The organism is Streptomyces sp. NPDC058663, from assembly GCF_042716745.1.
Classification (GTDB): domain Bacteria; phylum Actinomycetota; class Actinomycetes; order Streptomycetales; family Streptomycetaceae; genus Streptomyces.
This window is the reverse complement of record NZ_JBHXRV010000020.1, coordinates 55646-112756: the sequence shown is the minus strand read 5'-3', so window position 1 is coordinate 112756 and position 57111 is coordinate 55646. Positions and strand designations below refer to the sequence as shown.

50 protein-coding genes (2 of these 50 only partly in view) are annotated in these 57111 nt (G+C 72.3%); 36 read left to right on the top strand and 14 right to left on the bottom strand.

Annotated features, from left to right (window positions below):
- Together ACFWVV_RS16960 and ACFWVV_RS16955 are read left to right on the top strand one after the other, a co-directional pair.
- Nucleotides 1–400, top strand: the 3' portion of a protein-coding gene (locus tag ACFWVV_RS16960) for a hypothetical protein (RefSeq protein WP_384350456.1). The gene continues 194 nt to the left of window position 1, outside the view; only the last 400 of its 594 coding nucleotides appear in the window; its start codon lies off the left edge, out of view; it ends in the stop codon at nt 398–400.
- 186 nt (nt 401–586) lie between these two features.
- Nucleotides 587–1384 (top strand): hypothetical protein, encoded by a 798-nt coding sequence (locus ACFWVV_RS16955; protein WP_384350453.1) that lies wholly within the window; start codon nt 587–589, stop codon nt 1382–1384.
- A gap of 91 nt (nt 1385–1475) precedes the next feature.
- Here the strand turns inward: ACFWVV_RS16955 and ACFWVV_RS16950 are convergent, their stop codons facing one another.
- Nucleotides 1476–2426 carry an alpha/beta fold hydrolase gene (locus ACFWVV_RS16950; protein WP_384350450.1) on the bottom strand — a complete coding sequence of 317 codons (951 nt, stop codon included), beginning with the start codon at nt 2424–2426 and terminating at the stop codon, nt 1476–1478.
- A gap of 111 nt (nt 2427–2537) precedes the next feature.
- Here ACFWVV_RS16950 and ACFWVV_RS16945 point away from each other — a divergent pair, with 111 nt between their 5' ends.
- Complete coding sequence (locus ACFWVV_RS16945; protein WP_384350448.1) at nt 2538–3170, top strand: TetR/AcrR family transcriptional regulator; 633 nt, start codon at nt 2538–2540, stop codon at nt 3168–3170.
- Between the two features lie 68 nt (nt 3171–3238).
- Nucleotides 3239–4198 (top strand): hypothetical protein, encoded by a 960-nt coding sequence (locus tag ACFWVV_RS16940; RefSeq protein WP_384350445.1) that lies wholly within the window; start codon nt 3239–3241, stop codon nt 4196–4198.
- Between the two features lie 86 nt (nt 4199–4284).
- Here ACFWVV_RS16940 and ACFWVV_RS16935 read toward each other — a convergent pair whose 3' ends face one another.
- Entirely contained in the window at nt 4285–4860 is a 576-nt protein-coding gene (locus tag ACFWVV_RS16935; RefSeq protein WP_384350443.1) for a GNAT family N-acetyltransferase, read from the bottom strand.
- Between the two features lie 165 nt (nt 4861–5025).
- Between ACFWVV_RS16935 and ACFWVV_RS16930 the strand changes: the two genes are divergently transcribed.
- Nucleotides 5026–5598, top strand: coding sequence for a hypothetical protein (locus ACFWVV_RS16930; protein WP_384350440.1), 573 nt, complete (start codon nt 5026–5028; stop codon nt 5596–5598).
- Here ACFWVV_RS16930 and ACFWVV_RS16925 read toward each other — a convergent pair.
- Nucleotides 5541–6122, bottom strand: a complete 582-nt coding sequence (locus tag ACFWVV_RS16925) for a sigma-70 family RNA polymerase sigma factor (protein WP_384350437.1) — start codon at nt 6120–6122, stop codon at nt 5541–5543. The genes ACFWVV_RS16930 and ACFWVV_RS16925 overlap by 58 nt on opposite strands.
- Before the next feature lie 238 nt (nt 6123–6360).
- Between ACFWVV_RS16925 and ACFWVV_RS16920 the strand changes: the two genes are divergently transcribed.
- A complete protein-coding gene (locus ACFWVV_RS16920) occupies nt 6361–6690 on the top strand; it encodes a beta/gamma crystallin domain-containing protein (protein WP_384350434.1) in 330 nt (109 codons plus the stop codon).
- 122 nt (nt 6691–6812) lie between these two features.
- Here the strand turns inward: ACFWVV_RS16920 and ACFWVV_RS16915 are convergent, their stop codons facing one another.
- A complete protein-coding gene (locus tag ACFWVV_RS16915) occupies nt 6813–10034 on the bottom strand; it encodes a BTAD domain-containing putative transcriptional regulator (protein ID WP_384350432.1) in 3222 nt (1073 codons plus the stop codon).
- Between the two features lie 453 nt (nt 10035–10487).
- Here ACFWVV_RS16915 and ACFWVV_RS16910 point away from each other — a divergent pair, with 453 nt between their 5' ends.
- The 4 genes from ACFWVV_RS16910 to ACFWVV_RS16895 all read left to right on the top strand — a co-directional run bounded on the left by ACFWVV_RS16910 (nt 10488) and on the right by ACFWVV_RS16895 (nt 16636).
- Nucleotides 10488–11675: a serine hydrolase domain-containing protein gene (locus ACFWVV_RS16910; protein ID WP_384350429.1), complete on the top strand. Its 1188-nt coding sequence runs from the start codon at nt 10488–10490 to the stop codon at nt 11673–11675.
- 171 nt (nt 11676–11846) lie between these two features.
- Nucleotides 11847–12686 carry an alpha/beta fold hydrolase gene (locus tag ACFWVV_RS16905; protein WP_384350534.1) on the top strand — a complete coding sequence of 280 codons (840 nt, stop codon included), beginning with the start codon at nt 11847–11849 and terminating at the stop codon, nt 12684–12686.
- A gap of 176 nt (nt 12687–12862) precedes the next feature.
- Nucleotides 12863–13696, top strand: coding sequence for an alpha/beta fold hydrolase (locus tag ACFWVV_RS16900; RefSeq protein ID WP_384350426.1), 834 nt, complete (start codon nt 12863–12865; stop codon nt 13694–13696).
- Nucleotides 13697–14149: 453 nt separating this feature from the next.
- Nucleotides 14150–16636 carry a discoidin domain-containing protein gene (locus ACFWVV_RS16895; RefSeq protein ID WP_384350424.1) on the top strand — a complete coding sequence of 829 codons (2487 nt, stop codon included), beginning with the start codon at nt 14150–14152 and terminating at the stop codon, nt 16634–16636.
- Between the two features lie 107 nt (nt 16637–16743).
- On the opposite strand, the gene ACFWVV_RS16890 is transcribed toward ACFWVV_RS16895, so the two are convergent.
- Nucleotides 16744–17118 carry a pyridoxamine 5'-phosphate oxidase family protein gene (locus ACFWVV_RS16890; protein WP_384350421.1) on the bottom strand — a complete coding sequence of 125 codons (375 nt, stop codon included), beginning with the start codon at nt 17116–17118 and terminating at the stop codon, nt 16744–16746.
- Nucleotides 17119–17422: 304 nt separating this feature from the next.
- Here ACFWVV_RS16890 and ACFWVV_RS16885 point away from each other — a divergent pair, with 304 nt between their 5' ends.
- On the top strand, nt 17423–18253 hold the full coding sequence (locus ACFWVV_RS16885) for a helix-turn-helix domain-containing protein (protein ID WP_384350418.1): 831 nt from the start codon (nt 17423–17425) through the stop codon (nt 18251–18253).
- Between the two features lie 157 nt (nt 18254–18410).
- Entirely contained in the window at nt 18411–18956 is a 546-nt protein-coding gene (locus ACFWVV_RS16880) for a hypothetical protein (RefSeq protein ID WP_384350415.1), read from the top strand.
- Nucleotides 18957–19075: 119 nt separating this feature from the next.
- On the opposite strand, the gene ACFWVV_RS16875 is transcribed toward ACFWVV_RS16880, so the two are convergent.
- The gene (locus ACFWVV_RS16875) at nt 19076–19369 is read right to left on the bottom strand and encodes a hypothetical protein (protein ID WP_384350412.1); all 294 of its coding nucleotides are present in this window, start codon (nt 19367–19369) and stop codon (nt 19076–19078) included.
- 69 nt (nt 19370–19438) lie between these two features.
- Between ACFWVV_RS16875 and ACFWVV_RS16870 the strand changes: the two genes are divergently transcribed.
- The gene (locus ACFWVV_RS16870; protein ID WP_384350409.1) at nt 19439–20086 is read left to right on the top strand and encodes a hypothetical protein; all 648 of its coding nucleotides are present in this window, start codon (nt 19439–19441) and stop codon (nt 20084–20086) included.
- 194 nt (nt 20087–20280) lie between these two features.
- Here ACFWVV_RS16870 and ACFWVV_RS16865 read toward each other — a convergent pair whose 3' ends face one another.
- The gene (locus ACFWVV_RS16865) at nt 20281–20877 is read right to left on the bottom strand and encodes a CGNR zinc finger domain-containing protein (protein ID WP_384350406.1); all 597 of its coding nucleotides are present in this window, start codon (nt 20875–20877) and stop codon (nt 20281–20283) included.
- A gap of 96 nt (nt 20878–20973) precedes the next feature.
- Between ACFWVV_RS16865 and ACFWVV_RS16860 the strand changes: the two genes are divergently transcribed.
- The 4 genes from ACFWVV_RS16860 to ACFWVV_RS16845 all read left to right on the top strand — a co-directional run bounded on the left by ACFWVV_RS16860 (nt 20974) and on the right by ACFWVV_RS16845 (nt 26335).
- Nucleotides 20974–21708: a hypothetical protein gene (locus ACFWVV_RS16860; RefSeq protein WP_384422717.1), complete on the top strand. Its 735-nt coding sequence runs from the start codon at nt 20974–20976 to the stop codon at nt 21706–21708.
- Nucleotides 21709–21952: 244 nt separating this feature from the next.
- Nucleotides 21953–23074 carry a ParB/RepB/Spo0J family partition protein gene (locus ACFWVV_RS16855; protein ID WP_384350400.1) on the top strand — a complete coding sequence of 374 codons (1122 nt, stop codon included), beginning with the start codon at nt 21953–21955 and terminating at the stop codon, nt 23072–23074.
- A 260-nt stretch (nt 23075–23334) separates the two neighbouring features.
- The gene (locus ACFWVV_RS16850) at nt 23335–24927 is read left to right on the top strand and encodes an MFS transporter (RefSeq protein ID WP_384350398.1); all 1593 of its coding nucleotides are present in this window, start codon (nt 23335–23337) and stop codon (nt 24925–24927) included.
- 37 nt (nt 24928–24964) lie between these two features.
- On the top strand, nt 24965–26335 hold the full coding sequence (locus tag ACFWVV_RS16845) for an FAD-binding oxidoreductase (protein WP_384350395.1): 1371 nt from the start codon (nt 24965–24967) through the stop codon (nt 26333–26335).
- An 85-nt stretch (nt 26336–26420) separates the two neighbouring features.
- Here the strand turns inward: ACFWVV_RS16845 and ACFWVV_RS16840 are convergent, their stop codons facing one another.
- Nucleotides 26421–26768, bottom strand: coding sequence for a VOC family protein (locus ACFWVV_RS16840; RefSeq protein WP_384350531.1), 348 nt, complete (start codon nt 26766–26768; stop codon nt 26421–26423).
- Between the two features lie 23 nt (nt 26769–26791).
- Nucleotides 26792–27490: a class I SAM-dependent methyltransferase gene (locus ACFWVV_RS16835; RefSeq protein ID WP_384350392.1), complete on the bottom strand. Its 699-nt coding sequence runs from the start codon at nt 27488–27490 to the stop codon at nt 26792–26794.
- A gap of 404 nt (nt 27491–27894) precedes the next feature.
- Between ACFWVV_RS16835 and ACFWVV_RS16830 the strand changes: the two genes are divergently transcribed.
- The 18 genes from ACFWVV_RS16830 to ACFWVV_RS16745 all read left to right on the top strand — a co-directional run bounded on the left by ACFWVV_RS16830 (nt 27895) and on the right by ACFWVV_RS16745 (nt 49605).
- Nucleotides 27895–28707 (top strand): SDR family NAD(P)-dependent oxidoreductase, encoded by an 813-nt coding sequence (locus ACFWVV_RS16830; protein WP_384350389.1) that lies wholly within the window; start codon nt 27895–27897, stop codon nt 28705–28707.
- Nucleotides 28708–28893: 186 nt separating this feature from the next.
- On the top strand, nt 28894–30153 hold the full coding sequence (locus ACFWVV_RS16825; RefSeq protein ID WP_384350386.1) for an acyl-CoA dehydrogenase family protein: 1260 nt from the start codon (nt 28894–28896) through the stop codon (nt 30151–30153).
- A 64-nt stretch (nt 30154–30217) separates the two neighbouring features.
- On the top strand, nt 30218–30727 hold the full coding sequence (locus tag ACFWVV_RS16820) for a PhzA/PhzB family protein (RefSeq protein WP_384350383.1): 510 nt from the start codon (nt 30218–30220) through the stop codon (nt 30725–30727).
- A 205-nt stretch (nt 30728–30932) separates the two neighbouring features.
- Nucleotides 30933–31559, top strand: coding sequence for an isochorismatase family protein (locus ACFWVV_RS16815; protein WP_384350380.1), 627 nt, complete (start codon nt 30933–30935; stop codon nt 31557–31559).
- Entirely contained in the window at nt 31556–33568 is a 2013-nt protein-coding gene (locus tag ACFWVV_RS16810; RefSeq protein ID WP_384350377.1) for an anthranilate synthase family protein, read from the top strand. Before ACFWVV_RS16815 ends, ACFWVV_RS16810 begins: the two co-directional genes overlap by 4 nt.
- Nucleotides 33565–33990 carry a hypothetical protein gene (locus ACFWVV_RS16805; protein WP_384350374.1) on the top strand — a complete coding sequence of 142 codons (426 nt, stop codon included), beginning with the start codon at nt 33565–33567 and terminating at the stop codon, nt 33988–33990. Before ACFWVV_RS16810 ends, ACFWVV_RS16805 begins: the two co-directional genes overlap by 4 nt.
- Nucleotides 33983–34870, top strand: a complete 888-nt coding sequence (locus tag ACFWVV_RS16800; protein WP_384350372.1) for a PhzF family phenazine biosynthesis protein — start codon at nt 33983–33985, stop codon at nt 34868–34870. Before ACFWVV_RS16805 ends, ACFWVV_RS16800 begins: the two co-directional genes overlap by 8 nt.
- On the top strand, nt 34863–35561 hold the full coding sequence (phzG, locus tag ACFWVV_RS16795; protein WP_384350369.1) for a phenazine biosynthesis FMN-dependent oxidase PhzG: 699 nt from the start codon (nt 34863–34865) through the stop codon (nt 35559–35561). The genes ACFWVV_RS16800 and phzG overlap by 8 nt, the downstream gene beginning before the upstream one ends.
- A 49-nt stretch (nt 35562–35610) precedes the next feature.
- Nucleotides 35611–36249: a flavin reductase family protein gene (locus ACFWVV_RS16790; protein WP_384350366.1), complete on the top strand. Its 639-nt coding sequence runs from the start codon at nt 35611–35613 to the stop codon at nt 36247–36249.
- Entirely contained in the window at nt 36246–36944 is a 699-nt protein-coding gene (gene wrbA / locus ACFWVV_RS16785; protein ID WP_384350363.1) for an NAD(P)H:quinone oxidoreductase, read from the top strand. Before ACFWVV_RS16790 ends, wrbA begins: the two co-directional genes overlap by 4 nt.
- A complete protein-coding gene (locus ACFWVV_RS16780; RefSeq protein ID WP_384350360.1) occupies nt 36941–38728 on the top strand; it encodes an amino acid adenylation domain-containing protein in 1788 nt (595 codons plus the stop codon). The genes wrbA and ACFWVV_RS16780 overlap by 4 nt, the downstream gene beginning before the upstream one ends.
- Nucleotides 38725–39012, top strand: a complete 288-nt coding sequence (locus tag ACFWVV_RS16775; RefSeq protein WP_384350357.1) for a phosphopantetheine-binding protein — start codon at nt 38725–38727, stop codon at nt 39010–39012. The genes ACFWVV_RS16780 and ACFWVV_RS16775 overlap by 4 nt, the downstream gene beginning before the upstream one ends.
- Entirely contained in the window at nt 39009–40073 is a 1065-nt protein-coding gene (locus tag ACFWVV_RS16770; protein ID WP_384350355.1) for a 3-oxoacyl-ACP synthase III family protein, read from the top strand. Before ACFWVV_RS16775 ends, ACFWVV_RS16770 begins: the two co-directional genes overlap by 4 nt.
- A 142-nt stretch (nt 40074–40215) precedes the next feature.
- The gene (locus tag ACFWVV_RS16765) at nt 40216–41316 is read left to right on the top strand and encodes an AMP-binding protein (protein ID WP_384350352.1); all 1101 of its coding nucleotides are present in this window, start codon (nt 40216–40218) and stop codon (nt 41314–41316) included.
- A 38-nt stretch (nt 41317–41354) separates the two neighbouring features.
- Nucleotides 41355–43001, top strand: coding sequence for a methyltransferase (locus ACFWVV_RS16760; protein WP_384350350.1), 1647 nt, complete (start codon nt 41355–41357; stop codon nt 42999–43001).
- Nucleotides 42998–44362 carry an aldehyde dehydrogenase family protein gene (locus ACFWVV_RS16755; protein WP_384350348.1) on the top strand — a complete coding sequence of 455 codons (1365 nt, stop codon included), beginning with the start codon at nt 42998–43000 and terminating at the stop codon, nt 44360–44362. The genes ACFWVV_RS16760 and ACFWVV_RS16755 overlap by 4 nt, the downstream gene beginning before the upstream one ends.
- 196 nt (nt 44363–44558) lie before the next feature.
- Complete coding sequence (locus ACFWVV_RS16750) at nt 44559–45746, top strand: 3-deoxy-7-phosphoheptulonate synthase (RefSeq protein WP_384350345.1); 1188 nt, start codon at nt 44559–44561, stop codon at nt 45744–45746.
- A 199-nt stretch (nt 45747–45945) separates the two neighbouring features.
- The gene (locus ACFWVV_RS16745; RefSeq protein WP_384350343.1) at nt 45946–49605 is read left to right on the top strand and encodes a BTAD domain-containing putative transcriptional regulator; all 3660 of its coding nucleotides are present in this window, start codon (nt 45946–45948) and stop codon (nt 49603–49605) included.
- Nucleotides 49606–49707: 102 nt separating this feature from the next.
- Here ACFWVV_RS16745 and ACFWVV_RS16740 read toward each other — a convergent pair whose 3' ends face one another.
- The 3 genes from ACFWVV_RS16740 to hemC form a co-directional block, all read right to left on the bottom strand.
- On the bottom strand, nt 49708–51120 hold the full coding sequence (locus ACFWVV_RS16740; protein ID WP_384350340.1) for a protein kinase: 1413 nt from the start codon (nt 51118–51120) through the stop codon (nt 49708–49710).
- Nucleotides 51121–51683: 563 nt separating this feature from the next.
- A complete protein-coding gene (locus ACFWVV_RS16735; RefSeq protein WP_384350337.1) occupies nt 51684–52289 on the bottom strand; it encodes a hypothetical protein in 606 nt (201 codons plus the stop codon).
- A 325-nt stretch (nt 52290–52614) separates the two neighbouring features.
- Entirely contained in the window at nt 52615–53550 is a 936-nt protein-coding gene (gene hemC / locus ACFWVV_RS16730) for a hydroxymethylbilane synthase (RefSeq protein ID WP_384350335.1), read from the bottom strand.
- 474 nt (nt 53551–54024) lie between these two features.
- On the opposite strand from hemC, the gene ACFWVV_RS16725 reads away from it, so the two are divergent.
- Nucleotides 54025–54687, top strand: a complete 663-nt coding sequence (locus tag ACFWVV_RS16725; RefSeq protein WP_384350332.1) for a deoxynucleoside kinase — start codon at nt 54025–54027, stop codon at nt 54685–54687.
- Nucleotides 54688–54805: 118 nt separating this feature from the next.
- Here the strand turns inward: ACFWVV_RS16725 and ACFWVV_RS16720 are convergent, their stop codons facing one another.
- Complete coding sequence (locus ACFWVV_RS16720; RefSeq protein WP_384350329.1) at nt 54806–55036, bottom strand: hypothetical protein; 231 nt, start codon at nt 55034–55036, stop codon at nt 54806–54808.
- Nucleotides 55033–57111: the 3' portion of an RHS repeat-associated core domain-containing protein gene (locus ACFWVV_RS16715; protein WP_384350528.1), read on the bottom strand. It continues 1038 nt past the right edge of the window; the window shows 2079 of its 3117 coding nt (coding positions 1039–3117); its start codon lies off the right edge, out of view — the gene reads right to left on this strand; its stop codon occupies nt 55033–55035. Before ACFWVV_RS16715 ends, ACFWVV_RS16720 begins: the two co-directional genes overlap by 4 nt.

The window sequence follows — 57111 nt, the reverse complement described above, 5'->3', positions numbered from 1 at the left end:
GAGCGTCGCCGTCGTCCTGCTCAGCTCACTGGCGAACATTGTGCAGCTCTCCATTGACCTCGTCGGCGGCTTCACCGCGGCCGACAGCGCCGAACTCAAGGACGTCTTCGCCGATGTGAAGAGGATTCCCGGCGCCGAGACGGTCATCTACGGCTACGGAGCGCAGGCGGTCTTCCTCGGCCTTGTCGTCCTCGCCATCCTGACCGCCGTCATCCGGCGCCGCGCGTCCGGGCCGGCCGCTCTGGTAACCGCCGGAACCGTGATGATGGCCGTCGGCATGGGCTTCGGGCGCGACCACTGGACCGTGCCGCTGGGCATGGTCTGCCTGCTCACGGGCCTGACACTGCTCGAACGTGAACTCGCCGGACCGCGGGTACCTTCTCACCCCGTACGCACGTGAGGGCGCCGGGCACAGAACCTTCCGTCTCGGGGCGGCGAGCCGATGCACTCTGAGACCCACGTGACCAGATGGTCGGCGTAGGCCGAACCCGACGGGTACGGACTTGACCATCTCCCCGCGCGCAGAACGCAGCTGGCGTGCCGACCGCCCCGTAACTTGTCAGACGGTCGTGCAACACTCCGCCACATGTCTCTCGACGATCTCAGCTTCCACCAGTGGCGGTCATTCGACCTGCCTGCCGCGCGCCGCGTCGCCCAGGAGGCCGCCGAGCGAGCCGGGGGCCGCGTGACCGCAGTCGAGACCGTTGAGCATGCCGACTCCCCGCTGCATCGCGTCAGGATCGAGCGGAACGACCAGGAGTTCGCTCTGATACCGGGCGGCACAGTGACGCTCGGGTTCGACCTCGACGCATGGCAGCCGACGCCCGAGCAGAGCGCCGATTACGCCAGGAGCGCGGATCAGGGCTTCGGCTACGGCTCCGACCTCCGGGCCCACCTCGCCCAGGTACTCAGCCCGCGCCGAAGCGTCACCCTCGCCACCGTGCTCATGGCCGTGGAGGCGGAGAACCTGACCGAACTGCCCGCCGACATGCCGGCCGTACTCGCGGCGCGCGGCTTGCGGATGCCGAGCTCGGACGAGTGGGAGCACGCCTGCGGGGCCGGCGCCGGCACCCTCTTCCGGTGGGGCGACGACTGCCCCCTCGACCGCATTCCCGGCGAAGGTCCGGACGGGCCGCAGATGCCTCCGAACGCCTTCGGCCTGCGCATCGCCCAGGACACCTACAGCGCGGAACTGACCAGCGACGTCACTGCGGTGCACGGTGGAGACGGCGGCGAGTCGGTGTGCGGCGGCTACGGCCACCTGCTGGCATGGCTGCCCCTCGCCACCGCGAACCGCAACCCTTTCATGGCCGAGTTCGTGTACGGCCCCGACGGAGAAGACCTCTGCGAGGACTTCTCCACCCGACCCGTGCTGACGCTCTGAGCGCACAGCGGTGGACGGGTGTTCCCGCTGGCGTGGTGATCGTTGGCGGTCGGCGTCAGAGGCATCCGGCGCAGCATCCCCCCGCAGACCGCTATGTTTCCGTCGTGCCGCGGGCCGACGCCGGCTCGCGGGAGTCGATGTCCTCCATGAAGCTCAGCATCCGGGCATTGACGAGCTCGGGGTGGTCGATCTGCGGGCCGTGGCCGGTCGCGGCGACGATCTCCGCGCGGGCGCCGTGCATCAGGCGCGGGACGCGCTCCAGCTGCCGTTTGGGATGTACGAGGAGGCTGCGCTTGCCCATGACCAGGTAGAACGGGGTCCGGATGGATCGCAGTTCGTCGTCGGTCAGCGGCAGCGGCGCGGGCCGGCGTATCCGGAAGGCGCGGACGCCCTTCTGGATGAAGGTGCGCAGTTCGTCGTCGGCGACGACCGGCTGGTCCAGCCAGGCGGCCAGGCGCGGGCGCAGCCCCTTGGGGGCGAAGGTCGCGAAGAGGCTGACGAAGACCCAGGCGAAGAACCGCAGGCCCACCTTTTCCAGGCCGCCGGGGTCGAGTGCGGTGACGGAGGCCAGGCGTTCGGGCCTGCGGTGCGCCTGGTTGATGACCAGCCAGCCTCCGTACGAGGCGCCCACGAGGTGGACCCGGGCGAGGCCCAGGGCCTCGAAGGTCTCGTCCATCCACTGGGCGGCGCGCTCCGGCTGCCACATGGGTTCGCGGTGGATGCTGCGGCCGGGGTCACCCGGGGTGTCGAAGGTGTAGACGGGGCGGTCGGCGCTGAGTGCGGGGGTGTTGGGGTACCACATGGCGGAGTTGCTGCCGGACCCGTGGATCAGGACGACCGGTGTGCGGGACTCCGCGGCCGGATCGGCGGGGCCGTAGCGGTAGACGTGCGTGGTGCCGAAGCTGGTCTCCACGTCCACCTCGGAGCGGATGGGGGCGCCCTTCGCGAGAAGGACGTCACCCGCGGCGAAGTACCGGTCCCGCAGGGTGTCGTTGACGTAGCGGCCGATGTCGCGGCGTATGCGGCTCTTGCGGTCGGACACGGTGCACCTCCGGGAGAATTCCTTCTTCGTGATACGAACGTACCATGATCTTGGTACGGCGGTACCATGAAAAGGCAAGGACCCCTCAGCGACGGGCGGAGACATCAGCGCATGCCGAAACGCGTGGACCACCAGGAACGGCGGACCGAGATCGCCGAGGCTCTCATCCGGATAGCCGGACGGCGTGGCCTGCACGCCGTCGGGATGCGCGACGTGGCGGCCGAGGCAGGAGTGTCACTGAGGCTCGTGCAGTACTACTTCCAGACCAAGGAGAAGCTGCTCTTCTACGGGCTCCAGCACCTGACCGACCACTTCACCGCGCGAGTGGGCGCACGCCTCGCCGCGGTCGGCCCTCACCCGGGTCCACGCACGACCATCGAGGCGCTGCTCCTGGCCTCCCTCCCCACGGACGAGGAGAGCCGTACCTTTCACCTCCTCTACAGCTCCTACGCGATCCTCTCCGTCACCGACGAAGCCCTCGCCGCCCAGCCCTTCATCGACAACCCCGACGCCGCCGAGAACGCACTCACGGAACTACTCGCGCAGGCGCAGGAGGCGGGCCTGGCCGACGCCCGGATCGAAGCACACACGGAAGCAATCAGCCTCCTCGCCATGACCGCGACGATGGGCACAAGCATTCTCGTCGGCCAGCGGACGCCGGAGTCGGCCCTCGCCGTACTCCACCACCACCTCGACCGGATCTTCGTCCACCCTCCGACCCCGCCGTCCGCGCAACCCGGCTGAAGGCCGTGAAGTGACATCTACGCCTCCCCATGCGCGGGGGCCACGGAGGGTTGGGCATGCTGGGCGGCATGGAGTCGACAGTGTGGGACGCCCTGTGGGGCCGTGGCGAAGTGCCGGTCGTTGCGGACTGCTTGGGAGGTGAGTACGTGCAACACCGGGACCGGGTAAGGATCGGAGCGCCGGAGGACCGCGTCGCTGTCACGCTGACCCGGGCCGGAGACCATCACGTGGTGGCGGAGGTGTGTGCCTCCGACGGCGCTCCGCTGACCGACGGGCACAAGCGGATTCCCGACGGTACTCCGCTGACCGCCGGGCAGGAGCGGGATCTCGCGGAACTCGGCTGGGAGCGCCGGGACACCGGCATCTCGCCGGTGCGGCCGACCTGGTGCCTGGAGTGGCACTGGTACCGGGACGCTTCCGTCCGCACGGAGCACGTCCGGGCGATCGTGTGCGCGTTGCGCGACGTGCTGGCGGTTCCCGCCGAGCAGGTGACGGTGCGGGGCTGGGGGCTGGGCGGACCGTTCAGGGTCTACGGCTTGGAGCGTTTCGACGATCGTCCCAGCGCGCGCGGCGCCGTCGGCCCGTGCATGGAGTGGGGCGACCTCCAGGCGCGGCTGGACTGGGTGTTGGGCACGTTGCCGGCTGACGCCGCCGTGGTCATGGGCGGGCCGCAGGACAGCGTCGTCCAGTTCATGACGACGTTCCGCGGCACGATCGCCACCGGCGCGTCCGGCCCGGGACTCGACGCCGGGAACCTGCCGACACCGGACGATCCGGGCAGCGAGCAGGCCCGGAGCATGTTCGCGGACGGCTGGCATCCCGAGGTCATGAGTCCGGGCCTCGCCGAGTGGACGCTCGGCGAGCCCGTCGTCCACTACGGTGCCGGTCCGCTGGCCCGGAAGGCCGTCGCGGCCCTGCGGACCCTGGGCGCCGACCGGCCGGACGAGGTGACCGTACGCATCTTCCGCAACGGCTCCCGTCCGAAACCGGCGTACGCCTACGCCGAGTTGGGCCTTGCCGCGATGTAGGAGTGCCTGTCACGCGGTTCGACGTCACGAAGGCCCGGCGGAGGCCGCCGACAGCCCGGCGGCCGGGACTTCGTACGTGTCAGTGGTCAGCCCTGCCGGCGGAAGTCCAGCATGTAGAAGACCTTGTCGTATCGCTGTTCGCCGACGGCGACGAAGTCGGGAAGACGGCCGTACTCGGTGAAGCCCAGCGTCCGGTAGAGGCGCAGGGCATGCGTGTTGTCGCCGCGGGCGTCCAAGGTGAGGACCTCGATTCCCGCCTCCCTGGCGTCAGCGATCAGGGCAGCGGTCAGCGCCCTTCCGACACCACGGCCATGGGCGGCAGCATCCACCGCGATCTTCTCCAGGTCGGCGTGCGGCCGATGGGTCGGTCGGGCGTAACGGCACCAGTACCCCAACCCGACCAGCCGACGGTCCAGATACGCGACGCGCAGGGCCGCGTCACCGTCCTGCACCGCCATGACGACGCGGCCGAGAAGGTCCGCCACCTCGTCGCGGGAGGGCGGTTCGACCCAGCCCAGCGCGGCACCTCCTTCGACCAGGTCCGCCAGGATCTGGTGGGCCGACTCCGTGAACCGGGCCTCCAGCTCCGGATCGGAAGTCAGCTCCATGGCGTCGAGGAGGGCGGGTGCAGCGGTCACCTTGCTGGTCATGGCCGGATTCATGTCCGGCAGCCTAACCAGCCCAGGGACCGGCCGAGCCACCCGCGCTCCAGCCTCGGTGGCAGCCGGGCCGCTACTGATCCGCGCTCCGGGCGGGTGACGGCAAGCATTGCCTGCTGCCTGCTGCCTGCTGCCTGCTGCCTGCGGCCGCCGGCGTACCGTGGGCCGATGAACGTGTTCGGAGGAAGCGGGCAGTGTCTGGAACTGTCCAATGGCGGCACCGAGGTGTTCATCGATGTGCTGATGCTGGCGGTGTCCGAACTTGCCGACGGGGAGTGGGACTACCGATTCGCTGCTCTGCTGGCACTTCAGGACCAGAACGTGATGGGGCGCGGCGCCGTGGGCTTCGATCTGGAGGACATCGCCTGGGGTGCGTCCGCCGCCGAGCGTGCCCGCGCGAAGGATTTCGTGCTGCGCACCGTCGCACTGGCGCTGAACCGTCACCGGTGGGACGAGTTGGGTGAGGACCTGCCGTTCGCCCGTGACCACCTGCTTCGGTTCCACTCCATGGTCGAGTCCTTCCTGCCGACCGGCAGTGCTCCGCTCGGTGACGGCTTCCCCTCTCCGGAGGAGCGAGCGGTGGCCTCCTGCGCACGGCACCGAGTCCTCAGCGCATGGCCGCACTGGGAGGGCTGCTTCCTCTGTCACCGCCAGGGGACCGGTCAGGGATCGACGGCCGGCTCCTACTTCCCGCGAACACCTTGCTTCTCCAGCGCCCTGCGCAGTGCCCGCACGGCGTAGAAGGCGCGGCTCTTGACGGTGCCGGGCGGGATGCCGAGGTGCTCGGCGGCCTGGGCCACGCTGCATTCCAGGTAGTACATGAGGCGGATGACGGACAGCTGCTGCTCGTTCAGCTCCCGCAGGGCCTCCAGCACCACATGGGAGGTGATCGTGGCTTCGGTGCTGTCCCAGGAGGCGTCCAGGTCCTCGACCGGCATGAGCTCCAGCGGCCGGATCTGCCGGCTCCGGTGGTGGTCGATGACGAGGTTCTTCGCCACGGTGAACAGCCACGGCCGGACCTGCTCGCCACGGGTGCCCAGCATCCGGGCGTGCTTCCAGGCGCGGGCCGCGGTCTCCTGGAGTATGTCCTCCGCCTTGTGCCAGTCGCCGTCCAGCAGCCGCGTGGCGTAGCGGACGATCAGCGGGCCGTACTGATCGTAGATGTCCCGGACGAAGGCATCGCAGTCGGTGTCCGGTGCGACGTGGTGGGCATGTGCCCGGCCTGGAGCGAGGCGGGTGGTCCCCGCTTCCATGATCCCGTTCATGTGTGGCGCCCGTTCCTGTTCAAGTGTTCTGTGGCGTGCTCTCCCGCATGTGCGGGTGAGCGGCTCAACACTCGTGGGGAGCCCTTGGCTGCACCTTGTCGTCTTCTTGTCGTTACGCCCGGGCGGGAGCTTCGAAAGCTGGTGCCTTCCGGTGAACCGGGGAGCCCAGCGCTTCGTTCAGCAGACCGAACCGTGTTGCTCGACAACACCGCAGCATTTCGGAAGGACAACTCCCCTCATGAAGCGCACTCTCTCCCGGCTCGGCCTCGTCCTGGCAGTGGGAGCCGTCTCGGCTCTCGTGTCCGTGTCCCCGGCCGCCGCGGTCAACCAGACGGCCTGCGGCGACCGTACGGACCTGGTCAAGGTCTGGTACAACGGCAACCAGACCGCGTGCTTCGCCAACGCGGGCGTCATGGCTCCGGGGCTCCCCAACGTCTGGCGCGTCACCTCCGGCAACAACCACGTCGAGCTGCTTCTCGGCGATCAGGTGCGGGTCCTGCCCAAGTGGTCGGCCCTTCGCGACGTGGAGGGACTCAACGCGACGCTGCACATCCTGCAGATCCGCTGACCGCTGATGCTCTGCTGCTCTGATGACCTGCTGACCGCTGGTCCGCTGCTGACCGCTGATCCGCTGATGACCCGCTGCCCCGCTGACCCGCCCGGACCGGCGCGTCGTGTGGTCCAGAGGACTCAGCGCACAGGGTTGTTACTCCGCGGGACGGCGAGCTTGTGGTCCCCGTCCGCCCTCTCCGGCACGGGGGGCGTGGGGTCCGCATTGCCGTCCAGGGCGGCGAGCCGGTCACGGGCCTGCTCGGCAGTGTGGGACATCGCCCGCTCGTCGGCGCTTGTGAGGGCGCGGTCCCAGTCCGCCCGGGCACCTTCCCGGTCGCCCATGGCCATGCGGGCGTCGCCCCTCCTCATCAGTGAGCCGATGGCGTTCCTGTGGTCGTCCAGCTCCTCGAACGCCCGCGTCGCCCGCTGGTAGGTGGCGAGGGACTCCTCGAATCGGCCGAGCATACGGAGGTTGTAGCCCAGAATGTCCCAGGCCTGGGCCAGCTGCCACGGCGCGTCCAGGCTCTGGAACAGGGCGATGCCCTCCTCGTTGTACAGCAGGCTCTTCTGAAGATTCCCGAGATTGGAGTGGAACCAGGCAAGTTCGATGAGGCACTCGGCCAGCCACAGCTCCTCGCCCGTCTCCCGGGACAGTTCGAGGCCCCGCTCGGAGGCCATCACGGCTTCCTCGACCCGGCCGAACAGGAACAGCGCACACGCCGTGACGTAGTGGGCTCGGGCCAGCTCACCGGTCGCGTCGAGCTCCTCGAAGATCGCGGTGGCGCGCTTGAGGTCGTCGAGCGCTTCTTTCCGGTGGCCGAGATAGCCGTGGATGCCGCCGAGGTGGCGGAGGCAACGGCCCTCTTCGAGAAGGTTGTTGTGGCGCCGGGCCACTTCGAGGGCCGGGGCCAGGGCTGTGATCGCCTCGGGCCAGAACTCCTGACGGTTGAAGTGTTCCTTGAGCGACCAGGACAGACCGGTGGTGTGGTGGTCCAGTTTCTGGCTGACGGCGGTGTGCAGCAGACCGTTCAGAACGCGGTGTTCTGCGGTGAGCCACCGGGTCGCCTGCTGGTGGGTGGCGAACTTCTCCGGGGTGACGCCCGGGTGGGGCGCCCCCAGGTCGAGGTCGGGAGGTGTGTCCTGCTTGAGCAGCTGGTTGGCCTCATGGGCGGTGAACATGTAGTGGTCCAGGACCCGGACGGTGGCGTGGTGCCGTTCCTGCGTGGTGTCGTGCGTGTCGGTGAGCTCGGCCGCGTACCCGCGCAGCAGGTCGTGCAGGCCGTAGCGGCCGGGCAGCGGTTGTTCCACGAGGCACGAACTGGTCAGAGCGTCGAGTGCCCGGCGCGTGCGGGGGAGCGGGAGGCCCGCGAGGCCTGCGGCGGCCGGGACGGTGATGTGGGGGCCGGGGTGCAGGGCCAGGAGACGGAAGAGGCGGGCGGTGAGCTCGTCCAGGGACCGGTACGACCAGGAGAAGACGGCGCGTACGTCGGTGGTGGCGTCCGAGCCGGTGAACGCGTCGAGACCGCCGTCGGTGTGCCGCAGGTCGTCGGCAATGGCGTGCAGGGGGAAGGAGGGATCGAGTTCGGCCCGGGCGGCGACCACCGCCAGCGCCAGCGGAAGCCGTCCGCACAGGCGGATGATGTCCGCTGCGGCGGCGGGCTCGGCGGCCAGTCGCTCCGCTCCCAGACGTCGTTCGAGGGCCTGGTGGGCCTCGGCCTCCGAGGGCAGCGGGAGGGTGAGGGGTTTGGCGCCGTCGGTGGTGACCAGGCCGGGGAGCTGGCTGCGGCTGGTGATCAGAGTGAGGCAGCCCGCTCCCCCCGGGAGCAGCGGCCGTACTTGTTGTTCGTCGCGGGCGTTGTCCAGGACGAGCAGGATCCGCCGGTCGGCGAGCAGACTGCGGAAGAGTGTGCTGCGTCCTTCGGTGTCCTCGGGGATGCGCTGGGCGGGAACGCCGAGAGCGGTGAGGAAGCCGTGCAGGGCGTTGCCGGGTTCGACGGCGGGCGCGTGGGGGTGGAAGCCGCAGAGGTTGACGAAGAGCTGTCCGTCGGTGAAGGCGGCGGCGATGCCGTGGGCGTGGTGGACGGCGAAGGTGGTCTTGCCGACACCCGGAGCACCGCTGATGACGACGACAGGGGCAGCGGCGGGCCCGGGTCCGCCCGGTCCGCCGTTCACGGCCGCCAGCCACGCGCCCTCGGTCGCCCGGCCCGCGAACACCGGGAGAGTGCGCGGCAGTTGAGCCGGACGTGCCAGGGGCGGCGTCGTGGGGCCGTCAGCAACCGCGGCCGGTTCGCTGCGCGCGTTGGTTCGGTGGGCGGTGTCGTGCGGTTGGCCTTCCGCGCCGGGCCGGTCGGCGGTGTCGTGCGGTTCGCCTTGCGCACCGGGCCGGTCGGCCGCCTCTGCCCGTCCGTGGGCGGCGGAACCGGCCGGGTCGGTGAGGCTGGCGGGATCAGTGGGGCTGGTGGGATCGGTGGGGCCTGCGGGCGGGGTGGCCTTCTTCTCGTACGCCGCGCCGGGGGCGGCCGACCCGCCGGGGACGGACGCTCCGCCGGGTCCGTTCAGTACACCGGCCGGCTGAAGGGGAGGCAGGTCGTGGCGGAGGATGCCGTCATGCAGGGCGCGTAGGGACGGGCCGGGTTCGAGGCCGAGTTCGCAGCTGAGGTACCGGCGCAGGTCGGCGTAGCGCTGCAACGCCTCGGGGTGCCGTCCGGCCAGGTACAGGGCGCGCATCAGCAGACCCCAGCCGGTTTCCCGCAGCGGATGTTCCGTGGTCAGCGCCTGTGCCTCGTCCAGGGCTTCGGTGGTCCGCCCCTGCAGGAGCAGGGCGGTGGTGCGGACCTCGCGGGTGGTCTGCCGCAGTTCTTCCAAACGTGTCGCCTCGTGGACGGCGAACAGGTGGTGCGCGGCGTCCGCGAACGCGGCACCGCGCCACATCTCCAGGGCTGTTCCCGCCTCTTCCACGACGCGTTCGGGCCTGCCCTGGCCCATGAACCGGTGAGCCCGGGCGAGTGACTGCTCGAAGCGTGTGGTGTCTCGGCTCTCGGGCGGCACCCGCAGCGCGTAGCCCAGAGGCTCGGTGACCAGTACCTCGAAGGCGCGCTGCCCGCGCAGGTGCGGGGGCTCCAGGACCGCGCGGACCTTGCTGACGTGGGCGTGCAGGGAGCTCGTTGCTCCGCCCGGTGCCCGTCCCGGCTGTTGCGGCCACAGTTCGTCGCACAGCGTCTCCGGCGCGACCGCCCGGCCGTCGGCGAGCAGCAGACGTATCAGCAGCAGCCGCTGCCTGCGCCGGCCCGGGTCCAGTACGGTGCCCGCCCGACGTACCTCCAGGGGCCCCAGCAGCGCGAAATCGAGACCCTGGCTCACAGCTGTCACCGTACCCACCCAGAATCCCCGTCGATGGCGTCACCCTCGGGGGCACACCTGTGGTCATGTCCCCCGGCCGTACGGCGACCCGCTCCCGCGAGGACGAAAGCCGGGTGCCGGGCCGGTGGCCCCGGGCACCCGCACGCCCCTGTCGCGGGACTGCCCACCGGGGTCGGGGGCCGACGCAGGTGGACACGGCGGGGAGGACTCCGTTGTCCGTTGCCCGCATACCGGACAGGACATTAGCAGGAGGCCTGCGGCGCGACGGCTGCACCTGTGGCGGGACGCGGCGCGGGTGCGGCGCGCGCTGCCGCCATGTCGGCAAGGGACCGCCCCCACCAGGAGGGCCGTCCACGCGGACGTCCCTCACCTGCGGCGATGGGTGAACCGGGGTGCCGTTCCCTCCGTTGAGTGAGCGGACGGTCGTCGTCACGAGTGAGGGAAGACATGGTCATGGTCGAAGGAACGAGTACGGACCGGTTCGCACCGGTCCGCGAGGCGCTGGCAGCACACCTGGAGTCCGGCGAGGAGTTGGGGGCGTCGATCGCCGTCGATGTGGACGGCGTCATGGAGGTCGATGTGTGGGGCGGTCATGCCGACGCGGCGCGCACCGTTCCCTGGCGCGAGGACACGTTGGTCAACCTGTGGTCGACCACCAAGACCCTCAGTAGTCTGGCCGCCCTCGTCCTCGTGGACCGCGGGGCGCTGGACCTCCATCGCCCGGTCGCCCACTACTGGCCCGAATTCGCTGCCCGGGGCAAGCAGGACATCGAGGTGCGGCACGTACTGGGACACACCTCGGGGCTCTCCGGCTGGCAACAGCCCTTCACCATCGACGACTTGTACGACTGGCGGACCGCGAGCGGGCGGCTGGCCGCTCAGGAGCCCTGGTGGAAGCCCGGCAGTGCCTCGGGTTACCACGTGCAGACGCAGGGGCAGCTGGTGGGAGAGCTTGTCCGGCGGGTGAGCGGCCGTACCCTGGCCGAGTTCGTCGACACCGAGATCGCGGGGCCGGCACAGGCCGACGTCCAGATCGGTGCGCGGCAGGCCGACTGGCCACGTATCGCCGAGCTGGTCGCCCCCTCGCAGCTCTCCGGCATACCCGAAGGCCTCGATCCGGACGGGATCTTCGTCAAGACGCTGGCCGGAAGCCCTGCCCGGGACGAGCACGTCGACACCCCGCGGTGGCGACGCGCCGAGCTGGGAGCCGTCAACGGACACGGCAACGCACGAGGCATGGCCCGCGCCCTGTCCGTGATCTCACGCGGTGGCCGGGTGAACGGCCGTCGGCTCCTCTCGCAGGAGACTGCCGAGAGGGTCCTGGACGTCCAGGCCGACGGCATCGACCTGTTCCTGGGCATTCCCGTGCGCTGGGGCACCGGCTTCGCGCTCGCCGATGCACGGACGATGCCGCACATGCCTACCGGCAGGGTCTGCTTCTGGGTCGGACGAGGCGGTTCGATCGTCCTGATGGACCTCGACCGGCGCGTCACGTTCTCGTACACGATGAACCGGCTGGGCGACGGAATCCTCGGCTCCGAACGCACCTACAGCTATCTCCGGCATGTCTACGAAGTTCTGGACTCCGCCGCCTTCGACGCCCGGGAAAAAATGCCCGCGCTCCGGGTGAACCGAACCTGAGCTCCCCTCGTAGAACAGGACGCAAGGCGCTCCACTCACACTCGGCGCAGCTGGAGAGCGCGCCAACTCGCCCCTCGATGCCGGCAGTTGTTGGTGAGTCTTCAGGCTGCGCCTGCCCACATCGCCCGTACGGCCCGCCAGGGCCGGCACACAAGGAAAATGGACACACGTATGCGCATCACCCGTCCGGCCCGTCCGAGCCGTAGATCCGCCGTGCTCGGTATCACTGCGGCAGTGGGGCTGTCCGTGGCCGCCGTCACCCTGCCCGCCTCCGCCGGAGCGGCTTCCCACCAGCCGGTGCGTCCGACGATCGTGCTGGAGCACGGGGCGTTCGCCGACGCCGCCAGCTGGGACGGTGTCGTCACCCGGCTGCAGCGCTCGGGCTACCCCGTGGTGTCCGCAGCCAACCCGCTGCGTGGTCCGGCGACCGATGCCGCCCATCTGCGCAGCGTCGTCAGCCACATCGACGGGCCAGTGGTCCTGGTCGGCCACTCCTACGGCGGTACGGTCATCAGCCAGGCCGCCGCGGGCCTCGAAGGCAAGGTGAAGGCGCTGGTCTACATCGCCGCGTTCCTGCCCGACGCGGGCGAGAGTTCCCTCGGACTGACCAACAAGTTCCCCGGCAGCACCCTCGGTCAGGCGATCGAGTCGGTCAACTACACGCTGCCCGGCGGCGTTCAGGGCGCAGACGTGTACATCAAGCAGGCGAAGTTCCACGACCAGTTCGCCGCGGACGTACCCGCTGCCAAGGCCAGGCTCATGGCAGCAGGACAGCGTCCGATCGCCGCCGCCGCGCTGGAGGAGAAGTCGGCCGAGCCCGCCTGGAAGACGATTCCCACCTGGTCCCTGATCACTACCGAGGACCGCAACATCCCCGTCGCTGCCCAGCGCTACATGTCGGCCCGCGCCGCGGCCCGCACCACGACGGTCGCAGCGTCGCACGCGGTATCCGTCTCCCGCCCCGGGACCGTCGCCCGCATCGTGGAGCAGGCGGCCCGCTCGGTCCGCTGACCGAGAGCAGCCGAGTGGCCGAGAGCGGCCGAGTGGCCGAGCGAACCGACAGCTCAGCCCGTCGCGTCGCCGCCCGCCCCCCCACAGCCGATGCCTCCACACCCCATGCCCCCATACCCCACACCCCAAGGCACTCCCTCCGCGCAGGCTCGTTCCACCGAAAGGCAGTAACCACCATGGCGTTCATCACCGTCGGCCAGGAGAACTCGACCAGCATCGAGCTGTACTACGAGGACCACGGCACCGGGCAGCCCGTCGTGCTGATCCACGGCTACCCGCTCGACGGCCACTCCTGGGAGAAGCAGACCGCCGCGCTGCTGTCGGCCGGCTACCGGGTGATCACGTACGACCGGCGCGGCTTCGGCCGCTCCAGCCACCCCACCACCGGCTACGACTACGACACCTTCGCCGCCGACCTGAACACGGTCCTGGAGACCCTCGACCTCACCGACGCCGTCCTGGTCGGCTTCTCCATGGGCACCGGCGAGGTCGGCCGCTACCTGGGCACGTACGGATCCGCCCGGATCGCCAAGGCCGCCTTCCTCGCCTCCCTCGAACCCTTCCTCCTCAAGACCGACGACAACCCCGGCGGCGTCGAAGGCACCGTCTTCAAGGACATCGAAGCGGCCGTCACCGCCGACCGCTACGCCTACTTCACGGCGTTCTACGAGAACTTCTACAACCTCGACGAGAACCTCGGCACCCGTATCAGCGAGGAAGCCGTGCGCAACAGCTGGAACGTCGCCGCAGGAGCCTCCGCGTACGCCTCCCTGGCCTGCGTGGCGACCTGGTCCACCGATTTCCGTGCCGACCTTCCCAAGATCGACGTCCCAGCACTGATCCTGCACGGCACCGCGGACCGCATCCTTCCCATCGAGTCCACCGGGGACCTCTTCCACGAGGCACTCCCGCAGGCCGACTACGTCGTCATCGACGGCGCTCCACACGGTCTGCTGTGGACCCACTCCCAGGAGGTCACCGAGGCTCTTCTCGCCTTCCTGACCAAGTGACTGGAGGCCGACGGCCCGCGCGGCGGGAGCGGGCAGGCGGTTCGCTCAGCCGGGCGGGCCGTCGGCCCAGCCGGGAGAGGCCGAACCCGTGTGTGCGGGCGAGGCCGAACCCGTGTGTGCGGGCGCAGGCCGCTCGTAGGCGGAACCGTTGAGCCGGGCGCACCCCGCCGTTCCCCTGGCGGCGGGGTGCGTGAAGCCCGGGCCGGCCAGGTCAGTTGCCCGCCGCGACCGTCGAGGCTGCCCAACTACTATGCGTGCCAGGGACTGTGACGGGCCATCAACTCATCTCCATGACCGGATCACAGTCTTTACAACTCCCGCGCATGCTGACATGGTCATGCCGCATATGGCGCCGAGGTCGACTCGGCGTTCCTGCGCTGGGGGGCGAACACCTTGATACCTGGGCCCACTCCGTCATGGCTGCCGTGGCCCGGTTCCCGCGGTCTGATCCTGTTGGCACTCACCGCGGTGCTCGTCGGGCTCCTTCCGCTGCTGGCCCACGAGGACCGTGCCGCCGCCGCTCCGCAGCCGTCCCTGAGTGCGGCCGGGGATCCGACCGCACCGCCTCCCGCGCCGCACCATCAGGCGGCGCCCGCCGACGCGAGGGAACCGGCCGCGCCCACACTGCCGCGCGACGGCTGGACCGCGACGGCCGGCGACGAGGAGACCGCAGGCGAGAACGGCCGCGCGGCCAACGTCCTGGACGGCACCACCGCCACCATCTGGCACAGCAAGTGGACAGCCCCGGCCGCCCCGCTGCCGCACAGCATCACCGTGGACATGCACCGCACCGCAGTCGTCTCGGCACTCGTCTACCACCCCCGCGGCTCGGGGAGCAACGGGCGCATCGGCGAGTACGCGATCCACCTGAGCGCCGACGGAACCCAATGGGGCGCAGCCGTCGCCACCGGCACTCTTGCCGACGACAGCACCGTCAAAACCCTCAGCTTCGCACCCAAGGGCACCCGGTACGTCCGCCTCACCGCACTCACCGAGGCCGGTGGCCGCGGCCCGTGGAGCTCGGCCGGGGAGATCAACCTGCTCGGCGACCCCGGCACCACGGCCGGCGTCGTCGACCTGCCGCGCGACGGCTGGACCGCGACCGCGAGCGACAGCGAGTCCGCCGCCGGGGACCACGGTCCCGCCAAGGTCCTGGACGGCAGCTCCGACACGATCTGGCACAGCAGGTGGACGCCCGCTCCCGCCACCGCCCTTCCGCACCACCTCACCCTCGACATGAAGTCCGCCCGCCCCGTCTCGGCGCTCAGCTACGAGCCACGGCGCACCGGCCCCAACGGCCGGGTGGGCGCGTACACCGTGACCACCAGCACCGACGGCACCACGTTCGGCGCGCCCGTCGCCTCCGGCGTCTGGAAGGACGACGACACCCTCAAGGGCGCCACCTTCACCCGCACGGTGACCGCCCGGTACGTGCGCCTGACCGCCACCACCGAGGCCGGGAACCGGGGCCCGTGGTCCTCGGCGTCCGAGATCCGGCTCAGCGGGCCCGCCGCCCCGTCGGTCCACGGCTCCTGGGGAAGGGTGACGGGCTTCCCGCTCGTGCCCGTGGCCACCGCCGTCCTCCCCAACAACAAGATGCTCGCCTGGTCCGCGTACGGCATCGACCGCTTCGGCGGCAGCAACGGCTACACGCAGACCGCCATCATGGACCTGGCCACAGGCGCCGTCACCCAGCGCCGCATCGACAACACCAAGCACGACATGTTCTGTCCCGGCATCGCCGTCCTCAAGGACGGCCGGGTCCTGGTCACCGGCGGGTCCAACGCCGAGAGGGCCAGCATCTACGACCCGGCCACGGACGCCTGGACCTCCACCAGCGACATGAACATCGCCCGCGGCTACCAGGCGATGACCCTCCTCTCCACCGGCGACGCCTTCGTCCTCGGCGGTTCCTGGAGCGGGGGCGAAGGCGCCAAGGACGGCGAGGTCTGGTCGTCGTCCGACGGCACCTGGCGCAAGCTGACCGGGGTCCCCGCCACCACCACCCTGACCGCGGACCCGCGCGGGCCCTACCGCGCAGACAACCACCAGTGGCTGCACGCGACTTCGGGCGGCCGCGTCCTGCACCTGGGCCCGAGCAAGCAGCTCAACTGGATCTCCACCACCGGTGCGGGCTCCATCACCGCGGCCGGCACCCGCGCCGACAGCCCCGACGCGATGAACGGCAACGCCGTGGCCTACGACGTCGGCAAACTCCTGACCCTCGGCGGCGCCCCCGCGTACGAGAACAACACCGCCACCCGCCGCGCCTACACCGTCGACCTCAACGGCGGCGGCACACCCGTCAGCAGGCGCACCGGCGACATGGCGGACCCGCGCGCCTTCGCCAACAGCGTCGTGCTCCCCGACGGCAAGGTGGCGGTCTTCGGAGGCCAGTCCTACCCGGTGCCGTTCAGCGACGCCACCTCGTCGATGACCCCGGAGATCTGGGACCCGGCCACCGGCACCTTCACACGTATGGCGTCCATGGCCGTGCCGCGCAACTACCACAGCGTCGCCAACCTCCTTCCCGACGGCCGGGTCTTCAGTGGCGGCGGCGGACTGTGCGGGGACTGCGCCACCAACCACCCCGACGGCGCGGTCTTCACCCCGCCGTACCTGCTCAACGCGGACGGCACCGAGAGACCCCGTCCGGCCCTCACCAGCACGGTGCCGGCCCGGCTGGCGCACGGAGCGAAGGTGCCGGTGACCACCGACTCGGCGGTCAGCTCCTTCGTACTGGTCCGGGCGGGTGCCGCCACGCACTCCACCGACAACGACCAGCGCCGTGTCCCCCTGACGTCCCGCCCGACCGGGACCCACGCCTACGAGATCACCGTCCCCACGGACCCGGGCGTGGCGCTCCCCGGTACGTACCTGCTCTTCGCACTCAACGCGGAAGGTGTGCCGAGCAGGGCGAAAATGGTGACCGTCGGCTGAATTCGGGCTGACGGCGGGGCGGCGGCCGTGCAGATGCCGACGCGACCTCACGATCTGGAGGACCGGCCGCGGCACAGCTGAGCTGCCCGGGGGGTGGCCGGTGTGCGTCAGTCCTGGGCGGGAATGTCCAGGGCCGTTCCGTACAGGCGGGAAACCCGGATGAGGATCACCACGCGCCGGTCCGGCAGCGGTATCTCGTCGGGGGCCGCACCGTCGGCCGGGTCCACTATCTCCGCCACGCCCTCGGCCACGGCGAACGACCAGATGTCCGGGCCGTTCACATGCAGTGCGGTGTGCGGGTCGCGGCGTGACTGACGGACCTTCAGGCGGTCTGCGGTGGAGGAGATCCGCAGTACGCGCCCCTCGGCGTTCCAGTCGTAGAGGACGGTCGAGAGGTGTGGGTGGCCGGTGCTCCGGACGCTCGCGAGCACCCCGAACTGCTGCTGGTGCAGCAACTCGGAAAGCTCCGCGCCGGTGAGCACCCGGGGGGCAGGCCCGTCGTTCGGGGTGGTACCGGTGGTGGTGCCGGCGGTGGTCCCGGCGGTCCCGGGGGCGGTGGGCTCGGCGGTGGCAGTGGCGGTGTCGCCGTCGGCGGTCTTGGTTCGGGTCGTGCCGTGACGGGTTCCGGTCAGCCGGGCGGACGGCAGGCTCTCGTTGTTCGGGCAGGCGTGTCATCATGCCCGCCTCGGCAGAAGGAGGGACGGCTGTGGTGGAGGGTGGTCCCGTAGCGGAAAGGGGTACGGCGTGACGGGAGTTGGCCACGGAGGCGGGGCCGGTCCGGGAGCGGTGACGACTCGGTTCAGCGACCGGTTGCGGGTGACCCGGCCCTGGCCCCGGGAGCTGCGGCCGTACGTGCACAGTTACGACGGCTACCGGGTTGCGGCGGCGACTTCCTACCGGGTCCGGCTCGTCCCCAGGGGGCGGGCCGTCGTGGTGATCAACCTCGGGGAGCCGTTCGCCCAGGTGTTCCGGCTGGGGGAGACGGGCCCCGCCGTGCGCGTGGTCGGATCGCTGGTCGCGGGGCTCGAGGACGGGCCGCGGGTGTGCGATCACCCAGGTGGCCAGGAGGCGATACGCCTCGAACTGACTCCGCTCGGTGCGTACCGGCTCTTCGCCGTACCCATGAGGGAGTTGACGAACACGGTGCTCGAGCTGCGGGACGTCCTCGGCCCCGGGGCCGACGAGTTGGTGGAGCGGATGTCGGCGACCCGCGACTGGACGCGGCGGTTCGACCTGCTGGACGCCGCGTTGCTGACCCGGCTGGAGCGCGGCCCCGATCCCTCGCCCGAGGTCGTGCATGCCTGGCGGCTGCTCACGCGGTCGGCGGGGACGATCCCCGTCGCCCGTATCGCTGCCGAAGTCGGCTGGAGCCACGCCCACTTGGTCCGCCGCTTCACACACCAGGTCGGTCTGACGCCGAAGATGTCCGCCAGAGTGCTGCGCTTCCACCGGTCGGTGGAGCTGCTGTCCCACGGGGGGAGCGACCTCAGGGAAGTGGCGGCCATCTGCGGCTTCTACGATCAGGCCCACCTCAACCGCGAGTTCCGCGCCCTGGCCGACGTCACCCCCGCCGAAATGGCGGCCGCACGCCGGGTGGAGGGCGCGCACGAGCTGTGAGCGGCGAGGTCCGCGCGCCCGGAGCCGAGTGGCCGACCCCGGACCGCGAGATCAAATTTGTCCAAGCCTTGCCGCCCGTGCCGTCTCTAAAGTCCCTGGCAAGTACGCAGTCGTTCCGCACGCGCTCATCAAGTGCAGTCACATCAAGGGGATACGCATGTCGGTGCCGAATCCGAGGTCGGGGAACCAGCCCGCACGCCGCGGCCGATGGGCACGGTACAAGGTGACGCGCCCGTTCTCGCCCCAGGATCTTGCCGGTCTGTGGGGCTCGATCCTGGGCGTGGTGGCCCTCGCTCTCCTGCTCGGATGGGCGCTCGACATGAAGGGCGGGGTGGTGATCGTCGCAGCGATCCCGTTCATTTCGTCCTGGTTCGACTCACGTCGCATCCTGTTCCAGTTCGACGCGGTCGGCGTACGGGTCGCCGACGTGCTGTTGCCCTGGAACGACGTCAGTCAGTTCGTCGTGGCGACACCCGAGGGCAGCGAGCACGTGCTGATCGGTGTACGGCTGCGCCAGGGGGCGACGGTGCCGGCCGGTACGGGGGTCCGGCCGGCACATCCGGCGATGCCGGCGCCGCTGCACGTGTCCGTGCAGCGCCAGAAGTTCGACCTGGACAAGATGCTCACCAAGGCACGCAAGTACGCCGCGTCCCACGTCCAGGTAGTGGTGGCCGAGCCGACGGGAGAGCGGGTCGCGTCCTGATACGGGGCGCTGGTGACGGGGGCCCGCCTGTGTTCGGCCCGGCCCCTGCCCCCACTTTCCGTCAATCCGTATCTCGCTCTCCGTGGACCCGCGCCACCGGGTGGCGAGACCCCGGCTGTTCATGAGCACCTGAAGGGGAAGACCCGATGAGCTACGACCAGCCAGGCCCGTACGGCGGCCGGCCGCCACAGCCCGGCCCGTACGGTCCGGGTCAGCAGCCGGGTCCGTACGGTCCGGGTCAGCCGCAGCCGGGTCCGTACGGTCCGGGTCAGCCGCAGCAGCCGGGCCCCTACGGTCAGCAGCCCCTGGCCCCGCAGGGCGTGCCGCAGCAGGGTTACGGCGGTCCACCGCCAGGCGGGCCCGGCGGCTACGGCCAGCCGCAGCAGCCCGCGCACCATGCGGGGTGGGTCCACGGCCAGGTGCCGCCGCCTCCGCCGGGCGGAGGTGGAGGTGGAGGCGGAGGCAAGAAGGCCGGGCTCGTCGTGGCCGCTGTGGTGGCACTCGCCGTCATAGGTGGCGGGGTCTGGTACCTCACGGCAGGCGGTGACGGCGGCGGTGACGGCGGCGGTGGCGCGAAGCTGAAGGACGACGGGCCCCATCGGCTGACAGCCCCGGCCGAGGTGTTGGGCGGCACCTACAAGAGCGTGACCAAGAAGACCGATGAGCCGCGGCCCCTTGGCGAGTCCAAGGCGAAGTTCCTGGCCGGGACCGGCATCTCCGCGGACTCCCAGTCGGTGGTCAATGTGTACTCGGCCTCTGCCGAACTGCAGGGTGTGCCGCAGGCAGCGGGCCTTGCGTTCCTCGGTGTCCACGGCGAGGTCCAGGATCCCGGGAAGACTCTTGACGCCGTGCTCGCCGAGATGAAGAAGCGGCCGGGCGTCAGGTTCATCGGCGATGCCCAGGAGGTGTCACCCGACGGCCTGGACGGCGCCGTGATGAAGTGCCAGAAAGCCGAGTCGGGGGACCCCTCCTTGCCCGGTCACACCCGGACAGGCTTCTCGTGTGTCTGGGCCGACTACAGCACCCTCGGTGTGGTGAGTCCGAGCAAGCCCACCGCCGAACACTCCATGGACGAAGCCGCCAGGATCGCTGCGGCCCTCCGCAAGGAAGTGCGTGTCGCGGGCAAGTAGCCTGCCGGCGGTCTCAACGTCCACGTCCAAGCCCACGTCCGGCCGTACGCAGATCCGGTCCGCCGACGTGGATCCGACCGCCGAGGCGATGCGTCGGCCCGGATGAGATGGCGCGCCACCCCCTGGGCCGCGGCGGCCAGGGCCTCGTCGGCGCGGCCGGGCGGAGGTACCCGCGGCCGGGAGCCGGTGGCACTTCACGCACCGGTCGCGTGCCCGCTGTCGGCCCCCTGTCGGCGGGCCCTGTGCTTGGCGGCGTTCAGGCGGTTGCCGCACAGGGGAGGAATGCAGTAGCGGCGGCGGCCCGCCTTGCTGGTGTCGACGAACAGACCCGAGCAGGTCGGGGACGCGCACGGGCGGAACCGGTCGTGGCTGAGCGTGTGCAGAACGCCGAGCAGACCTGTGCCCACGAGTACGGCGAGTTCGTCGGCCACGGATGCACCGGGGGCCGTGGTGAGGTGCCACTGGAGCCGGCCCTCGGCGTCCCGCAGGAGCGAGAGACCCGAAGTGGCCCTCGCGGCAAGGCGGTTGGCCCCCTCGATGACCTCGTCCTCCGAGTCGGCCTCCAGTAGTGCACGCGTCTCCTGACGGAGGCTCAGTACCTCGGCGAGGTCGTCCTCGGTCGGCGCCATTCCGGGGGGAAGCGCGTCAAGTCGCACGTCGCGTTCGACGAGGAAGGCGCTCAACTCGGCTGGTCCGGTCAGGACTTCACCGATGTCCGTCCGTACGAACGATGAGGTGTTGACGAGATCCGTGGCCACGCCCGCACCGACGGCGTAATGAGAAAAAAGCATCTTCACGTCTTACTCCGTGCTTGCATAATGAGTAAAAGGCAACTATACCTCTTAGTGCATCCGGAGGGGCCGGGTGCCTGGAAGGGGTGTCACCCCATGCATCCGCTCTCTCATCGCTTCATCCGGACCGTCCAGGGCGTGCTGCACGGCATCAATGCCGGACATGCGATCAGGCACGGGGCGCCGATACCGCCCGAGCCGGGATCACCGCAGCCGTTACCGACTTCCTCCGTTCCTGCGGTACGCGCCGGCGGGGAGGTGTCCACCGGCAGGCCCCCAAGTTCCCTCAGGCCCGGGCAAATTGGCGCGGGAGAGAACACCGTCGGGACCCGCGACGCCGCCCGGGGCGAGAACACCGTCGAGGCCCCCGGCGCCGCAGCGTTCCTCGCCTACCTCGACGGGCGCCAGTTGCGCTGGCGGCTGACCCTCGACGCGGCCGTCGCCTCCGCGGGGGACGACCCGCGCGCCCGCCTGCTGGCCGTTTTCGACGCACTCCGCGAGTGGGCGTGCTCCTCCGTGGGCGGCTTCCGCAGCAATGCGTTCGTCCAGGCCCAGTACGAGGCCGGCCGGGCGGGCGGCGTCGCCCGCACGGTCATTGCCCAGCACAAGCACTCCCTGCGCAGCCGCATGCTCGCCCTCGCCGAGGCCACCGGCGCCCCCGACCCAGGTCTCCTGGTCGACCAACTCCTCCTCATTTACGAGGGGTCCGTGGTGAACCACTCGCTGGGCACGGTCGCCGAGTCTGCCGACAAGGCGCACCGCACGGCCCGACAGCTGATCGCCGCCGCCACTCCGCAACCGCTGGACGGGTTCTGGGCGGGGCGGGGGTGAGGGGCGGGGGGAACGAGAGGGGAACGGCGGGGGAATGACGCCCTCACGGCAAGGGGGAACGGGAGAGGAACGGCAGCGGACGCGGGTCGGGAACAGTGAACAGTGAACAGTGGAGGGCAGAGCCGTCCAGAGAGTCCCCGAGTCCCCCAGAGAGACCCCTCCACAGACCCCCAACTGGGAGACCCCCCACGCACTGAGAGACCCCCCACAGAGAACGCCCCCCACAGGAAGAGGAACAGCAGACATGTCCGTGGATGTCAGCGACACCTCCCACGAGCGCGTACGCCAGGGCCGCGCGCGAACCCAGTCCCTCGAAACGCCCGCGGACGCGTCCGTCCCCCAAGCCGCCCCCGCCTCCGTCCCCGCCCCCGCCCCCGTGTCCGAACCGCTCCTCGTGCGGGTCGGTGACCTGCGCGACGGGGACTCGCCCCGGCTCGGCGGCGTCGACCCCGAGCACGTCCGCGTACTGGCCGAGAGTGACGAGCCGCTGCCGCCGATTGTGGTGCACCGGGCCACCATGCGTGTGATCGACGGCACGCACCGTCTGCACGCCGCGCGGTCCCAAGGGCGGGAGTCCATCGAGGTCCGGTACTTCGACGGCACGGAAACGGAAGCCTTCCTGCTGGCCGTCGAGTCGAACATCCGGCACGGGCTGCCCCTGTCGCTCGCGGACCGGCGCGCGAGCGCCCAACGGATCCTGCGCGGCCGTCCCGAGTGGTCGGACCGCGCCATCGCCGCGCGGACCGGCCTGTCCGGCAAGACCGTGGGTGTGCTGCGCCGCGAGGGGCTGGGCGGCGGCGCGGAGGGCGCCGCGCAGCCGCAGGTGCGGGTCGGCGGCGACGGCCGGGTGCGCGCTGTGGACCCGGGGGCCGGACGGCTGCGCTGCCGGGACGTGATCGCCGCGCGCGGGGACGGTGCGTCGTTACGGGAGATCGCCCGCGCCGCCGGCGTCTCGGTGGAGACCGCACGGGACGTCAAGGCGCGCCTCGCACGCGGCGAGAGCCCGCTGCCGCCGGGCGTCGCCCCGGCGCAGGAACGGTCGCGTCAGCAGGAGCAGGAGCAGGAGCAGGGGCGGGAGCAGGAGCAGGCTCGGTCGCGTCCGCGCAGGAGCGCGCACCGGCTCGGTACGCCGGTCGACCTGTCCACGGTGCTCGCCCAGTTGAAGCAGGACCCCGCCGTGCGCTACAGCAGCGACGGGCGCGCGGTGGTCCGCTGGCTGGAGCGGCACTTCGTCCGCGCGGGCGCGGCCGACATCGTACGGCGCGCCCCCTCCCACCAGGCCCCGCGGATAGCGGCGGTGGCCCGGGCCTGCGCGGCCTCCTGGGACGCCATAGCCCAGGACCTCGAACACCTCGGCACGGCGTGACGCGGGCCGCCCGGCTCGGCGGCGGGTGGCGCGGGGACGCCCGCGGCCCACCCCGCCGCCGTACATGCCGGAGCGGAACACGCCCGTCCCCGCACGCGCCCCCGACCCGCACGCGTACGTACCCGCGCCCACGAACCGACGCGTACGTACTCGAGCCCCCGACCCGCCGACGTACGTACTCGAGCCCCGAGCCGTGTACCGCTACCGCGCGCGTCGACCACGGGCACGTGCCGAGGACGTCGAACGAAGAGGAAGCAGAGATGACAGCTCCTGCCGAACAGGGGAAACCAGAACCGCAGGTGAACCCGTGGGTGGCGCTCGTGCCGCTCTGCGTCGGGTTCTTCCTGATCATGATGGACATCACCATCGTGAACGTCGCCATCCCCGGCATGCTCACCGACCTGGACGCCGATCTGAACCAGATGGCCTGGGTGAACAGCGTCTACCTCCTCACCTACGCCGTGCCGTTGCTGGTGGCAGGAAGGCTCGGAGACCGGCTGGGCCGCCGCCCGATGTTCCTGGCCGGTCTCGCGGTGTTCACCGCCGCCTCCCTGTGGTGCGGTCTTTCCGGCAGCGCGGGCATGCTGATCGCGGCCCGCGCGGTGCAGGGACTGGGCGCCGCGCTGATGGCGCCGCAGACGATGGCGCTGGTGACCACGATCTTCCCGCCACAGCGCATCGGCGCCGCCCTCGGCGTGTGGGGTGCGGTCGCCGGCCTCGCGTCGACGGTCGGCCCGCTGCTCGGCGGTTTCCTGGTCGGCGGTCTCGGCTGGGAATGGGTCTTCCTGGTCAACGTGCCGATCGGCCTGGCCGGGATCGTCATGGCGGCGCGGCTGCTGCCCCGCGGGCAGCGCGGCGCTGCCCGCCGGTTCGACGGCTGGGGGACCCTGCTGTCGGCGCTCGGTCTGCTGGCGCTGGTCTTCGCCCTGCAGAACGGGCAGCACTACGCCTGGGGCCAGGTGGCCGGGCCCGTCACGATCCCCGTGCTGCTGGCCGTGGGGGTGCTGCTGCTGGTCGCGTTCGTGATCCTGCAACGGCGCACCACCCAGGACCCGTTGATGCCCCTGGAGCTCTTCAAACAGCGCAACTTCAGCGCCGCCGTGGTCGCCGCCGCCGCCGTCGGCTTCTCCCTCACCGGGCTCTTCCTGCCGCTCATGCTGTACCTGCAGTCCGTACGGGAGCTGTCCCCGCAGCAGGCCGGAATGCTGATGGTGCCCATGGCTCTCGCCAGCGGTGCCGTCGGCCCGTTCGCGGGCTTGCTCTCCGACCGGATCAGCGGCAAGTGGGTCGTGCTGGGCGGGTTCCTGGTGTTCGCCGCGGGCATGGCGATGCTCGTCGCCGTGATGGAGCCCGGGACCGGCCCCTGGTGGGTGGGCGGCGCGCTGTTCGTGTGCGGGCTGGGCACCGGGGCGTCGTTCGCCCCGCTGGCGCACGTGGCGACCAGCGGAATCCGGCCGGATCTCATGGGCGCGGCCTCCGGCATGTACAACCAGCTGCGGCAGGTCGGCTGTGTGGTCGGCAGCGCGGCGGTGGGTGTGCTGCTCCAGGTCCGCGTCTCGGCCTCCGTGCCGGGGCAGACCGGGGCCCACAGCACGGAACTCGCCCCCGGCACGTCCTCGCCCGCCTTCCACGAGGGGCTCGCGGACGCGGCGGGCACGACCCTGCTGCTGCCGGTCGCGGTGCTCGTCATCGGTTCGGCGGCCTGCCTGATGATGCGTTCCCGTACGGCCGAGAACACCACACCGGTCCGAAAGGAGGAGGTTGGGACGAACCCCACGGGGGAGCAGCATCGGGGCGGGCGCGACCGGGACATCCCGGCGGGGGAGCAGCACGCACGCCCGACGACGAAGTAGAAGCAGACATGGACGTAACGGGAACAAAGGAAAGTGAATGGCTGACGAAAATGTATTCTCCGCGCTCGCCGATCGCGTCACAGGCCCCGTTCTTACACCGGGACAGGACGGTTACGACGACGAACTGAAAACCTTCCAGACCGGATACCGCCACCGCCCCGCAGTGGTGGTCGGCGCGGAAAACGCCGAGGACGTCCGCGCGGCCGTGGAATTCGCCGTGAAGAACGGGCTGCCCGTCGGTGTACAGGGGTCCGGGCACGGCATCACCGTCCTCGACGAGGACGGCGTACTGATCAGCACCCGCAGGCTGGCCGGCGTCACCGTCGACGCCGAAGCCGGGACCGCCCGCGTCGGGGCCGGAGCGCTGTGGAAGGACGTCGTCGCACAGACCGTCCCGCACGGCCTCGCCCCGCTGAGCGGCTCCGCTCCGCACACCGGGGTCGCCGGATACACCCTGGGCGGCGGCATCGGCCTGCTCGGCCGCGAGTTCGGCTACGCGGCGGACCTGGTGCGCTCGCTGGAGGTCGTCACCGCGGACGCCACCGTGAGCCGGGTGACCGGTGAGAGCGACCCCGACCTGTTCTGGGCGCTCCTCGGCGGGCGCGACAACTTCGGCATCGTCACCGAGCTGGAGTTCGGGCTGCTGCCCGCCGCCCGGCTGTACGGCGGCGGCATCTACTACGACGCCGACGACGCCGAAGCCGTCTTCGCGTTCTTCCGCGAGTGGACGGCCACCGCGCCGGAGTCCGTGACCTCGTCGGTCGGCATGATCGCGTACCCGCCGATCGACGCCTTCCCCGAGCCGCTGCGCGGCCGCCACGTGGTGCACGTACGCTTCGCCACCACCGACCTCGAGGGCGGCCCCGACCTGGTGCGCCCCTGGCAGGACGCGGCCCCGGTGATCCTCGACCACCTCGGCGAGATCGGGTACGAGGAGGTCGGCTCCATCTACCGCGAGCCCGACTTCGCCCACTCCTTCTTCGGCAACAACGTGCTGCTGAGCGAGCTGCCCGTCGAGGCGCTGGACGCCGTGCGCGAACTCGCCGGCAAGGACGCCCCGGTGAGCTGCATCGTCGACCTGCGCCACCTCGGCGGCGCCATGTCGCGCGAGCCGGGCACGCCGAACGCGGTGCCCTTCCGCCGGGCGCAGTACATCCTGCGCGTTCTCTCCGGCCTGGACGGCGAGGACGAGAAGGCCGTGCGCGCCGCACACAAGCGGGTCTACGACGCGGTCGCGCCGTGGACGGTGGGCCGCTCGCTCAACTTCGTCTACGGGCGGCGCACCGACGACGAGTTCGTCGACCAGGTCTACGACCGGGCCACCCTGGAGCGGCTGACGGAGCTCAAGGGCGTGTACGACCCGAACAACGTCTTCCGGCGCAACCAGAACGTCCGTCCGCGGGCGTAGCTCCCGCACGGCAGGCGAGGGAGGGGGTGGCCCGGCATCCGGGCTGCCCCCTCCCTCACGTTTTGCTCCGTACGTCCGAGAAGCCTCAGCCGGCGGGTGCGGCGAGGGCGACCCGGGTGCCGTCCGGGTCGTGCACCGTCGCCACCCGCTCGCCCCACGGGGTGTCGGCAGGCCCGCTCACCACGGGCACGCCCGTCGTACGGAGTTCCGCGACGGCCGCGTCGACGTCCGCAACGAACACGTACAGCTCGAACGTCCCGCCATCGGTGCCCGGCGCGTCGTCGGGTCCCGCGGCCGTCAGCGCCAGTTCGGTGCCGTCGCGCACCAGACCCACGAACGAGGGCTCGCCGGCCGCGGGGTGCTGGACGCGCCGGGTGAAACCGAGCCTCTCGTAGAACACGGCCGTCTCCTGCGGGCGCCGCGCCCGCAGCACGGGGAAGGCCCGCCGCCCGGTGCTCACCCGGCCACCCGGTCCGCGTAGACCTTCCAGACGGGAAGCCGGGTACGGCCCCGGTCGTCCAGCTCCGGGCGCTTGCCGGTCTTCTCGAAGAACTCCTTGACCGGCCCGGCGACACCCGCGTACACGGACTGCGACAGCTCCCGGACCTGCCAGCCGTGCGCGCCCAGGGTCTCCCGGACCTCCTCCTCGGACACCGACAGAGGGGCGGGCATCCCGCCGGGCACGTCCGCGAAGCACAGCATGCTCAGACGCGCGCCCGGCCGGGTGGCGCGGTGCAGGGCCCGGACGTAGCGGCGGCGGGACTCCCCGTCGAGCGTGTGGAAGAGCGCACTGTCCAGAACGGAGTCGAAGCGGTCCTCGTACCCGTCGAGGCGGGTGGCGTCCGCGACGGCGAACTCGACGACCAGGTCGCCGGCCCGCTCCCGGGCCTGGCCGATCGCGGCGGACGCGGCATCGACGCCGGTCACGTCGTGGCCGCGCCGGGCCAGGAAGACGGTGTTGTCGCCGGGACCGCACCCGATGTCGAGCACCGATCCCGCGAAGCGCCCTTCCTCCTCCATCGCGATCACGTCGGGCTGCGGCTCCCCGATGTCCCACGGCACGCCCTTGATCGACGCGCCGGGCAGCAGATCGCCGCCCGTGTAGACGGCGTTGAAGTCGGCGGTCGCGAAGTCGTACGACTCAGTGGTGCTCACACGTATCTCCTTCGGTGGTGGACGGGAATGCGCACCCGGCCGGAATTCCTTCCGGTGGCGGCTTCTGCTGGAATTATCGGGGCCGCGCCGCCCGGTACGAAAGGCGCAACGGGCCCCGGGCGCAGGGGAATTCGCCTACCCGTCCGACTGAGGAATTTCCTCGGTCGGACAGCAGCGGGATGCGGAATTATCCGTTCCGTACGTCGTGCCGAAGTCGTGTCGGCAATTCATGGACAGACACCCGTCGGAACGTCATGAATGGAAGGCGAACGAAGGAGAGGCCCGTCCCGGCGAACTCGCTTTCCTTCCACGGGATTCCACGGGAACCGAGGAGGCCGAAGGCGCATACACGTCCGACGGGCCACGCATAGGAAGCCGCATATGAAGCGCAGAAAGGGGAACCTGTGTCCGGCAAGGTCTGGTTCATCACCGGTACGTCCCGCGGATTCGGCCGCGTCTGGGCGCGGGCCGCCCTGGACCGGGGCGACCGGGTGGCCGCCACCGCCCGCGACCTCGGCAGCCTGGACGACCTGGCGGCCCGCTACGGCGACGCACTGCTGCCGCTGCGCCTGGACGTCACCGACCGCGCGGCGGTCACCGCCGCGGTCGCCACCGCCCACGAGCGCTTCGGCCGCCTCGACGTCGTCGTCAACAACGCGGGGTACGGCCTGTTCGGGCCCGTCGAGGACGTCACCGAGGAGCAGGCGCGCGCCCAGCTGGACACCAACCTGTTCGGCGCGCTGTGGGTCGTCCAGGCGGCACTGCCCCTCCTGCGCGCCCAGGGCAGCGGCCACATCCTCCAGATGTCCAGCATCGCCGGCATCGCGTCCTGGCCGATGCTGGGGCTCTACCACGCCTCCAAGTGGGCCCTGGAAGGGCTGACCGACGCACTCGCCCAGGAAGTCGCCCGCTTCGGGATCGACGTGACGCTGCTGGAGCCGGGGCCCTTCCGTACCGACTGGCGCGGCAGCTCCGCCGTCTGGGCGGAAGCGGGACCGGCCTACGCGCCCTTCGCGCAGGCCCCGTCCGCCGGGGCCGCCCCCGGCGACCCGGAGGCCACCGCGGGCCCCCTCCTCGAGCTCGTCGACGCCGAACGGCCGCCGCTGCGCGCGTTCTTCGGCGCGTCGGCACTGGAGACGGCGCGCACCGTCTACGAAGAGCGGCTGCACACCTGGCAGCAGTGGGACCACCTCGCGAAGGCCGCCCAGGGCGACTGACCCGGGCCCGGCGCCCCGCCGCCGGGAGCCCGCACCAGCAAGCCCCGGCCGCCGCCGACGGCACCGCACCAGCAAGCCGCCGACGGGCCCCGCACCGGGCAGCACCCCGGCCGCCCCACCCGGACGCCCGGCCAGGAACCACCCGGACGCCCGGCCAGGAACCACCCGGACCGAGAGGAGAATCCTGTGCTCAGCACCGACACAGCGACCCGCGGGAGCGCCGCACCGTCTTCCGCGCACCCGGCGACCACCCCCTCCGCAGGCGCTTCCGTCGCCGAGGAGCGCCCCGAACTCGTGGCCCGCGCCGCAGAACTGCGCCCCCTCCTGGCCGAGGACGCCGCCCAGGCCGACCGGCTGTGCCGCCTCACCGACCGGGTCGGCGAGGGCATCACTCAGGCGGGCCTGATGCGCATGACGACGCCGCGCAGGGCCGGCGGCCACGGTGCCGACGCCCGCACCCTCCTCGACGTGACGACCACGCTGGGCGGCGGCTGCTGCTCAGCCGCCTGGGTCACCGGAGTCCTCAACGTCGGCAACTTCGTCGTCTCGCTCTTCCCCGAGGAGGCGCAGGACGAGGTCTGGGCGGACAACCCGGACGCCCGCACCGCGCAAGTGCTCGGCCGTCCCGCCCCGGACGTCGAGAGCGCCCCGGGAGGTGTCGTCGTCAGCGGCCAGTGGGCCTACATGTCGGGCTCGACGCTCGCGGAGTGGGTGGGCGTCCTGCTCGCCCGCGGCCCGGAGGGCGGCGCGCCGGGCCCGTACTTCGCGCTGCTGCCGCGTGCCGACCTGGACCTCAAGGACACCTGGCACGTGACAGGCATGCGCGGCACCGGCAGCAACACCTTCGTCGCCCGGGGAGTGTTCGTTCCCGCGCACCGCCTGCTGCCGTACGGCCCGGTCCTGCGCGGCGAGCTGACCAGGCAGGACGCGGCCACCCCGTACCGCAACAGCCTCACCGGCATGTTCTCGCTGGGCCTGCTCGGCTCCCTGATCGGCGGCGCGGACGCGGCCCTGCGCCTCGTACGGGACAAGGCCCCCGAGCGGCCCGTGGCGGGCTCCACGTACGCCAGCCAGGCGGATTCGCCGACCGCGCAGCTCTACCTCGCGGACGCGGCGGCCAGGACCGACTCCGCGAAGCTGCACGCCCGCCGGCTCGCCGACTGCGTCGACGAGTACGCCCTGGCCGAGCGCACCGCGGACACCGACACCCGCGCCCGCTGCCGCATGGACTCCGCCCGCGTCGCCGAACTGTGCCGCGAGGCGGTGGACACCCTGGTCACCGCGTACGGCTCCTCGGCCTTCCAGGAGGGCAACCCGCTGCAACGGATCTGGCGGGACGTCCACGTGGGCAGCCGTCACGCCGGGTTCGGCATGGGCATCCCCCAGCAGCTGTACGGCCGTTCGCTGGTCGGCAAGGACCCGCGCGAGGTCAGCCTCCTCGTCTGACTCCTCGTCGGAACGGCACCGGTACCCGACCCCCGTTTCCCCCACACACCGCCAGGAGGACCCCATGGCCACCGCCATCGACCACACCACCACCCCCGACGGCTTCGCCCCGCCCGCCGAGGCGGACGCGCTGCGCGCCCACAACCGCTCGGTCGTCGAGCAGTACATGCACACGCGCGGCCAGGACCGGCTGCGCAGGCACCTGCTGTTCACCGAGGACGGCGTCGGCGGACTGTGGACCACCGACACCTGCGAACCGATCATGATCAAGGGCCGGGACCGGCTCGGCGAGCACGCCGTGTGGTCCCTGAAGTGCTTCCCCGACTGGGCCTGGACCCACATCGAGGTCTTCGACACCCAGGACCCGAACCGCTTCTGGGTCGAGTGCGAGGGCGAGGGGAAGATCGTCTACGAGGGCTATCCCGAGGGGCACTACCACAACCACTTCCTGCACTCGTTCGCCTTCGAGGGCGGAAAGATCAAGCTCCAGCGGGAGTTCATGAACCCCTGCCGGCAGTTCCGTGCCCTGGGCATCGAGGTGCCGGTCGTCAAACGCGCGGGGATCCCGACCTGATCGCCGGACCCTGACCGCACGGGATCCCCCGGGCCCCGCCCCCAGGGTCTTCCGGGCCCCGCCCCCTGGGCCCCTCGGACCCCGCCCCCAGGGTCTTCCGGGCCCCGCCCCCTGGGCCCCTCGGACCCCGCCCCTGGGACTCCCGGACCCCGCCCCCCAGGATCCCGCGACCGCCCGACGCCCGACTCGACGAAGGAGTCGCCCGATGCAGGCCGGCCTTCCGACCATCGCCCCCTACCCCCTGCCCGCGCCGGACCAGCTGCCCGCCAACACCGCCCGCTGGACCCCGGACCCCGAGCGCGCCGTCCTCCTCGTCCACGACATGCAGCGGTACTTCCTCGCCGCTTTCCCCGACGCCCTGCGCACCGACCTCGTGCGGCGCACCGCGCAGCTGCGCGAGCGCGCCGCGGCGCGCGGGGTACCGGTCGCCTGGACCGCGCAGCCGGGCGGCATGAACGGACAACAGCGCGGCCTGCTCCAGGACTTCTGGGGACCGGGCATGCGCACCAGTCCCCAGGACCGCGCCGCGCTCAGCGAACTCGCCCCCGCGCCGGGCGACTGGGAGTTCACCAAGCTGCGCTACAGCGCGTTCTTCAGGTCCGGCCTGCTGGAGCGGATGCGCGACGCCGGACGCGACCAGCTGGTGCTGTGCGGGGTGTACGCGCACATCGGCGTTCTGGCCACCGCACTGGAGGCCTACCAGAACGACATCCAGGCCTTCCTCGCCGCCGACGCGCTCGGCGACTTCACCGAGGACGAGCACCGGCTCGCCCTGGACTACGCGGCCCGCAGGTGCGCGGTCGTCCTGCCCTCGGCGGAGGTGTTCGCATGACGCCGGACGCTTCCCCGCACGCAGCCCCGGGGGGCACCTCGCGGCCCGCACCGCTGCCGGACGCATCCCTGCCGGGCACACCCCTGCCCGACACCTCGCGCCCCGTACCGCAGGACGGCCGACGGCCCGGCACCGACGACCTGTTCCAGCGCATCCTCACCGACACCGCGCCCCACCCCGCCTTCGCCCTGCTGCACCGCTCCGGGCAGGGAGACTCCGTCGACGTCCTGACCGGCGAGGTCACCTCACCCGCAACGCTCGACGGCATCCCCCTCGGCACAGCCGCACCCGGGACCGGAATGGCCGCCCACGACGCCCTCGTCCTGATGCCCTACCGGCAGCTGCGCGAACGCGGCTTCGACGCCCCCGACGACGGCACGCCCCTGCTGGCCATGACCGCCGACGCGCAGGACACCCTGCCGCTCCCCGAGGTGCTGGAGCGCATCACCGACGTGCCCGCCCCGCTCACCGGGGGACGCTTCGACGTCGACGACGAGGCGTACGCACGGCTCGTCCGCCGGATCGTCGCCGAGGAGATCGGCACCGGATCCGGGTCCAACTTCGTCGTCAGGCGCACCTTCCTGGCCGACATCGGCGCCTTCTCGCGGCGCACCGCGCTGTCCCTCTTCCGCCGCCTGGTCGAACGTGAGGAGGGCGCGTACTGGACCTTCGTGATCCACACCGGCGAGCGCACCCTGATCGGCGCCACCCCCGAACGCCACGTCTCCCTCCACGGCGGCCGCGCGGTGATGAATCCGATCAGCGGCACCTACCGCTACCCGCCGACCGGGCCCACCCTCGACGGCGTCACCGACTTCCTCGCCGACCGCAAGGAGGCCGACGAGCTGTACATGGTCGTCGACGAGGAACTGAAGATGATGGCCCGGATCTGCCCGGAGGGCGGCCGGGTGGTGGGCCCCTACCTCAAGGAGATGGCCCGCCTCGCCCACACCGAGTACTTCATCGAGGGCCGCAGCGACCGCGACGTGCGCGACATCCTGCGCGAGACGATGTTCGCGCCCACCGTCACCGGCAGCCCGCTGGAGAGCGCCGCCCGCGTGATCGCCCGGTACGAGCCCCAGGGCCGCGGCTACTACAGCGGCGTCGCGGCGCTCGTCGGCCGGGACGCCGACGGCGGGCGCACCCTGGACTCCGCCCTGCTGATCCGCACCGCCGACATCACCCCCCAGGGGCGGGCCCGGATCGGCGTCGGCGCCACCCTGGTGCGCCACTCGGACCCCGCCTCGGAGGTCGCCGAGACCCGCGCCAAGGCGGCCGGGCTGCTGGCCGCGCTCGACGAGCGGGAGGCCGACCGCTTCCGCGGCCACCCGGACGTACTGGCGGCCCTGCGCGAGCGCAACACCCACCTCGCGGACTTCTGGCTCCGCGACGCCGGCGAACGGCACGAGCGGGTCGCGGCGCTGGCCGGCCTCAAGACCCTGGTCGTCGACGCCGAGGACACCTTCACCGCGATGATCGCCCAGCAGCTGTCCGCACTGGGACTGGACGTGGACGTACGCCGGTTCGACGAGCCGCGCTCCTTCGACTTCGACGGCCACGACCTCGTCGTCCTGGGCCCGGGGCCCGGGGATCCGCGCGCCGCCGACGACCCCCGGATCGACAGGCTGCGGGCCGGGGTGGACACCCTGCTCGCCACGCGCAAGCCGTTCCTCGCGGTCTGTCTCAGCCACCAGGTGCTCAGCATGCGCCTCGGGCTGGACCTGGACCGCAGGCCGGTGCCCAACCAGGGAGTGCAGCGCGAGATCGACCTGTACGGCCAGGTGGAGCGCACGGGCTTCTACAACACGTACGCGGCCCGCAGCGACGACGACGAACTCGACGCCGGGGGCATCGGACCGGTCGAGATCAGCCGGGACCGGGCCAGCGGCGAGGTCCACGGGCTGCGCGGGCCGCACTTCGCGAGCATGCAGTTCCACGCGGAGTCCGTGCTGACCGTCGAAGGGCCCCGCATCACCGCGGAGGCCATCGGACGGGCGGTGGGCCGATGAAGGCCGTCGTCGCCTGGTGGGACCTGGACGGCACCGGGCACAGCGTCGACTCCCTCGGCGGCCGGCTGCGCGAGGGCGACGCCCTGGAGGCGTGGGCCCGAGTGCCGGGACTGCTCGGCAAGTTCTGGATCGCGGACCGGCAGCACAACCGCTGGGGAGCGGTGATGCTCTGGGAGCACGAGCACCCGGGCGCCGCCGCTCTGCCGCCCAACGAGGCCGCCCGGCTGCTGGGCGGGCCGCCCGCCGAGCGCGCCGCCTTCGACGTCGAGGCCGCGGTCCGGGGCGTGTGCGACCGCCCGCTCACGGACCGCCCCGCCATCGACCTCGCATCCGCCGTCCGCCCGGACACCGAAACCGGACGCCCCGCCCCCGACCCCGCCACCCCCGCCCCCACCCGCCGAAGGAGCCACCCCCATGCATGACTACATGATCGTGGACGCCTTCTCGCGCACCCCGCTCGAAGGCAACCCCGTCGCCGTCTTCTTCGACGCCGACGACCTGGACGCCGGGACCATGCAGCGCATCGCCAAGGAGATGAACCTCTCCGAGAGCACCTTCGTCCTCGACCCGCAGGACCCCGGCGCCGACGCCCGCGTCCGGATCTTCACCCCCGTCAACGAACTCCCCTTCGCCGGACACCCGATGCTCGGCACCGCCGTCGCCCTCGGCCTCACCCGCAAGCAGGAGAGCCTGCGGCTGGAGACGGCCATGGGCACCCTCCCCTTCACGCTCGGGTACGACGACGACGCCGCCGACGCCGCGCACCGGGGCACCGGGCCGGCAGCGCACGCCGGCCGCCCCGTGGCCGTACGGATGCGTCAGCCGGTGCCCGTCCGCGAGCCCTACCCCCGGGCCGGCGAGCTCTGCGCCGCGCTCGGCGTGGACACCGCCGCCGTCCCCGTGGAGGCGTACCGCAACGGGCCCCGGCACGTCCTGGTCGGTCTGGAGTCCGTCGCCGCGCTGTCCGCCCTGCGCCCCGACCACCGCGCCCTCGCCGCCTTCCCCGACATGGCCGCCAACTGCTTCGCGGGCAGCGGCGCCCAGTGGCGCACCCGGATGTTCTCCCCGGCCTACGGCGTCGTGGAGGACGCGGCGACAGGGTCGGCGGCCGGTCCGCTGGCCCTGCACCTGGCCCGCCACCGCCTCGCCCCGTACGGGCAGGAGATCAGCATCCGCCAGGGCGTCGAGATGGGCCGCCCCTCGCTGATGCTGGCGACCGCGGAGGGCGAGGGGGAACGCGTCGACGCCGTGCACGTCGGCGGACACGGCGTGACCGTCGCCCACGGGACCCTCCATGTCTAGGCCCCTGACCGCACCCGGCGGCCCCGCGGAGCGGGCGGACTCCCTGATGCACAGCAGCCGGTACGAGTCCCTCACCGCCGACACCGAGGCCGACTTCCCCCAGTACGCGTACCCGCCGGCCGAACCGCTGGCGCTGGCCCGCAGCTGGCTCGACGAGGCCGTCGAGCGGGGCGTCCGCGAACCGCGCTCGCTGGCCCTGGCCACCGCCGACGCCCAGGGACGCGCCTCCACCAGGATCGTCACCGTCGGCGCCCTCGACGGCAGGGGCCTGCTCTTCACCAGCCACAGCACCAGCCGCAAGGGCCGCGAACTGGCCGCCAACCCGTGGGCGTCGGGCGTCCTGTACTGGCGCGAGACCTCGCAGCAGATCGTCCTGTCGGGACCGACCGAGTGCACCGGGGACGAGGAGAACGACGCCCTGTGGGCGGCCAGGCCCGCACCGCTGCACCCCATGACGGCGGCCTCGCACCAGAGCGCACCGGTGGACGACGTACCCGCCCTGCGCGAGCGGGCCCTGCGGCTTGGCCGTGACGGGCTGCCGCTGCCCCGGCCCGCACGGTTCACCGGCTACCTGCTCAGGCCGGCCGAGGTGGAGTTCTGGTGCGCCCGCCCCGACCGCCTGCACCAGCGGCTGCGGTACGTGCGCGAGCACGACGGCGCCGGGTGGCGCGCGGAGCGGCTCCAGCCCTGACCACCAGGTGGCCGGCACCCATCACCACGACGTCCGGGGGAGCGACCCGATGAACACGACCTCCAAGGGAGCGCAGAGCGCCATGTCCGCCAGCACCCTCACCCGTACCATGGCCCGGGTGCCGGGGCCCGTGACGGTGGTGACCACCGTCGACGCCGCCGGGGTTCCGCACGGCTTCACCGCGAGCTCCTTCAGCTCGGTGTCCCTCGACCCGCCGCTCGTCCTGATCTGCCTCGACAAGGGAGCCAGCACCCACCCGGCGTTCTGTGCCGCCGACCGCTTCCTGGTCAACGTACTGGCCAAGGAACAGGCCGGCATCGCCCGCCGCTTCGCCACCTCCGGCATCGACCGCTTCGCCGCCGGGGACATGCGCTCCTGCGAACTGGGCCTGCCCGGCCTGGAGGGGAGCAGTGTGCGGGTGGCCTGCTCGATGAACTCCCTGCTGGACGCGGGCGACCACAGCATCCTCATCGGCCTGGTGCAGGACACGTACGTCAGTGACCGGGTGCCGCTCGTCTACTGCGACCGCCTGTTCTCCCGGCCCCTGCCGGTCGGCCAGGACCCCGCCGCACGACCGGACCCGGGACGACTTGACCCCGTACGACACGACGCCGAACGGCACGACGTCGAACGGCACGAGCCCGAACGGCACGACCCCGTACGACACGAGAGGAGCCCCCGCGCATGACACGCGCCGACACGACGCACGAAGACCTGACGCACGCCGACGTGACACACGACGAGAGCGACGCGGCCGGCACCGTCAACGTCGCGGTGCTCTACTACTCCGCCACCGGGACCATCGCCGAGATCGCCAGGGACCTGGCGGACACCGCGGAGAAGAGCGGCGCCCGGGTACGGCTGCGCCGTATCGCCGAGACGGCGCAGGTCTCCGCTTCCGACGCCGTACCCGCCTGGGCGGCGCACCGGGCCGCCGACGCGGACACCGCCGAGGCCGTCCCGGAGGACCTGCTCTGGGCGGACGCCGTGCTGATGGGCACCCCCACCCGCTTCGGCAACGTCGCCGGCCAGTTCAAGCTGTTCCTGGACTCGCTGGGCGGCCTGTGGCGCCAACAGCTGCTCGCAGACAAGGTGTACAGCGCCTTCACCTCCACGAGCAGCGCGCACGGCGGCCAGGAGTCCACGCTGCTGGCCCTGATGACGTCCTTCCACCACTTCGGGGGGATCGTCGTCGCCCCGGGCTACACCAGCCCCGAGAAGCTGACCGACGGCAACCCGTACGGCACCGCCCACTGCACCGCGGGCGGCACCCGTCCGCCGGACGACGTCACCCGGAACGCGGCCCGCGTCCAGGCAGAGCGGGTGGTGCGCCTCGCCCGAGCCGTGAAAACCGCCGAAACCCGAGGAGGTGAGGGGACATGACGGCGTTCACCCCCACCGGAAACCGCGCCAAGAGCCCCACCGCACACCCCACCGCACACCCCACTTCAACCGCCGCCGGACCGACGACGACGGGGCACGGCACGCACGCCGGGGACTCCCCCCGCACCCTCGTGTCCGCCTTCGCCCGCAGCGTCGCCACCCGCCCCGGGGAGGTCGCCCTCGTCGCGGACGGCCGGACGTACACCTACCGGCAGCTCGACACCTGGTCCTCCGCGCTCGGCGGTCTGCTGCACGAGCACGGCGTGGGCAGGGGCGACCGGGTCGCGCTGCGGATGCCGCCCGGCGCCGAGGCCCTCGTGACGATGCTGGCGGTCCTGCGCCGGGGAGCGGCGTACGTACCGCTCGACATCCGCAACCCCCCGGCCCGCAACGACTTCGTCCTGGCGGACAGCGGCGTGGTCGCGTTCGTCGGCGGCCTCGACGGTGCGAGCCCCGGCGACGGCGTCCCGGTCGTCACCGAGGAGCGGGTGAGCGCCCTGCGGGACGCCCCGGCGGCCCCCGACGCGGACGCGCCCTGCGACCCGCTGGACACCGCGTACGTCATCTACACCTCCGGCACCACCGGCCGCCCCAAGGGCGTGCCCGTCAACCACCGTGCGGTGGCGGCGCTGCTGGCCGGTGCGGGACAGCGGTTCGCGTTCTCGGCCGCGGACCGGTGGCTGCTGTTCCACTCGCTGGCCTTCGACGTCTCCGTCTGGGAGATCTGGGGCGCGTTCTCCACCGGCGGACGCCTCGTCGTCCTGCCGCACTGGTCCGCCCGCTCACCGCAGGAGTGCCTGCGCGTCGTGCGGGAGGAGGGAATCACCGTGCTCAGCCAGACCCCCACCGCGTTCGCCTCCCTGTCGGCGGCCGCACTGAGCGAGCAGGTGCCGCTGCCCGACCTGCGGTACGTCGTCTTCGCGGGCGAGAAGCTGCTCCCGGCAGCCCTGCGCCCGTGGCGCGAGCGCTACGGCCTGGCACGGCCGGTCCTGGTCAACATGTACGGAATCACCGAGACCACAGTCCACTCCACCTACCACGAGGTCACCGCCGCCGACGTCGACGGCAGCGCCTCGGTGATCGGCCGTCCGCTCCCCGGCTTCCACCACCGGGTCCTCACCGGCGAGGGACGCGACGTCCGCCCCGGCGAGCAGGGTGTCCTGTGGCTCGCCGGCCCGCAGGTCAGCGAGGGGTATCTGAACCGCCCCGACCTCAACGCCGAACGCTTCCGCACGCTCCGCTCGCCCGACGGCGTCACCCGCACCCACTACCGCTCCGGCGACCTCGTCGAGCCCCGCGCCGACGGCACGCTCGTCTACCACGGCAGGGAGGACCTCCAGGTCAAACTGCGCGGGCACCGCATCGAACTCAGCGACATCGAGGCAGCGGTGCGCGCCCACGACGAGGTGTCCGACGCCGTGGTGTGGGTGCGCGAGTACGGCCCCGGCGACGAACGCCTGGTGGCCGTGTACGCCACGCACCCGCAGGGGCAGGCGCTGCCCGCGCGCGCCCTGCGCGACCACGCCAAGCGGCTGCTGCCCGCCTACATGCGGCCGGCCGCCTACCGGCACGTGCCCCAGCTGCCGCACACCGTCAACGGCAAGCTCGACCGGGCGGCCACCGCCCGGCTCTGGGACGCCCGGCCCACGGACGAAAGCCGGCCCAGTGAAGAAGCCCAGCCCCGGGCAGAGGGCCGGCCTTGGGAAGAAGCGCAGCCCCGAGAAGAAGCGCAGCCCCAGGACGAAGCCCAGCCCCTGGACGAAGGAAGGGACGACACGACATGAGCACCAGCACGCACTCCGCAGGACCGGCCGACGCACGCGAGGTCGAGCGGTGCACCGTCGAATGGGCCGCCGCCGTCCTGGAGGACCCCGACGTGACACCCGAGGACAACTTCCTCGACCTGGGCGGGCATTCGATCCTCGCCCTGCGGCTGTGCCGCTACGCCAAGGAGCGTTTCGGGGCCGAGTACGACCTCATGCTCCTCTTCGAGACCGACCTGGCCGCTGCCGCCGCCGACCTGACGGCGCGCACCGGCGCGACCCGCACCCAGGAGGCCGCCCGATGAGCACCGCATCCGCGACCGCCCCCCAGCGGTCCGCCACCCCCGCCCCGCCCGGCCTCGGCCTCGCGTCCTTCGGCTACGCCTTCGGGGACCACAGGGACGTGGCCGCCACCGCCGGCGACTACGTGGAGAACCCCAAACGGGTCGTCAACTGGGGCTTCCGCTCCTACCACCGGGCGGCCCCGGACGTCCACGCCACCCAGCTCTCCGCCGAGGCCGCCGGGCAGGCCCTGGACCGCCTCGGCATCGGGGCCGACGACATCGACCTCGTCGTTCTCGCCAGCTCCGACCTGCCCGAGTACACCTACTGGGACGGCGCCTCGGCCCTCGCCCGCGAGCTGAAGATCGAGCGCACCCAGACCCTGCTGCTCAACGAGGGCTGCGGTGCGGGCGTGCACGGCCTGTACTACGTCGCCTCCACCATGGCGATGCAGCCCGAGGTGCGCACGGCGCTGTTCGTGGCCGTCAACCGGGTCAGCGAGTTCCACCGCAACCGGATGAACCTCGTCAACGCGGTGCTGAGCGACGCCGCCGTGGCCACCGTGGTCCGGCGCGGTCACCCGGCCAACCAGTGGCTGGCCACCGAGCAGTTCACCGAACCCGAGCACTGCGACCTGCTGCGGGTGGACTTCGGCGGCGCGGTCAGCCCCGCGCCGCCCGAGGGCTGGTCGAGCGTCGGCTCGCCCGGCGGGCACGAAGCCGTGCGGGCCCGCTTCGGCAACGACCCCGCCGTGCTCCAGCGCTTCCTGGAGAACCGCTACGCGCGGTTGCTGGAAGTCATCGACGGTGCGTGCGCACGGGCCGGAGTGCGGCGGGACGACATCGACCGGCTGATCTACCTCAACGACCAGGCGACCAGCATCGCCGCGGTCGCCGACCCTCTCGGCATCCCCCTGTCACGCACCAACGCGGCGCTCGCCCCCGACCACGGACACATGGGGGCTGCCGACCAACTCGTCTCTCTGGGGCAGCAGTTGGACCGGGGCGAAGTGGCGCCCGGGGAGCTGGTCGTGCTGTGCGGGATCTCCACGGACCGCTGGAGTGCGACGCTGCTGCGCGCCTGAGGAGCCCCTTGGGACCGCACTCCGCCATTTGCCCGTACGACCGCACTCCGGGAGGTCCGTACGACCGGACCCGTACAAGGCTCGCACCCCGTACAAGGCCCGCACCCCGTACAAGGCTCGTACCAGGAAGGAAGGCACCGCCATGGCAACGGCCACCTCCGACGTCCTCGACCTCGAACCCGGCGCGCGATGCGACCCCGACGCGTTCGTCCGGGCCGCGATGGACTGGCACTTCGACCCCGCGACGGGCTCCCCCTTCTGGCTGGAGCGCGCCAAGCGTCTCGACTTCGACCCGCGCAGCGACGTCCGTACCCACGACGACCTCACCCTCTTCCCCAACGTCGCCGCCGAACTGCGCGACGCGCGCGCCGAGGACCTCGTCCCGCGCGGCTACGGCGACGACCCCGATGTCGTGGGCGTCTTCGAGAGCGGCGGCACCACCGGCGCCCCCAAGCGCGTGGTGCTGCTGAACGACTGGCTGGAGCGCATGCTGGCCGCGAGCAACGCCCACCTGGCCGCGCACGGCTTCCCCCGCGGCACGAACTGGCTGGGCCTGGTGCCCACAGGACCCCACATCGTCGGCGAGTACTTCCGCCGCTCCGCCGCCACGTACGGCGCGCTCGGCTTCTGCGTCGACCTCGACCCGCGCTGGGTGAAGAAGCTGCTGGCGCAGGGGCGCGGGCCGGAGGCGGGAGCGTACGCCGAACACGTCCTGGACCAGGCGCAGGAGGTGCTGCGCACCCAGGACGTCGGAGTCCTCACGATCACCCCATCCCTGCTGGAGCGCCTCGCCGGCCGCGAGAGCCTGGTGGAACTCGTCAACGAGAAGGTACGGGCGATCCGCTGGGGCGGCACCCAAATGGACCCGGACACCCGCCGCCTCTACCGCACCGAGGTGTTCCCCGACACCGTCCTGTGCGGGAACTACGGCAGCACCATGATCCTCGGCATGGCGGGGGAGCGGCCCGGGCTGACCGACGACGACCCCTGCGTCTTCGACCCGCTCAGCCCGTACGTCACGTTCCGCGTCGTCGACCCGGACACCCACAGGCCGGTGCCCTACGGAGCGCGGGGCCAGGTCGTCGTCCACCACGTCAGCAGGTCCTTCCTGCTCCCGCACAACCTCGAACGCGATCTGGCCACCCGGATCCCCGCCCCCGAGGGCCTGGCCGGCGACGCGGTCGCCGACATCGCCCCGGTCGCCACGTTCGAGGACGAGGCCGTCATCGAAGGCGTCTACTGACCGGCCCCTGTGCCCCCACGAATTCGGGAGACCCCATCATGAGCAACGCCGAGACCGCACGAGCGAACGCCGAGACCGCACGAGCCACTACCGAGACCGCACGACCGAATGCCGGGACCGCACGAGCGAACGCCCGGACCGCCCGCCCGAACGGCGAAACAGCCCAGCCGTACGACGAGGCCGCACGCCTCCTCGCCCGGCACGACCAGGTCGCCGAAGCCGTCACCGCCGGCCCCGTCGCCTACGTCGTCCCCGGCACGCGAGCGGGCACCGCGCACGCCGAGAAGCAGGTCGACGAATGGCAGGAGCTCTACGACCGGCTCTACGCCGGCTCCGCGGACGCGGCCTTCGGCGACGACTTCGTCGGCTGGAACAGCAGCTACGACCGGCGCCCCATCCCCCTGGAGGAGATGCGCCAGTGGCAGGACACCACCGTGCGGCGCATCCGCGAGCTGCGGCCCCGGCGGATCCTGGAGATCGGCGCGGGCAGCGGACTGCTCCTCGCCCCGCTCCTGGACGACTGCGAGGAGTACTGGGCCACCGACCTCTCCCAGGTGGCCGTGGACGAGCTGGCCCGCCACCTCGCCGCCGACCCGGCACGCGCCGCACGCGTGCACCTGCGCGCCCAGGGCGCCGACCGCACCGACGGGCTGCCCACCGGGCACTTCGACACCGTGGTCCTCAACTCCGTCGCCCAGCTCTTCCCCGGCGCCGCCTACCTCGACACGGTGATACGTCAGGTCCTGACGCTCCTTGCCCCCGGCGGCGCGTTCTTCCTCGGCGACATCCGCGACCTGCGCACCCGCGACCACCTGCACACCGCCGTCGTCCTGGGGCGGGGCACGGCCACCGGGTGCGACGCGGTGCGGCGCGCAGTCGGCAAGGCGCAGGCCAGGGAGGAGGAACTCCTGGTCCACCCCGACTACTTCACCTCGCTGGCCCGCACCGAACCCGGCGTCGCCGGTGTCGACGTCCAGCTCAAGCGCGGCGGCTACCACAACGAGCTCTCCCGGCACCGCTACGACGTCGTACTGCGCAAGGCCCCCGCTTCGCACCTCACCGACCTCACCGACTGCCCCCGCCTGGCCTGGGGGGCGCCGGGCGTACAGAGCACCGCCGCGCTGGAGGAGCACTTGAGCGGTCTTACGCCTCCGTTGCGCATTACCGGCATCCCGAACTCCCGGCTGACCGGGGAGGCCGCCGCCCTGCGCGCCGTCACCGCCGGCGGCCCCGACGCCGTGACCGTCGGCAGGCGGCGGCTGACCGCCACCGACGAAGCGGCGGTCGACCCGCACCAGCTCACCGCGCTCGCCGCACGCCACGGACTGGACGCCCACCTCGCCCCCGCGCCCGACAGGCCCGAATACTTCGAAGCCGTCCTCGTCCGGCCCGGCACCGACATCTCCGGGAGCTACCGCCACTCCGGGGAGAGCGGCCCGCTCACCGTGGTGCCCGCCGCGGCCCACCGGGCGGACACCCTCGTGACGCAGCTGCACGCCTGGCTGCGCGCGCGGCTGCCGGAGCACGCGCTGCCCGAGCGGATCGTCGCCGTCGACGCGCTGCCGGACACCGCCAGGCAGGAGCCGGTACGGCTGCCGGACACCGCCCCGCAGAAGTCCGTGCCCGCCCGGACGGCGGCCGCCGCACGCCCGCACAGTCCGCTCGCCGAGGAAGGAGCAGCATGACCCGCCCCCTCGACGCGCTGGGCCCGCGCGGTCCCTACCGTGCCGTCAGGCGCCTGCCCGTACCCGACGTGACCGGCGCCCCGCTCGCCGAACTCAGCCTCGTACCACCGCTGTTCATCCAGCGCGCCACCACCGCACTGCGCCGGTCGGCGCCCCTTCCGGCAGACGAACGCGTCGCGCTGCTCCAGCGGGCGGCCCACCTCTTCGCCACCGCCGAACTCGACGGACAGCGGGTCGAGGACTACGAGGACGCCGCAAGCCGGAGCGGCGGCATCCCGCTGAGCGTCGTGCGCGGCGCGACCACCGCGACGGCACACCGGCTGTCCCTGGCGTACGACAGCGTGCAGCACGCCCGTCCCGCCGCGGCCGTCACCGACCTGCCCGGGCGCGGCGCCGGGCGCGCCGTCTGGGCCAGGCGCGGCGACGTGCTGGCCGTCCACGCGGCGGGCAACCACCCCGGCACCCACAGCATCTGGCCCGAAGCCCTCGCCCTGGGCTACCGCGTCGCCGTACGCCCCTCGCGCCGCGAACCCTTCACCCCGCACCGGCTCGTCACCGCCCTGCGCGAAGCGGGGTTCGGCGACGACCGGGTCGCGCTGCTGCCCACCGCGCACGAGCACGCGGACGCGCTGCTCAGCGGCGCGGACCTCGGCCTGGTCTACGGCGGTCCCGACGTCGCCGCACGCCACGCGGGCAATCCGGCGGTCCGCGTCCAGGGGCCGGGACGCTCCAAGTTCCTCATCACGGCCGACGCCGACTGGCGCGCCCACCTCGACACCCTCGTGGACTCGGTGGCCGCCCACGGCGGCACCGGCTGCGTCAACACCACGGCCGTCCTCGTCGAGGGCGACCCCGAGCCGGTCGCCACCGCCCTCGCCGAACGGCTCGCGCACATGCCCTCGCTGCCGCCGCAGGACGAGAAGGCCGTACTGCCGGTCCAGCCGCTCGCCACCGCCCGGAACCTCGAAGCGTACGTACGGCGGGTCGCTGGCAACGCCCGTGCCGTACTCGGCGGGGACGGCTTCGCCGACGACCTGGGCGACGGGAGCGCCGCGCTGCGCCCCGCGGTCCACCTCCTGGGGCGGGCGGACGCACCCCAGGCGGGCACGGAACTGCCGTTCCCGTGCGTGTGGGTGGCCCCCTGGAACCGCGCCGACGGCATGGCCCCGCTGCGCGACACCCTCGTCCTGGGCGTGCTGACCGGGGACGAGGAACTGCTGGCGCGGCTGGTGGACGAGCCCAGCATCAGCAACGTCTACGCGGGAGGCGGCCACCCCACCTGCCACAAGGAGCACGGGATGCCCCACGACGGGTACCTGGCCGAGTTCCTGATGCGCAGCAAGACCGTCCTGCGCATCTGACCCCTGCCGCATCTGACCCCTGCCGCATCTGACCCCCGCCGCGCGGGCGGACCACCGCGGCGCGTGCCCCACACCTGGCCCCTGCCGCTCCGGCGCCCCCTGCCGCGATGCGCACCCCCCGTACCTGCCTCCCCACGCCCCCACGAGGTCCGGCGTCCCGTACGCCGGCACCCCCGCACGACGAGCGGAGACCCCCATGACCAGCACCGTGCTCCACGCCCACCGCACCCTCGTCCCGGCTGCCGCCCAACAGCCGCACTGGCCCGACCCCGTGGCCGTCGGCCGGGTCACCGCCCACCTGGCCGGCCTGCCCCCGCTGGTCGGCCCCACCGCCACCACGCACCTGCGCCTGCGCCTCGCCGACGCCGCCCGCGGCGGCGGTCTGCTGCTCCAGGGCGGCCACTGCGCCGAGACCTTCGGCCCCGCCGCACTCAGGGAGGTGGACGGAAACGTCGCCGTGCTGCGGGAGATGGCCCGGGTGCTGGAACACGGCTCCGGGCTGCCCGTGACGGCCGTGGGCCGGATGGCCGGGCAGTACGCCAAACCGCGCTCGCGCCCCACGGAAGTGCGCGACGGGCTCGAACTGCCCGCGTACCGGGGTGACGCCGTCAACGCCCCGGGGTTCAGCGCCCGCGAGCGTACGCCCGACCCGCGCAGGATGGAGAGGGCCTACCGGGAGTCCGCCGCGGCGCTGCGGCGCGTCGAAAGGGCCAGGGGGAACTCCGGGTTCCACGTCAGCCACGAGGCCCTGCTGCTGCCGTACGAGCACGCGCTGGTGCGCACCGATCCGGCCACCGGCGGGCAGTACGCAGGATCGGGCCACATGTTGTGGATCGGCGAGCGCACCCGCCGGACGGACGGCGCGCACGTCGCCTTCGCCGCGTCCGTGGACAACCCGGTCGGCGTCAAGGTCGGCCCCACCGCGACCGCCGGCGAACTGCTGGAGCTCGTCGAGCGGCTCGACCCCCACCGCACCCCCGGGCGGCTCACGTTCATCACCCGCATGGGGCGCGGCCAGATCCGCGACGTGCTGCCCGCGCTCGTCGAGAAGGTCAGCGCATCGGGGGCCGAAGTGCTGTGGGTCTGCGACCCGATGCACGGCAACACCCGGGTGACCGGGACCGGAACCAAGACCCGCATGCTGGCCGACATCGTCGACGAGACCGCGGGGTTCGTCGAGGTGCACCGTGCGCTGGGCACCCACCCGGGCGGACTGCACCTGGAGCTGACCGGCGGCCACGTCACCGAGTGTGTGGGTGGCTCCGACCCCGTCGCCGCGGAGGACCTCGGCCGCCGCTACACCAGCGTGTGCGATCCCCGGCTCAACCGCGGCCAGTCCCTCGACCTGGCCGCCGCGGCAGCCGCATTGTGGCGGAAGCAATAATTCCGGCAGACGAAACGCCCACCTGACGTGAATTACGCCTCCAATGTCATCAACCGGCCTTGTGCCAGAGGCATTTGGCTGGTCAGCGGGGGTAGAGTCCGAGCTGTCGCGGACGTGGGTCCGTGCCCGGGCTTCAGCTGCCCGGTGCGTGCATCCGTCCCGGTCCGGATGCCGCGGGGGATGCCAGGTGGAGGACTGAGTGCGCGGTGGTACTCCGGGGACCCCGGACGCCCAGGACGGCAAGCGGGCGGCGCGCGGGTCCGCAGGAGCGGGGGAGGAGGCTTCACCCCGCCCGGTGTTCGACGTCCTCGGCCCGCTGGAGATCCGGTACGGGGGCGCACCCGTGCGGCTCGCCGGAGTAGTCCGGCGCAGAATGCTCGCCGTGCTGCTCCTGGAGGCCGGGCGGGTGGTGCCCGTCTCCCGGTTCGTCGACGCCGCCTGGGACGGCGCACCACCGGAGACCGCCGCGCTGAGGGTTCGCAAGACGATGGCCGAGCTGCGCCGGCGCATACCCGGCGGCAGCGAACTCATCGTGACGGCCGAACCCGGCTACCGGGCCGTCCTCGCCGAGGAGCAGCTCGACCTGCTGCGCCACGCGCGGCTGTTGCGTGACGCGGATGCCGCGCAGGAGACGGGCGACACGGCGCGTGCGGCCGAACTGCTGGGCCGCGCACTGCGGTTGTGGCGCGGGCCGGTTCTTGCGGGGGAAGGCGGAGGGCTCATCGACGCCCTGGCTGTCCCCCTGCACGAACAGCGCCTGGCGACGGCCGAGCGGCTCTACGGGCTGCCCGCGGAGGGAGGGGACACCGCAGGGGCCGTCGGCGAACTCAGGGCGCTGGTGGAGGACCACCCGCTGCGCGAGACGCTCCGGGGGCGGCTGATGCTCGCACTCGTCCGTGCCGGTCAACAGGCGGCTGCCCTGGAGGAGTTCCGCCGGTTCAGGGAGCTCCTCGGCGAGGAGCTGGGCATCGACCCCGGCGCGGAACTGTTCCGGTTGCACGAACGCATCCTCCGCCAGGACCCCGCAATCCTGCCGGACCCCCCCTTCCTGCCGAACCCCTACCTCCTGGCCCCGCCGACTGCTGCGGCCGCCCCTGGCGCTGCGGCCTCCGCCGCCGGGATGCAGGCCGCTCCCGGTACGGCAGACGGCACCCTGCCCGTGCACGATGCGGCCGCTGCCGTCCAGCTGCCCCCCGTTCCCGGTGCGGCAGACGGCACCCTGCCCGCGCACGCTGCGTCCTCCGCCACCGGGATGCCGCCCGTCCCCGCCGCGGCCCACGGCACCGTACCCCCGCATGATGCGGCCGCTGCCGCCCAGCTGCCGCCCGCCCCCGCCGCGGCCCACGGCACCGTACCCCCGCACCGAGCGGCCTCCGCGCACCGCACGGAGCCGGCCGTCCGCCCCGCGAAGCGCCCCGCACCGGTACCGTCGCCGCGCCTGCTGCCGTACGACATACCGGACTTCGCCGGGCGCGCCGCGCACCTCGACTGGATCCGCGAAGCAGCCGGCCGGGGCCGGACCGAGCCTTCGACGATCCTGGGCATCGACGGCATGGGCGGCGGCGGCAAGACCGCCCTGGTCACCCGTGCCGCACACGAACTCGCCGATCACTACGCGGGCGGCGGCCTCTTCCTCGACCTGCGGGGAGTCTCCTCCGCGCAGGAGCCGCTGAGTCCGTACCACGCCCAGGGCGAGCTGCTGGCCCTGGCCGGCGTTCCCGGCGAGGAGATTCCCGGCACCGAGGCCGGGCGCAGCGCCCTGTGGCGCCACCACACCCGGGCGCGTCCCATGCTGCTCGTCCTGGACAACGCCGCCACCTCCGACCAGGTCCGCGCGCTCATCCCGGCCTCTCCCGGCAGCCTCGTCCTGGTCACCAGCAGGCCCCGGCTCATCGGTCTCGACGGCGCGGAATGGCGGTCCATCGACGCCCTGCCGGACGCCGACGGACGCGATCTGCTGCGGCGCACCCTCGGCGAGGAACGGATCGCCCGGGAGCCGGGGGCCGTCGCCGAACTGCTCCGGCTGTGCGGCGGGCTGCCCCTGGCGCTGCGCATCGCCGCCGCCCGGCTGGCGAACCGGCCGCGCTGGACGATCGGGCACATCGTCGACCGGCTGCGCGACCAGGACCGCCGGCTGGACGAACTCGCGGGCGAGGACAAGGGTGTCGCCGGCACCCTGCTGCTGTCGTACCGGTCCATGTCGTACCGGCGGCGCACCGCGTTCCGGCTCCTGGGCCTGCATCCCGGCCGCCGCATCGACCCTGCCGAGGCCGCCGCGCTCCTCGCCCTCGACGTCCAGGAAGCCGAAGACGTCCTGGAGGCGCTCGTCGACGTACGCCTGCTGGAATCGCGCGAGCCCGGGACGTACTCCTTCCACGAGTTGGTGCACAGCTTCGTGCGGCGGCTCGCTCGCAGTGAGGAGGAGCAGCGGGACGCGAGCGGACGGCACGACCCCGCGCGCGCCGTGGAGCGGCTCCTCGACCACTACGCCCAGACCGCCACCCTCGCCTGCGACCTGCTGCTGCCCGGCCGCGCCGGGTTTGCCGCACGCACCTCCGACGAGGCCGGCTCCCCGGACACGGCGCAGGCGCAGGCGAAATCGCAGGCGCCGCCCCCGGCCCCGGCACCGACCCCGGCCCCGGCACCGACCCCAGCACCGACCCCGGCCCCGGCACCGCCCCCAGCCCCAGCTTCCCCTTCCCCCGCCCCGGCTTCCCCGGCGCCGGAGTCCCTGGCCCCCTTCGTGCACACCGCCCAGGCACTCCAGTGGCTGGACCGGCACCGCGAGAGCCTGCTCGCCGCCGTCGAACTGGCACGCGACCACGGCCTGTTGAGGCACGCCGCCCGGCTGCCGCGCGAGCTGGCCTTCCACGCCGGCATCCGGGGCTACGACCGCGCCACCCACCAGGCGCTGGAGACCGGAGTGGCCGCGGCCCGGCATCTCGGCGACTCCGTCCTGCTCCGCTTCAACCTCACCCATCTGGCGCAGGGCAGGTGGCAGCAGGGCAGCCTCAGAAGGTCCCTCAGCCTGCTGGAGGAGGCCCTGGAACTGTCCCGTGCCGCCGACGACCGCTTGAGCGAGGCGGAGTGCCTGGCCCGGCTGGCCCGTACGCACAACAGCCTCGGCGAACTCCCCGCGGCCCTGCGCCTGGGCGAACGGGCCCTGCTGATGGCGCGGGAGGGCGGTTTCACGCGCCTCGGCGGCTCCTCGCTGATCACCCTCAGTCATGTACGGGCCCGCCTGGGCCAGTACGCGCGGGCGGCCCGCGACGCCGAGGACGCGCTGAGCAACTTCCACACTCTCGGCGAGAGTCCCCTGTCCGCCGAGGCACTGCTCCACCTGTCCCAGGCGCTGGCCCTGCTCGGCCGCTACGACGAGGCGCTGGAGCGGGCGGAGGACGCCGCGGAACTCTGCGGCCCCCTGCGTATCGCCCCGTCCGCGCTGCCCCTGGTCCTCGCACACCGCGCCGACCTGCTGATGTGCCTGAACAGACCGTCCGAAGCGACCGAGTCCGCCGAGCGCGCCCTCGCGGACGTCAGGGGCTGCGACGACATCCACCGGGCGGCCGTACACCTCACCGTCGGCGGTGTGCTGCACGCACGGGGTGATCAGGAGGCGGCGCTGGAGCAGTTCACCCGGGGCCAGGACATCGCCCGCCGCATGGAACTGCGTTACGAGCAGGCCCACGCGCTGTACGGTCTGGCCGCGGTGCACCGGGCCCAGGGGGACCTCCCCGTCGCGGAGAAGCACAGGGGCGAGGCCGCCGAACTGCGCGCCCTGATGGGAATCCCCGACAGCGCCCCGAGCCCGTCCCCCTCACTGGCGGCCCTGCCGCAGCCGGAGCCACCCGGAGACTGAACCGCCGCCCGCGTACGGGGGGTGCCGCTGCTGGTGGCCGTGCTGACCGTGGCGGGCATGTCGGGGCGGGACGTGGCCCTGCCGTCGTCAACGCGGGTGTCTTCAGCGTTTCGCTGCCTTCCTGGCTTCCTTCTGCCGCGCCTTGATCTCGGCTTTCTCCGCCTTCGCCGCGGTCTTGGCCTGCTTGGGGCCGCTGTCCGGCCGGGTCGTCGGAGGCGTGGGGGCCGTGCGCCGGGGAGGGGCGGCGCCGGGCGTGCCCAGGCCGGGGGAAGTGGCGTGGGCCGTCTTGCTCGTGGAGACGGAGACGGAGGCAGATGTGGGGTGCGGAGGCGTGGAGGAGGGGCGTGCTCCGTGCCCGGGTGCGGTTCCCGAAGGGAGACCGGGGGATGAGCGGGGTGCGGAGGAGGGCGTCGCCACGGGAGGGCGCGCGGTGTCCTTGTTCTGCGGTGGGGGATTGCCGGTGAGGGTGACGGCGGTGGCCAGGACGGCGGTGAGCGCGGCGGCACCCGCCACGAGCGGGCGTGCGGCCGCGATACGGCGAGAGGTCCGCCGACCGCCCTCGGGAGGTTTCGGATGGGTGCGCTCAACCGTCCGCGGGGGCACGGTGGGGGTGCAGAGGCTCGTGACTCGGATCGGCGGACCGCTGTCGGGGACGGCGCTGTTGAGGGTGGCGCCGCCGGGAGCGTCGCCGTCGGCCAGGGCAGCCAGGGTGTCGGCGCACTCGCGGGCGTCGGGGCGGTCGTGGCCGTCCAGAGCCGTCATGTTCCGCAGCAGGCGTTGCAGCTGTCCGGGCAGGTGGGCGGGAAAGGCGGGGGCGCGGTGCAGCCGTGCGATGGCGGCCTCCAGCGGGCCGCCGTCGTACTCGGGGCGGCCGGTGAGGCATTCCAGGACGACCAGGCCCAGGGCGTAGATGTCGGCTGCCCTGCCGACGCGCCGGCCGAGGACCTGCTCGGGGGAGAGGTAGGCGGCGGTCCCGATGAGGGTGCCGGTGGCGGTGCGGGAGGTGGCGTCCAGGAGCCGGCTGATGCCGAAATCGGTCAGATGCGGGCATCCGGCGGCGTCCAGGAGGATGTTGGAGGGCTTCACGTCCCGGTGGACGATGCCCGCCGTATGGGCGTGCGCGAGGGCTTCGGCGAGTTCGGCCCCCAGCGCCGCGGTCTCCTTGACCGGAAGGACGCCTTCTTCGATGCGGCTGCGCAGCGTGCTTCCCTCGATCAGCTCCAGGACAAGGAAGGCGCGCCCCTTGTCCTGGCCGGCGTCGTAAACGCTGACCAGGCCGGGATGGTGCAGGTGGGCCAGGAGTACCGCCTCGCGCCGGGATTCCTCCTCGATGTCGGCACCGGAGTCGGGCCGGAAGACCTTGACCGCCACCGGCCGCCCCAGCCGCAGGTCCAGGCCCCGGTAGACGTCCGCGGCGCCACCGGAACCGATCAGCTCGTCCAGACGGTACCGGCCGCCCAGCACCTCGGTGGAACACCGGGAAGCCGCGGCCCGAGCCGAATCACACAATCCCATACCCTCTCCCACCGTCGACGCGGAGGGCGCACACCCCCCGACGAGCTGTGACCGGCACGTCACCGGAAGCGGGTACCCCCGAGGAACCGCGGTAGCCCCGTGCCGCCCGGCCAAAAGAACCGGACCGCCGAGGACGCGTCCTTCACCGTCCGCGAGACCTGCACGCTCAGGGGGCCCAGGGCCGCAGGGCACAGGGAGGACGGCCCTGCTGTTCGCTGGTCGACGCCGGCCGGACGGATGCCGATGCCCGGGACCGGCTACGGGGCCGGAAGGGACCCGCTCCGCGTCGACAGCCTAGAAGGCGGAATGCGCCGATGGGGTGGAGGTAGGGGGCGGCGAGTCGGGTGCTCACAGCGGAAGGCCAGTCCGCTCCCGGTGGCGGCCTGCGCCCGCCAGGCCGCGATCGCCGGCCACGGCCGCCGTGCGGGCGAGCTCCCGCACGGCGGCCGGTCGCCCGTGGCCCTCGCGTGCGTGTGACCCGGCGGCCGGTCGCCCGTGGCCCCTCGCGTGCGTGTCCCGCGTCCGCGAGGTGCGAGGGCCCTCCTCCGAACTCCGCGTAGGTGTCAGCTGATCCGCGTGGTCACCGTGGCGGAGTTGTTGGACGTGTTGACCTCACGGCTGCTGGTGCCCGCCTCGGTACGCAGGTGGACCGTGCCGCCCCCGTAGGAGGGGCCCCTTCCGGCGATGTCCAGGGTGACCGTGGCCCCGGGCTTCAGCGAGCCGAGGCCGGCGACGAGGCTGCCTCCGGGCGTGTACGAAGAGGTTCCCTGGCTCACGCGGTCGGCGACGTGGTCGATGCCGTTGGGGAGCGTGGTGACCAGGTTGACCGCGTTGGCGGTGCTCCTGCCGACGTTGGTGACCTTCACACGCCAGACCTGCTCCTGGTTGTGGTCGATGTGCGAGGGGCCCGACGCGGTGACCTTCAGGTCCGCGTGGGCGACCGTGGGCTTCGGGTACCGGTAGTAGTCCTGACCCCACTTGCCGCCGATCCAGGCGTCACCGTAGTGGCCGTCGTACCCGTAGGAGGGCGCCGGGGGCTTCGGCGCGGTGGGGGCGGCGGAGGCGGGAGCCGCGGTGACGGCCGTGAGGGCCGCCCCCGTGACGACGAGGCCTGCGACGACGGAGACGGCGCGGCGGCCGGGGGACGTGGCGAAGCGTGCAGAGTTCATGGGAATGGCCCTCCGGTGCGGAATGCGTACGGCGCGCGGCGTTGAGCGCCCGGTCCCTCCACGAGACCACGCCGCCGGAGCACGGACGGGCCGCACAAGTCCCGTCCGTACGAGAAGGAGGTCCCTGGCACCTGCCCCGGCCGAGCGACGGTCGTACGTCGACGAGGTAACAGCGATGACGCGCGCGGCCGAGGCAGTGGGCGCGGGCGGCCGCGGGGCGGTGTGACCAAGGTCCTGCCGGCCCGGTGCAGGAAATGCGGCAGGCGAGGACCCTCGGGGGGACCGCGCCTCCCCCCGAGGGCCCCCGCCTGCTCGCGGCCCCTGCTCAGACCGGCCTGAGCGACGCCAGGATGCGGGCCGCACCCTGCTCCAGCAGGTCGGCGGCCACGCAGGCGCCCAGCTTCGCGGGGCCGTCCGCCGGGCCACAGCCGGACGCGGTGACCTGCGTGGTCCCGTCCACCGAGGTCACCGTGGCCGTCAGGTGCAGCAGGCCGTCCTCGCCGAGCCGCCCCCACGCCCCGACCGGGACCGAACAGCCTCCGTGCAGCTCGGCCAGGACGGCGCGCTCGGCCCGTACGCACGCGTCCACCTGCGGGTCGCCCGTACCGGCCAGGAGGCGGGCGGCCGGGGACCCGGCGCGGACCTGGATGCCGAGCGCCCCCTGCCCCGGCGACGGCGGAAAGACAACGGGATCGAGGACCTGGTGGACCTCGGGCAGCACGCCCAGCCGGTTCAGGCCGGCGGCGGCGAGTACGACCGCGTCGAGGCGGTCGCGTCCCGCGATCCGGGCCAGCCGTCCGGGCACGTTGCCCCGGATCGGCACCACGTGCAGGTCCGGCCGGAGCGCGAGGAGCTGGGCGACCCGGCGGGGTGCTCCGGTGCCCACCCGGGCCCCGCGCGGCAGCGCGTCCAGGGTGGAGCCGCACAGCACGTCCCGTACGTCCTCGCGCGGCCCCGGCGTCACGAGCAGGACCGTGCCGTCGCTCACGGTGGTGGGGAGGTCCTTGAGGGAGTGCACGATCACGTCGACCCGGCCGGCGGTCAGGGCCGCCTCCTGGTTGCTGGAGAACGCGGAACCCCCCGACGTCCTCGCGACCTCGGCGAGGGTCGGAGTGACGCGGTCCTGGTCACCCCCTTCGAGGATGACCTCCCGCTTGAACCGCACCCCGGGCAGGCCCGCCGCGACCGGGCCGAGCCACTCCGCGACCTGCGTCCGCGCGAGCCTGCTGGCCCTGGAACCGATCCGCACCACATCGCTCATCTGCGCCAACTCCTCGTCGCCACACGCTTGTTGCCCCCCGACCCTACGGCCACCACGGGCATGCGCTTCCCGACAGAATGTCACCAAAGGTGACGCTCCGTGGATGGCCGTCCGCCGGGTCCGAGTGCCGGTCCGCGTCCCGGAGCGCTCCGGGGCCCGACCGCGCGGCGAAGCGGGCCGGGGTGCTCCGGCAGGGGCGGGGCGCAGCGTCCTCTATGCTTCAGGGCGGTCGCGGGGCGATGGCCGGCACGGCGCAGGGCGGTGGCCGGCATCGCGCAGGGCAGCGGCGCAGCCGCTGGTCCGGCCGGACACCGGGGCGCATCCGGCGTCCCGCGTCCCGCTCCGGACGGAGCCACGTGGCACCGCTCACGGAAGTCCTGGGGTACCGAGTGGCCACCGGCACGCGTCCCCGCGCTGTGGGGCCCCCGGACCCGCCGGGCCGCGAACAGAAGACCCCCGGGGGAGAAGCGAGGAATGTCAGTGATCTGCGTCGGAGGCATGATCGGGATCGGCAAGACGAGCGTCGCCGAACTGATCGCCAAGGAGCTGGGCGGCGAGGTCTTCTACGAGAGCGTGGACGACAACCCGATCCTCCCGCTCTTCTACACGGCGAGCCCCGAGGAGATCCAGGCCAAGCGCTACCCCTTCCTGCTCCAGCTCTACTTCCTCCAGACCCGGTTCGCCTCGATCAAGCAGGCGTACAAGAAGGGCGACAGCGTCCTCGACCGTTCCATCTACGAGGACTGGTACTTCGCCAAGGTCAATCACGACCTGGGCCGGATCAGCTCCCTGGAGATGCGGGTGTACGAAGGGCTGCTGGACGAGATGATGCAGGAGATCGAAGGGCTGCCGTACCGCAAGGCGCCCGACCTGATGGTCTACCTGAAGGCGGACTTCGAGACGGTGCTGCACAGGATCGGGCTGCGGGGGCGTGCCTTCGAACAGGACGAGAGCCTCGTCGAGTACTACCGGAAGCTCTGGTCCGGCTACGACGACTGGGTGCACCAGCACTACGCGGCCAGCCAGGTGCTCGTCGTCGACATGAACCGTACGGACGTGGTGCACGACCCCCAGGACGCGGCCCGGGTGATCAGAGAGGTCAAGGACGCCCTGGCGTCGCGCGGTCCCCGGAGCTGAACGGACATCCCCCGCACCTGCCGCACGTCTGCGGCAGGGCGCGGGCCCCCGGCGCGGGGAGCGCCGGGGGCCCGCCCGCCCGGGGGAGGGCGGCGTGCGGTCATTTTCTCCGGCGAGGTCACCTCCTCCGGCGCCTGGCCAGGACGATCATCATGACGACGACCGCCACGACGACGAGGACGAGCGCCCACACGGGCATGAAGTCCAAGCCCTTGTAGGCCAAGTCCTGGGCGGTCGCCGTCATATCCGTTCCGGTCGCCGTGTCCGGTACGCCGTTCGTGCCGGGCACCTGCGACCCCACCGCGAAGTCCGTCACCTTCACTCCGATCATCCGGTTCGTTCCGATCATCCGGTCGCCTTCTCGTAGCCCTTCTGGGCGAGCTGTCCTACCGCGTACCCGCCGACGGCACAGCCCACCGCTCCGGTTCCGCCCGTGGCGGCCGTGCAGCCCGCGGTGAACAGCTTGTCCGCCGCGAAGCCGACCGCCGTGCCGCCCGCCTCCTTGTACTGCCCTTTGGAAAGCTGGCTGGCGAACGTGGCCACGTCGTAGACGTCCATGGCCTTGCCGACCGCGTCAGCGGCGCCGTTGACCCACTTGGGGAGCAGGCCGTCGGGGTCGATGCGGTTGAGCGGGTCGCCCTCGGCGTACAGGTACGGGTTCTTCTCCTGGCCCGAGGGGTCGTTCTGGGTGAACCGGCCGAGCTGCGGGTCGTAGTAGCGCGCCCCGAAGTGGTACATGCCGGTCGGGTCCTGGTAGCCGCCGGTGAAGCGGAACGGCTGCGGCACGGTCTCCTGCGTGCCCGTGCGCGCGGCGCCCGACGGGGTGTACAGGTAGGTGTTGACGCGCTTGCCCGTCTCGTCGACGAGCCCGATGACGGAGCCGAGCGCGTCGGTCAGGTAGTAGTGGCTCTTCCCGCCGGTGTGGAGGGAGTTGAGGGTGCCGCCCGGTTCGCGGATGAACTCGGTGTCCTTGCCGCCGGCGGTCTGCCCCGACAGGCCCAGCGGCCCGTTGTGGAAGACCGTGGAGCCGAACCGGGTGCGCTCGCTGCTGTCGGTGCTCGCGTACTCCGCCGGGTACGCGGTGGTCCCGACGGTCACCGACTTCAGCTGCCCGAAGTCGGTGTAGCGCTCCGCGCTGCGGGCGGTCTCGGGGGCCGGGGCCCCGGCGGTCTCGTTGCCGGCCTTGTCGTACGACCAGCCCGAGGTGACGCCGTTCTTGGCGGTGAGCTGCGAGGCGGCGTTGTAGGTGTAGGCGGTCGCGGCCGGGCAGCCCGGTGCGCCGCCCTGTGTGGTGAGGTTCCCGGCCGGGTCGTAGCAGTACTGCCAGGACGTCTTGCGGCCCGACGTCTCCGTCTCCTCCGCGAGGGACGTGCGGCCGGCGCCGTCGTAGGTGTAGGCGGTGCGGGCCTTGGTGACGTTGTCCGTACGGGAACGGACCTTCGCTCCGTCCAGGGACTCCTGCCCCGAGACGTACCCGTAGGTGTACGACAGGTCGCTCAGGACCACGCCCGAGGGGGCCAGGGCCCGGATGTTCTCCGGCCGGCCCGAGTTGTCGAGGCGCTGGGTCTGCACCGTGCCGCCCGGATAGGTGGTCTTGGTGCGACGGTCGTTCTTGTCGTACTCGTAGACGGTCTTCTTGCCGCGCGGGTCGGTCAGCTCGGACAGCCGCCCGGCCGCGTCCCAGGAGTAGTCGGTGACGCCGCCCGGGTCCTTGTACGTGTCCACGTCGCCGTCGGCGGTATAGGCGAGCACGGTCTGGGATCCGTCCTGGAGGGTGCGGACCGTCTCCCGGCTCAGCGCGTCGAACTGGTAGGTCTGCACCCCGGTGGCGTCCGTGCGCGAGGACAGGTTGCCGTCGCCGTCGTACACGTAGGTGACGGTGGCGTAGCCGGAGGTGTCCACCTTGGTGATCCGGTCGCGCTTGTCGTACGTGTAGAGGGTCTTCACGCCCCGCGGGTCGGTCGCGGTCGCCGTGCGGCCGAGGGCGTCGTAGGTGAAGCGGGTGACGCCGAGGGGCGCGGGCGGGGTGACGGTCTGGAGGTTGCCGGTGGCGTCGTACCGGAACGAGGTCTTCTGCCCGTTGCCGTCGGTGGCGGTGCACCGCTGGCCCTGGAAGCCGCCGCAGGTGGGGGTGGCCTCGTTGTACGTGAACTGCAAGGTGGCGCCGCCGGTGCCGACGGTGGCGACCGAGGTGGTGTTGCCCGCCGCGTCGTAGGCGAATTCGGTCTTCTCGCCGTCCGCGTTCTTGCTGTTGCTGGGCCGTTCCACGCCGGCCACGGTCTGCCAGCTGCTGCTGGCGGTGGCGCCGGTGGGCAGCTTCGTGGAGGTGGGGTTGTTGCGGGCGTCCCAGCCGTAGGCGGTGACGTTGCCGCCGGTGCCGCCGCTGCCGGTGCCCATGGCGTCGGTGGCCGTCTGGACGAGGCG

Bases quoted from the DNA above. Each gene is read 5' to 3' on its own strand.
- ACFWVV_RS16800 (WP_384350372.1), top strand. From the start codon at position 33,983: ATGCATGACTACATGATCGTGGACGCCTTCTCGCGCACCCCGCTCGAA.
- ACFWVV_RS16850 (WP_384350398.1), top strand. From the start codon at position 23,335: ATGACAGCTCCTGCCGAACAGGGGAAACCAGAACCGCAGGTGAACCCG.
- ACFWVV_RS16930 (WP_384350440.1), top strand. From the start codon at position 5,026: ATGAACGTGTTCGGAGGAAGCGGGCAGTGTCTGGAACTGTCCAATGGC.
- ACFWVV_RS16940 (WP_384350445.1), top strand. From the start codon at position 3,239: ATGGAGTCGACAGTGTGGGACGCCCTGTGGGGCCGTGGCGAAGTGCCG.
- ACFWVV_RS16810 (WP_384350377.1), top strand. From the start codon at position 31,556: ATGACGCCGGACGCTTCCCCGCACGCAGCCCCGGGGGGCACCTCGCGG.
- ACFWVV_RS16900 (WP_384350426.1), top strand. From the start codon at position 12,863: ATGGCGTTCATCACCGTCGGCCAGGAGAACTCGACCAGCATCGAGCTG.
- ACFWVV_RS16775 (WP_384350357.1), top strand. From the start codon at position 38,725: ATGAGCACCAGCACGCACTCCGCAGGACCGGCCGACGCACGCGAGGTC.
- ACFWVV_RS16860 (WP_384422717.1), top strand. From the start codon at position 20,974: ATGCATCCGCTCTCTCATCGCTTCATCCGGACCGTCCAGGGCGTGCTG.
- ACFWVV_RS16905 (WP_384350534.1), top strand. From the start codon at position 11,847: ATGCGCATCACCCGTCCGGCCCGTCCGAGCCGTAGATCCGCCGTGCTC.
- ACFWVV_RS16855 (WP_384350400.1), top strand. From the start codon at position 21,953: ATGTCCGTGGATGTCAGCGACACCTCCCACGAGCGCGTACGCCAGGGC.
- ACFWVV_RS16920 (WP_384350434.1), top strand. From the start codon at position 6,361: ATGAAGCGCACTCTCTCCCGGCTCGGCCTCGTCCTGGCAGTGGGAGCC.
- ACFWVV_RS16755 (WP_384350348.1), top strand. From the start codon at position 42,998: ATGACCCGCCCCCTCGACGCGCTGGGCCCGCGCGGTCCCTACCGTGCC.
- hemC (WP_384350335.1), bottom strand. From the start codon at position 53,550: ATGAGCGATGTGGTGCGGATCGGTTCCAGGGCCAGCAGGCTCGCGCGG.
- ACFWVV_RS16815 (WP_384350380.1), top strand. From the start codon at position 30,933: ATGCAGGCCGGCCTTCCGACCATCGCCCCCTACCCCCTGCCCGCGCCG.
- ACFWVV_RS16955 (WP_384350453.1), top strand. From the start codon at position 587: ATGTCTCTCGACGATCTCAGCTTCCACCAGTGGCGGTCATTCGACCTG.
- ACFWVV_RS16880 (WP_384350415.1), top strand. From the start codon at position 18,411: ATGTCGGTGCCGAATCCGAGGTCGGGGAACCAGCCCGCACGCCGCGGC.
- ACFWVV_RS16725 (WP_384350332.1), top strand. From the start codon at position 54,025: ATGTCAGTGATCTGCGTCGGAGGCATGATCGGGATCGGCAAGACGAGC.
- ACFWVV_RS16770 (WP_384350355.1), top strand. From the start codon at position 39,009: ATGAGCACCGCATCCGCGACCGCCCCCCAGCGGTCCGCCACCCCCGCC.
- ACFWVV_RS16720 (WP_384350329.1), bottom strand. From the start codon at position 55,036: ATGATCGGAACGAACCGGATGATCGGAGTGAAGGTGACGGACTTCGCG.
- wrbA (WP_384350363.1), top strand. From the start codon at position 36,246: ATGACACGCGCCGACACGACGCACGAAGACCTGACGCACGCCGACGTG.
- ACFWVV_RS16790 (WP_384350366.1), top strand. From the start codon at position 35,611: ATGAACACGACCTCCAAGGGAGCGCAGAGCGCCATGTCCGCCAGCACC.
- ACFWVV_RS16750 (WP_384350345.1), top strand. From the start codon at position 44,559: ATGACCAGCACCGTGCTCCACGCCCACCGCACCCTCGTCCCGGCTGCC.
- ACFWVV_RS16935 (WP_384350443.1), bottom strand. From the start codon at position 4,860: ATGAATCCGGCCATGACCAGCAAGGTGACCGCTGCACCCGCCCTCCTC.
- ACFWVV_RS16735 (WP_384350337.1), bottom strand. From the start codon at position 52,289: ATGAACTCTGCACGCTTCGCCACGTCCCCCGGCCGCCGCGCCGTCTCC.
- ACFWVV_RS16805 (WP_384350374.1), top strand. From the start codon at position 33,565: ATGAAGGCCGTCGTCGCCTGGTGGGACCTGGACGGCACCGGGCACAGC.
- ACFWVV_RS16945 (WP_384350448.1), top strand. From the start codon at position 2,538: ATGCCGAAACGCGTGGACCACCAGGAACGGCGGACCGAGATCGCCGAG.
- ACFWVV_RS16765 (WP_384350352.1), top strand. From the start codon at position 40,216: ATGGCAACGGCCACCTCCGACGTCCTCGACCTCGAACCCGGCGCGCGA.
- ACFWVV_RS16910 (WP_384350429.1), top strand. From the start codon at position 10,488: ATGGTCGAAGGAACGAGTACGGACCGGTTCGCACCGGTCCGCGAGGCG.
- ACFWVV_RS16865 (WP_384350406.1), bottom strand. From the start codon at position 20,877: ATGCTTTTTTCTCATTACGCCGTCGGTGCGGGCGTGGCCACGGATCTC.
- phzG (WP_384350369.1), top strand. From the start codon at position 34,863: ATGTCTAGGCCCCTGACCGCACCCGGCGGCCCCGCGGAGCGGGCGGAC.
- ACFWVV_RS16845 (WP_384350395.1), top strand. From the start codon at position 24,965: ATGGCTGACGAAAATGTATTCTCCGCGCTCGCCGATCGCGTCACAGGC.
- ACFWVV_RS16820 (WP_384350383.1), top strand. From the start codon at position 30,218: ATGGCCACCGCCATCGACCACACCACCACCCCCGACGGCTTCGCCCCG.
- ACFWVV_RS16925 (WP_384350437.1), bottom strand. From the start codon at position 6,122: ATGAACGGGATCATGGAAGCGGGGACCACCCGCCTCGCTCCAGGCCGG.
- ACFWVV_RS16740 (WP_384350340.1), bottom strand. From the start codon at position 51,120: ATGGGATTGTGTGATTCGGCTCGGGCCGCGGCTTCCCGGTGTTCCACC.
- ACFWVV_RS16780 (WP_384350360.1), top strand. From the start codon at position 36,941: ATGACGGCGTTCACCCCCACCGGAAACCGCGCCAAGAGCCCCACCGCA.
- ACFWVV_RS16760 (WP_384350350.1), top strand. From the start codon at position 41,355: ATGAGCAACGCCGAGACCGCACGAGCGAACGCCGAGACCGCACGAGCC.